We start from the raw sequence: 57,671 nt of genomic DNA, 5'->3' as shown, positions 1-57,671 counted from the left end.
CCAGGAAGACGTCGTTCTCCGCAGTGGTGCCCGCCGCCGCCCGCCAGCCGACGGCGACCGGATGCGCGGTGCCGGTCACCCGGTACACGCGGCAGCCGATGCCGGGGCTCGTCGGTCACGGGGTGGGCCGCATGAGCGGCCGGCCGTGGGTCGTCCCGCCCTCCCGGGTGGTCGTCACCGGCGGAACCGGCTTCATCGGCCGTCACCTGGTCCGGCGGCTGAGGGCGGACGGAAACGACGTCACCGTGTTCGACTCCGTTCCGGGTCGCCCGGTGCCCGGGGTGCGGTACGTCGAGGGCGACGTCCGGGACCCCGGCGGCTTGGCCGCGACGATCACACCGGGCACCGAGACCGTCTACCACCTGGCCGCCGTGGTCGGCGTGGACCAGTACCTCGCCCGGCCACTGGATGTCGTCGACGTCAACGTCACCGGGACCCGCCACGTGCTCGAAGCGGCCGAACGCGTGGGCGCCAAGGTGGTTCTCGCGAGTACCAGCGAGGTCTTCGGCAAAAACCCAACCGTGCCCTGGCAGGAGGACAGCGACCGCGTCCTCGGCTCTACCGCGCTGGACCGCTGGTCGTACGCGACCAGCAAGGCGCTGGCCGAGCACCTGACGTTCGCGTTCGTCCGCCAGCGCGGTCTGGCGGCCACGATCGTGAGGTATTTCAACGTCTACGGGCCCGGCCAGCGTCCCGCCTACGTCGTCAGCCGGTCAGTGCACCGGGCGCTGACCGGCCGGTCCATGGTGGTGTACGACCGCGGGGAGCAGACGAGGTGCTTCACCTACATCGACGACGCGGTGGAGGGCACGCTCCGGGCGGGCACGGATCCGGCGGCGGTAGGTGAGGCGTTCAACATCGGCAACACCGTCGAGACCACGATCAGTGCGGTCGTGGCCCTGGTCGCCGAGCTGACCGGCGCGGCCCGGCCGGCGACCGGCTTCGACACCAGGGCGGCGTTGTCCTCGTACGAGGATCTTCCGCGCCGCGTGCCGGACGCCGGCAAGGCGCACGCGCTCCTCGGCTGGCGGTGCCGGACCGACCTGCGGGCCGGGCTCCGGCAGACGATCGCCTGGGCCCGGGACAACCCGTGGTGGCTCGCCGAGTCCGACAGCGGTGCCGCGTGAACCGCGCGGGATTCTTGACAGGTCACCAGATCAAGAGCAGAGCACGAAAGGTTTCCACCGTCTCCCTGCCGGCGCGGTTGGTCAGCGTGCCCGTTCCCAAAGGGGCAGGCGGAAGGTCGCGTAGGTGAACTTGCCGGTGATCTTCCCGGCGGAGTCGAAGTGGAAGACGTCCAAGCCGTGCCACTGCATACGGCCGCTGTAGCGGAGCCGGGCGAACCACCGTAGCGGCGGTATCGCGCGTTTGCCGTGCTCGCCGGTCAGGTCCAGCCGGCACGCCCACCGGATCGTCGCCCGGGAGCGCGCCTCGTCGATCACCTGGTCGTAGACGTCGAAGGTCATCGCGCCGTAGCGGCCGGCGAACTGCGGCGCGAACGCCGCCCGGATCGCCGGAAGGCCGCGCAGTTCGGGGCCGCGGCCGGGCAGGTAGCGGGCGTCCTCGGCGAAGAAGGACATGACCCGGTCGAGGTCGGGGTCGGGGTCGTTGAAGGAGGCCACGAAGGCGTCGATGGTCCGGCCGAGATCGGTGCTGCCGACGGTCATGTGCCTGCCGTTTCGGGGTGGGGAACGGGTCGGGCCGAGGTTATAAGAACGGTGTAACTTTAACAAGAGAACGTTGTTCCGCTAAGCGTGGGGGTTAGGGTGGTGACCGCCATGGAAGCGTCGTTCCAGCGGGCCAGGCGCCCGGAGCAGAAGAACCAGCGGCGAGAGACGATCCTCGCCGCCGCCGGCGACCTCGCCCGGGCGTCGGGCGTGGCCTGGGTCAGCCTCGGCGACATCGCCGCGGCGGTCGGGCTGGCCAAGTCCAACGTCCTGCGCTACTTCGGCACGCGCGAGGAGATCTACCTGCAGCTGACGATGCGGGAGGGGGCGGACTGGGCGGCCGCCGCCGGCGCCGCGCTGCACGGGGCGAGCGGGTTTTCCGCGGCGGCGGCGGCCCTGGCCGACGCTTACGCCGACCGGCCGTTGTACTGCGACCTCACCACGCATGCCGAGACGATCCTGGAGCACAATGTGTCGGTCGCGGTCTTGGAGGTCTACAAGCGGTGGGCCATCGACACCTACTTCACCCTGGGTCGGCAGCTCACCACCGCCTGCCCCGAGCTGACCGGCACGGACGGGGCTTCCTTGGTGATGGCGGCCAGCGCGTTCGTCGCGAAGCTGTTCCCGCTGACCCGTCCCTCGGCCGCGCTGCGGGAGCTGTACGACCGCGAGCCGGAGATCGCCCGGGTGTTCCCGCCGTTCCGCCCGACGCTGCAGCGCATGATCGCCGCGACCGCGGCCGGGCTGCCGGCCACCCACTGACGCGGCGGGCCTTGGCCGGGAGTCGAGCACCGAACGAAGGGAAGCGTGCGGTTGTGCGCAGCGCCGCGGTCGGACTTCGATCTCCCACACGTCGCCTGACCAGCGATGTTCCGCATGGGTGACCCAACCTGAACGCTTTGGGCGCGCGTTGGCAAAGACGGGGTGTCAGGGCGAAGCGAAACCCGAGGAGCTTCATGTCGTCAGACGCGGAACTGATCGGTAGGTCGCTGCGCGGAGACACCGATGCCTTCGTGGAAGTGGTCAGCCGGCACGAGACCGCGCTCGGGAACTATCTGGCGCGCAGAGTGGGGCGGCAGGCAGCCGAGGACGTGCTCGGCGATGTGTGGGTGGCGGCTTACGAGTCCCGTGCGAACTATGACCGTTCCTATCCCGAAGCCAGGCCTTGGTTGTACGGCGTCGCGCTGAACAGGCTGCGCCGGCACTGGCGGTCCGCGCCGGCCGAGGAGCCGGCGCCGGACCTGACCGGCGTGGCGAGTGACTGGGATCCCTGGCCGGCGGTGGATGCCCGCGTGGACACGCAGGCACTGCTGAGCAGGGCACTGGCTCGGCTCAAACCGGAAGAGCGGGAAGTGCTGGGCCTGGTCGCCTGGGAGGACCTGACCGTCGCCGAGGCGGGGCGGGTGCTCGACATCCCGGCCGGCACGGCCCGCCGCCTGTTGCACCAGGCGCGCAAGGCATTGCGTGAAGCCCCCGAAGTGGTCGCGCTGCTGCAAGTCCCGACAACGTGAAAGAAATCCCATGGATGAAATGGATCTCATGAAGAATCTGCGTGACGTGCCGTCCCCCGGTCCCGAGGCCTATGACCGTGCCCGCACGGCACTGCAGACGGCGATGGGGGAACCCGTGGCCACGGTCGTGCGACCGAAGCGCTGGTTCTCCTGGCCCAAGGTCAGCGCCGCCGCCGTGGGCGCGGCAGCCGTCGCGGCGGCTGTGGTGGTGGCTACGTCCGGCGGCAGCGTCCCGGCCGGCCCGTCCGACGCGGCCCCGCAGGCGGTCGAGGCACCGCTGGTGAAGCTGGCCTCCGCGGTCCAGGCGGCCGGCACGCGGCCCGGAGACGCGTCGCTGATCATCAACACGAAGTTCGGGCTGGACAACAAGCCGAACCTCTACTACACCCTCTACACCGACAAGGGCCAGCAGTTCACCGGCGACTCGGCGAAGACCCTGGCGGCCGCAGTCGCCGAGGGCCGCGCCGAGCCTGCTACGCCCTACGACGGGAAGGTGATGGCGGCGGCCCGCCTCGCCGCGAACGGCGACGTCGACAAGGCCAGGATCGCGATGATCACCGCGTCCAACAATGCTCTGGGAGTCGGCCTGAGCCCCGCCGAGGCCGACAAGGCCTGGGCGGCCGCCCAAGCAGAGACCGCGGAGATGTTCCGCAAGAGCGGCAAGCCGGTTCCCGCCCCCCGACCGCGTCCGACGGGCAAGGACCTGGAAAACCTCATCAACAACCACCTGTGGAGCAACACCGAACACGCGCTGTTCGCCAACGCCGCCGACGCGGAGATCCGCGCGGGCGTGCTGAAGCTGTACGCGACCATCCCGGACATGATCGTGGGCAAGGCCAACGTCGACGGCCAGGCCGCGCTGACCCTCACCGCGCCCCCCGCCATCCTGGGCGGCGGTGCGGACGTCCTCACCATCAACGCCGACAACGGCCTGCCGATCCGTGAGGAGATCACCTCGGCGGAATCCAAGCGCTATGTGGTGAACTACAAGTCCGCCCGCGTCACCCTCGCCGACGTGGCCGCGGGCAAGATCTGATCCTCGTACCGAACTGTCCTGGGAGGGCCGAGATCATCTCGGCCCTCCCAGGATCGTTCTCCCGGACCAGGTCGCAGCTCGGCCTCGACGCTGTCGACTCGGGAAGCTCACCGGGCGGATCGCCGCCATCGGCATGGGCGCGCGTGTCGACTGCTACATCGGGAATACCGACCGAAAGGCAGCCGAGATCGGTTCGAGGTCGGCGACGAGACGGTCGAGGTCCCCGGGGCTCAGGGCGTTGTACGGCGCCTCCGCGAGCCGGTCGGTCAGCGCTTCGACTCGTTCCTTGGTGGCTCGGCCGGCGGCGGTGAGCCAGCCGTCGGTCCCGACGAGACCGCGGGCGCGCATGCCGTCGATGACCGCGGTCAGCTGCGCGGCGGGCAGGTGCCAGACCCGGCCGAAGTCCTTCGCGGGCGTGCCGGCGGACAAGGCGTGGAGGATGTGGGCTTCCGTCCCGCCGACGCCCTCGGCCAGCAACGCGACGGTGTGGCCGTCGCCGCGGTGCTCGCGCAGCAGGGTGGCCGCGTGCCACAGCCGGGCCACCGGCTCTTGCGGTGCCGGGAGCGCGCGCAGGGCGGCGTAGAGGGCGCGGCCCTCGACAGGTGCGCTGGCGGCCGCCTTCAGCAGGAGGTCGCCGGCGCGAGCGACGCCGGGGTCGTCGGCGAGTTCGCCGAGGACCCGCCGCATGCCCGCGACGCATCCCCGCTCGCGGGCGGCCAGCGCCGCCTCGGGCGTGGTCAGGTCCCAGACCCGCGGGAGATGGCGGGCCACTTCGCCGGGGGCGAAGTTGTAGAAGACGGCGTGGACCACCTCGGCCGGCACCGCCCGGCCGAACGGCGCGGCCCGTCCGGCGAAGTAGGCGTCCCAAGGGTTGCGCAGGCCCAGCGCTATGAGAGCCTCGTCCGACTCGTCGACGAAGTAGGGCACCAGGCCGAGGGGCTCGACCAGGTCATACATGCGGCGGGCGACGGGCTCCGGGTGCGACATCTCATCCCCTGTGGGTTCTGGCGCCGCCCTTGTGGTGGCCGCTCATCTACTCCACGAACGGCTCACCCCCGATCCGACACTCAGCTCTTGCCCATTTGGTCGAGTGAGTCCCGTCAGCAGGCCGGCGAGTGCGCCGGTGGCATTTCATCGAGGGCCAATCCGGTGCGGCAGCGGCCCTGACCGCCCGCGGATCCTTGCCCAGGCGCAGAAGGACAAGGTTGTGCACCACGAGTAACGCAGGGGCGAGCAGCCCGCCCGGCCGTCGTCCTGCTCGTCCGGGGTCGGGGCGATTCGGTGTCCGTTCGACGGCTGTAGCGGGATCCCCGAGTGACCAGCCGCGGGTGTCCAGGAAGTCCTTGACTGCGGTGCCGAAGCCCTGGGGTCGGTGGTGTGGACGAAGTGGCCGCCGTCGAGTTGGGTGAGGTGGGTGTTCGCGGTCCTCGCGGGTGTAGGAGACGGCCCGGTCGGAATCGCCGTGCCCGCGCTGGTGCGCCGCGATGACCCGCCACCGCGGCGCCGGCGCCTGGGCCGGCCGCGCCCACGTCCGGCCCTCGTCGAGGTGGCCGTGCAGGGCCAGCAGCGGGCGGCCGGGCCCGCCGAAGTCCAGGTAGGACAGTCGACGGCCGTCGATGTCGAGTTCACCGCGGGTTCCGGTGATGGTGGTGGTGCTGTTCGTGATCGGACCTTTCACGTGTCTGTTTCGATGAACAGCACTCTGTCCGGGTCCACTGACCGTCGGCGCACCAGCCGCTGACAAGTCGGCACGATGTCAGGACAAGTGCGCCGACAGCAGCCACGCGGGTGTCGACTTGCGGCCGTTGCCCTCGTTGCGGACGTCGCTGCCGGCGAAGTCCGCGAAGTCCGGGAAGTTCTCGGGGACGTTGGCGTGGATGCGGGCCGGGCGGATCTCGTCGATCGTCCAGTACGCGCCCACCACCTCCCGCAGTTCCTGTGGTGACACCGAGTTGACCCTGCCCGGGGGCACGGTCGCGCTGTCGAACACCAGCACGAAGTAGGACGCGCCGGGCGCTGCGGCGCGCACGATCGATTCCTGGTATCCCTGGCGCAGCTCGACCGGCATCGAGTGGAACAAGGTGCTGTCGACGATGGTGCCGAAACGGCCGTCGTAGCCGGTGAACGTGCTGATGTCGGCGATCTCGAAACCGGCGTCGGTCAAGCCGCGCCGGGCGGCTTCCGTGCGCGCGAGCTCGATCGCGGTCGACGACTGGTCCAGGCCGACCGTCGTGAAGCCGCGCTCGGCGAGATAGAGCGACGTCGCGCCCTCGCCGCAGCCGGCGTCGAGGACCTCGCCGTGGAACGCGCCCGCGTCGATGAGCGCGGCGATCTCGGGTTGTGGTTCGCCGATGCTCCACGGCGGCCGGAAGCCCTGTCCCATCTCGGGAGCCTGGCCACGATAGGCGGATTCGTACAACGCGTCGCTGGATGAAGTCGTCATGCACCCCAGAGTGTCAACTGGGTTGATATATGTCAACATGATTGACATGGAAAGCTTCCGGGACGAGCCGCTCGGCTACCTGCTGCACCGGGTCACCGCGGCCTTGCGCGGCGAGGTGGCCGCCACCGTGCTCGGGCCGTCGGGGCTGGCCGCGCCCGAGTACCTCTGCCTGCGGATGCTGGCGCAGTCGCCGAAGTCCAACGCCCAGTTGGCCCGCGAGGCCCAGGTGTCGCCGCAGGCGATGAACAAGGTGGTTCTCGGGCTGCAGGATCGCGGTCTGGTGACGCGGCCCGCCACGGTGTCGTCCGGGAGGTCGCTGCCCGCCACGTTGACGCGCGAAGGCGTGACCATGCTGGCGCGCCTCGATCCCGAGGTGGCCGAGGCCGAGGACCGGGTCTTGGCCGAGCTCGACGACCACGATCGGCGGGAGCTCCGGCGGCTTCTCATCGCGGCGGGCCGGGTGGTGTCCCGGCGGTGATCCCGGTTCGAAGAGGCACACTGTGGGTGCCGAGAGAGACAATGCCGTTGAGTACGGCCAAGAAGATCATTCTTGCTCCTGGAAAGTGACCCGGCCCGTCGGTGCGAACCCGGACGGGCGTTGCTACTCGGCGATCCCGGGAGCAGGTGTGGTCGCGGTCCAGCTGGCGAGGATGTCGATCGCCCGCCGTGAGGGTGAGCCCGGTTCGGTCGTGTAGACGAACAGCGTCGTCTCCGGGTCGCCGGGGAGCGTGAGGGTTTCGTATTCGACGGTGAGGTCTCCGACCAGGTGGTGGCGGAGGCGCTTGGAGCCGTGGGTGCGCTGGTGGACGCGGTGCTGTTCCCACCACTGGTCGAATTCGCGGCTGTGTTCGCGCAGTTCGGTGACGAGGTCGGCGGTGGCGCGGTCGTCGGGGTTGCGGCCGACTTCGAACCGGAGGCTTTCGACCGCCGCGCGCGCCTGGTCGGGCCAGTCGAGGAAGAGGGCCCGGGCGCCGTCGTCGAGGAACATCCAGCGGGCGTAGTTGCGGTGGGCCGCGGGGAACTGGTCGAAGTCGGCGAAGAGGGCTTTCGCCATGCGGTTGGCGGCGAGGATGTCGGTGCGGCGGCCGAGGATGAGGGCGGGTTCGCCGTCGAGGGCGTCGAGGAGCTGGTAGAGGCCGGGGCGGACGCGCTGGACGTCGTGGGACCGGCGCTGGGAGGGCGCCGAAGTCAGGCCGATGAGGTCGTCGAGGTGGGCGCGTCCGGCGGCGTCGAGACCGAGGGCGCGGCCGATGGCCTCGACGACGGCGGCGGAGGGCACGATGCGGCGGCCCTGTTCGAGGCGGGCGTAGTAGTCGGTGGACACGCCGGCGAGGCGGGCGACCTCTTCGCGGCGGAGGCCCGGTACGCGGCGGACGCGTCCGTCGGGCGGCAGGCCGGCGCGCGCCGGATCGATCTGGCTCCGGGCGCGCCGCAGGAAATCGGCGAGCTCCTGGTTGGTCTTGGCCACGGGTCCGATTATCCCCGAGCCGGCGCGGTCCTGGGTGGACCGGAGAGTCCTAGGTTCCCCGGACCGCGCCTCCGCAGGGCGCGAGATGGGCCCCAAAACGGGCTTGCGGTGGGCGACTCTGGAAGCACGCCACCGAGGAACAGCCCGGCGGCGTATCCCCGAAATCGCGAGCAAAGGACGACCATGAGTTTCCCGACGGATCGACCCGCGACCTGGTTCGTGACCGGCACTTCCCGCGGTCTGGGCCTGGAGCTGGTCACGCAGCTGCTCCAGCGTGGCGACCAGGTCGCCGCGACGACCCGGTCCGCGCAGCGGCTGCTGGCCGCCCTCGGCGACCGCGTCGACACCGCGCGGCTGCTGCCGCTGACCGTCGACCTGCGTGACGACGAGCAGGTCCGCCACGCCGTCCGCCAGGCCACGGACCGGTTCGGCGGCCTCGACGTGGTCGTCAACAACGCCGGCTACGGCTACCTCGCCGCGGTGGAGGAGACGAGTGCCCGCGAGGTGCGCGACATGCTCGACGTCCAGGTCGCCGGGGTGTGGAACGTGTTGCGTGCCACGCTGCCCGTGCTGCGCGAGCAGAAGAGCGGTCATGTGGTCAACGTGTCGTCGGTGCTCGGGCTGACCGCGGTCGCGGGCTGGGGCCTGTACTGCGCGGGCAAGTTCGCGCTCGAGGGCCTCACCGAAGCGCTGGCCCAGGAGATGGCCGGCTTCGGCGTCAAGGTCACCCTCGTCGAGCCCGGCTACTTCCGCACCGATTTCCTCTCCGCCGACTCGCTCGCGCTCCCCGCCTCGACGACGGACGCGTACCCGGGTGTGCGGGAAATGACCGAGAACCACCTGAAGCTGCAAGGAAACCAGCTGGGCGACCCGGTCAAGGGCGCGGCGGCGATCATCCGCCAGGTCGTCAGCGGCGAGGGCCCGCTGCGCCAGCTGCTCGGCTCGGACGCCCACGCCTACGCCACCGCGAAGGTCGACGCCCTGCGCGCGAACCTCGAGGCCACCGCGAAGACCGCCAACGCCACCGACTTCGCCGACGCCTGAGCCGATCCGTCACCAGAAGGAGAAAATCGTGCGCAAGATCCTGATCGTCATGTCCGCCGCGAGCATCTGGGAGCGCACCGACGGCTCGGAATACCCGACCGGGTACTGGGCCGAAGAGGTCGCCGCGCCCCACGAGATGTTCGTGCGGGCCGGCTTCACGGTCGATTTCGCTTCCCCGGGCGGCGTTCTGCAGCCGCTCGACGCCCACAGCGCCGACCCGGAAATCGCGGGTCCGGATTGTGCGCACTTCGTGGAGCACGCCGCGCGGGCCCTGCGCGAGTTCGGCCCGCTGCTCAAGCTGGCGGAAATCGACGCCGACGACTACGCCGCCGTGGTCATCCCCGGCGGGCACGGTCCGGTGGTCGACCTCTACCAGGACCGTGACCTCGGCCGCCTGCTCGCCGAGGCCGACACGGCCGGGAAGGTCATCGGGGCCGTCTGCCACGGCCCGGCCGGCCTGCTGTCCGCTGTGGACGGCGGCGGCAAGTGGCTGTTCGCGGGCCGGGAGATGACGGCCTTCACCGACGAAGAGGAGCGGAGCTTCGGCACCGCGGAAGGCGCGCCGTGGCTGCTGGCCAGCACGTTGCGTGAAAAGGGGGCGAAGCATTCCGGGGGACCGGCGTACCAGGCGTACACCGTGCGCGACAGGAACCTTTTCACCGGCCAGAATCCGGCCTCCAGCGCCCCCATGGCCGAAGCCATGATCGGCGCGCTCAAGTAACAAGGAAGGAGCGTGGAAACCGTGGTCACGACTCTGCCTCGATCCGACGCCGTCGGAAGGGTCGAGAAGGGCTTGTTCATCGGCGGTCGATGGCGACCGGCGTCCGGCGGCGCGAGCTTCCCGGTGGAGGATCCGGCCACCGGGCGGACACTGTGCGAGGTGGCGGACGCGACCCCGGCGGACGCGATGGCCGCCCTCGACGCCGCGAGCGCCGCCCAGGCGGAGTGGGCCGCGGTGCCCCCGCGCCGGCGGGGCGAAATCCTTCGGCGAGCCCACGATCTGCTGATCGAGCGCAGCGACGAGTTCGCGTTGCTGATCACCCTGGAGATGGGCAAGTCATTGGCCGAGTCCCGGGCGGAGGTCGAGTACGGCGCGAACTACCTGCGCTGGTTCGGCGAGGAAGCCGTCCGGATCGACGGAAGCTGGAAGGTCAGCGAGGACGGCACCGCGAGGGTCCTGGTCACCCGGCAGCCGGTCGGGCCCTGCCTGCTGATCACGCCGTGGAACGCGCCGCTGGCCATGCCGGCCCGCAAGATCGGCCCGGCCGTGGCGGCCGGCTGCACCATGGTCGTCAAGCCCGCGCCGCAGACGCCCCTGACGACGGCCGCGTTGGCGGCGCTGCTGACCGAAGCCGGCCTCCCCGGGGGCGTGCTCAACGTCGTTCCCACCACGCAAGCCGCCGCGATCACCGGGCCCCTCCTCCGGGACGGCCGGCTGCGCAAGCTGTCGTTCACCGGCTCCACACCCGTCGGCCGCACGTTGCTGGCCCAGGCCGCCGAAACCGTGCTGCGGACCTCGATGGAGCTGGGCGGCAACGCTCCCTTCATCGTCTGCCGCGACGCCGACCTCGACGCCGCGGTCGAGGGCGCGATGACCGCCAAGCTCCGCAACGTCGGTGAGGCCTGCATCGCCGCCAATCGCTTCCACGTCCACGCCGACGTCGCCGACGAGTTCAGCGAGAAGCTCGTCGCGCGCATGAGCACCATCACCGTCGGACCCGGCACGGACCCCGCCACCGACCTCGGGCCGATGATCGACGCGCGCCAGCGGCGCCGGGTCGCGGACCTGGTCGACGAAACCGTCGGCGCGGGCGCCCGGGTGCGCACCGGCGCCCGGGTTCCCGAGGGCCCGGGCTACTTCTACCCGCCGACCGTGCTCACCGACGTCCCGGCCGGCACGCGCATCACCCGCGAGGAGATCTTCGGCCCGGTCGCGGCCATCCGGACCTTCCACACCGAAGCCGAAGCCCTGCGCGACGCCAACGACACCGAGTTCGGTCTCGTGAGCTACCTCTACACCCAGGACCTGGGGCAGGCACTCCGGATGAGCGAACAGCTCGAAACGGGCATGGTGGGTCTCAACCGCGGTTACGTGTCCGACCCGAGCGCTCCCTTCGGCGGCATGAAGCAGTCCGGCATCGGGCGGGAAGGCGGCAACACCGGGATCGACGAATACCTGGAGCAGAAGTACGTGGCCATCCACGTGGGCACGCCCCAGGGCGGGGAGGGCGGGCGATGACCGGCAGCACCGTTTTCGACTCGTTCTTGTTCCGGGACCTGTTCGGGACGGCCGAAATGCGGGCGGTCTTCTCCGATCGGTCCTATGTGGACCAGGTCGTTCGCGTCGAAGTCGCCTTGGCGCGGGCAGAAGCACGAGCCGGCGTCATCCCGCGCGAGAGTGCGGACGTCATCGCGGCATCGTGCGACCCCGCGCGGCTCGACCGTGATCGGCTCCGCCGTGACACGGAGACCGTCGGATACCCGATCCTGCCCATCGTCCAGCAACTCGCGGAGCACTGTGGCGACGCCGGCGGGTATGTCCATTGGGGAGCCACCACCCAGGACGTCATGGACACGGCGACGGTTCTCCAGTGCGCCGAGGGCTTGACCCTGGTCTCGGACGCGCTCGGTCGCCTGCGCGCGCACTTGCGCCGGCTGGCCGCCGAGCACATCGACACGGTCACCGCCGGCCGGACGCACCTCCAGCACGCCCTGCCTGTCACCTTCGGCTACCGGGTGGCGGTCTGGTTGTCCGCGCTGGACCGCCACGCCGATCGGCTCGCCGCCGTGCGGGAGCGGGACCTCATGGTGCAGTTCGGTGGAGCGGCCGGAACCCTGGCTTCGCTCGGGCCGGGCCCGGCCGGCCTGCGGGTCCGGGCCGGACTGGCCGCGGAACTCGGCCTGCGCGACCCCGGGATCACGTGGCACGTCGCGCGGGACGGCCTGGCCGAGATCGTCGGCCTGCTCGCGGCGATCGGTGCTTCGGTCGGCAAGATCGGCACTGATGTCGCGTTGATGTGCTCGACGGAGTTCGGCGAACTCGCCGAACCGTTCGTGCCGGGCCGGGGCGCCAGTTCCACCATGCCCCAGAAACGCAACCCCATCTCCAGCGAGCTCATGGTGGCGGCGGCGAAGCTGCTTCGGGACAAGTCGTCGGCCATGCTCGACGCGATGATGCAGGACTTCGAGCGCGCCACCGGGCCCTGGCACGTCGAATGGGCCGTGGTCGCCGAGGCGTTCCTCCTGCTCGCCTCCTCGCTTTCCCAGGCCGGGCAGGTGGTGGCCGGTCTGCGGGTCGACGCGGAGCGGATGCGGGCCAACCTGGGCCTGACCGGCGGGCTCATCGCCGCGGAAGCCGTGATGATGGCGCTCGCCCCCGAGATCGGCCGTCAGCACGCCCACGAACTCGTCTACGCCGCCTGCGGCCGGGTGCGGGACACCGGCACCGAGCTGGCCGCCGAACTGCGCAAGGACCCGGCCGTCACGGCGATCCTCGGTGACGGCCGGATCGACGCGCTCTGCGATCCCGCCGGGTACCTGGGAAGCGCCCGCGCCATGGTCCGCGCCGCGGTGGGGGTCGCCGCCGCGGAGTGAACGCCTGCCTCAGGGGGCGGCCGGCAGCACGATGCTCGAGAGGTGCCTGATCCGGTCGAGGTCGACGTCGGCCGCCAGGCGAGCCTCCTCCGGGAGTTCGTCCACGGAAGGCTCGATTCCGAACAGCAGTCGCGGCAGTGCCGGGTGGATGACGAGGCCGATCAGCTCGTTCGCCGCCGCCTCGGCCTCGTCGGGCGCGAGCCCCCAGGCTGCCGCCAAGTGGCCCGCGAGGTCGGCGACCGTCGTCCCGAAGAGGACGTCGTAGAGGCCCGCCGCCAGCTCCGGCAGCCGATCGGCCTCGGCGATGCCGAGGCGGAGCATCCGGGCGACCGAGGACCAGCGCAGCAGCTGGACGAAGCGCCCGCAGTACCGCACGACCGCTTCCGCCGGTTCGCCGGCGTAGGAGGCGGGCGTGCGCATCCGCTCGCCGAACAAGGCACGGATGCGCTCGACGACCGCGACGAACAGAACGTCCTTGGTGGGGAAATGCGCGTACAGGGAGCGCTTCGACGTTTCGGCGCGCGCCGCGATCGCGTCCATGGAGGTCCGCTCGAAGCCGTCCTCCAGGAACGCGAGCTTCGCCGCGTCGAGGATGTGCTCACGCAGCGCTTCGCCGCGTCGGGCCATGGCGTCCACCTCAAAGTATACGGTACAGTCGAGTTTACTTCCGCTTCTCACCGTTCGGAGTCATCATCCATGATCGTGATCACCGCCCCCACCGGGCAGATCGGCAGCAAGCTCGTCACCTCGCTGCTCCGGGAAAGCGAGCCCGTCCGCCTCGTCGTCCGCGACCCCGGCAAACTGCCCGCCGAAGTACGGGAGCGAGCCGAGATCGTCGTCGGGTCGCACCGCGAGCGCGACGTCCTGGACGGTGCCCTCGACGGCGCCGACGCGCTCTTCTGGCTCATGCCGGCGGCCGCGACCGCGAGCAGTCCCTACGAGGCGTACGTCACCGCCTCGATCCCGGGCGCCGACGCCGTCGTGCGCCACGCGGTACCCCGCGTCGTGATCGTCTCCGCGCTCGGGCGCGGATCGCAGATCTACGCCGGCCACATCTCCGCCTCGCACGCGATGGAAGACCTCTTCCGCAGCACCGGCGCGCACGTGCGCGCCCTGGCCCTGCCCACCTTCATGGACAACATCCTCCGGCAGGTGGCGACGATCCGGAACGGGGTCGTCTCCGGGACCCTCCCGGCCGGGTTCACGATGCCGTGGATCGCGACCAAGGACATCGCCGGGATCGCCGCCGAATACCTCCTCGACCGCACCTGGACCGGGCAGGACCCGGTCGAGGTGCTCGGCGGCGAGGACCTCTCGTACCAGGACGTCGCCGCGACCCTGACCGACGTCCTCGGCACACCCGTCCGGTACGAGCGCGGAGACCGTGCCGCCGTCGGACGGTTCCTCGTCGGCCGCGGGTTCTCCGAGGCGATGGCCCGCTCCATGATGGACATGGATCTCGCCGGTGAACGGGGCATCAACAACGCCACACCGCGCACCGCCGCGAACACCACGCCCACCACCTTCCGCGAGTTCGCCGTGGAAGCCGTCAAGCCGGCGGTGGGCTGACGTCATGACGCTGATCTGCATCGAAGAGCACGCGGTCGACCAGGCGATCGCCGAAGCGGCCGGGCCAGTCCTCGCCCGTGAAGCGCCGTACATGCGCGCGCAGAGCTCCAGCTCCTCGCCCGTGCGGCCCGGTCCCGGCCGGCGGCCCGCCGTCGACATCCACGAAGCGGTCCGCCTCGGCACCGACCTCGGGCAGGACCGCATCCGGCGGATGGACGAGCACGGCATCGACCTGCAGATCGTCTCCTGGACCAGCCCGATCCAGCTGGTCAACGGCGACCGGGCGATCGCCCTGTGCCGGTCGGTCAACGACCGGCTCTCGGAGGCGGTCGCCGCGCACCCCGATCGGCTGCAGGGGCTGGCGGCGTTGCCGTGGCAGCGGCCGGACGCCGCCGTCGACGAGCTCGACCGCGCCGTGACCGGCCTCGGTCTGCGCGGGTCCTGATCCTGGGCCGCCCCGGGGCCGGGTTCCTCGACGATCCCGTCCACCGGCCGGTCCTCGAGCGGATCGCGGCGCTGCGGGTGCCGCTCTACGTGCACCCGTTCCACCCGGTCCCGCAGGTCCAGCAGTCCTACTACGCGGGGTTCTCCGAAAAGTGTCGGCGGAGTTCTCGCTGGGCGCCTGGGGCTGGCACCACGAGGCGGGAATCCACGTCCTGCGGCTCATCTTCGCGGGCGTCTTCGAGCGTTTCCCGGACTTGCAGGTCATCAGCGGCCACTGGGGCGAGATGGTTCCCTTTTACCTCAGCCGCCTGGACGACGTCCTGTCCCCGGGCGACACCGGGCTTTCGCGGACGATCACCGAGGTCTACCGCTCGAACGTCTGGGTCACCCCGAGCGGCATGGTCCACCGCCCCCAGTTCGACTTCATCCGGGCCGTGGTGGGACTGGACCGCGTGATCTGGTCGGCCGACTACCCGTTCCTGCACCTCGACGGCGCCCGGCAGTTCCTCGACGACCTGGACATCACTTCCGGCGAGCGGGAGAAGATCACGCATGGCAACGCGGAGCGCCTCTTTCGGCTGCCCCACGGATAGCGGCAGGACGGCGTGCCGCCCCGGCGTCGGCGGCGCGCCGCTTCCCACTAATCTCCTCCCGTGATCGACGTCCGGCGCGATACGGGGTGGTGGTCGCGCTTCGACGTCACGGTCCGGGACGCGCCGCTCGCGCTGGTGCAGTTCGTGGCTTCGCTGATTCCCGTGTTGCACAACCAGGGCACGCAGCTCGGGGACGTGCCGGGCCGTCCGATGGACGCGCTGGGCATCGGCGTGGTCGCCCTCGAATGCCTCCCGCTGATCGTCCGGCGGCGATGGCCGCTGGTCTGCCTCGCCCTGGTGTCGATCGGCTTCGCCCTCGACCAGCTGGGTGGCTACCACACGGTCGCGGCGACCGGGCTGCCGATCGCGCTGATCAGTACCGGGGCTCACCTGAACCGGTGGCGGTGGACGACCGTGGTGCTGGCTTCGGCGGCTTACGTCCCGTTGGCCATCGCCCTCAGCGGCCCCGAAGCGGCCGAAGGCGTGACCGGCTTCGTGACGTTCTACCTGGCCCTCGCGCTCACCTGGGGGATCGGGAGCTGGCTGCGGCAGTCGCGGGCCGCCGAGGAAGAGCGCCGTCGCCACGTCGCCGAGACGACCCGCACCGCGGAACGCACGCGCATCGCCCGCGAGCTCCACGACGTCGTGACCCACCACGTGACGGCGATGGTCGTGCAGACGGAGGCGGCGCGCTACCTGACGGGCACGCCCGACCGCCTCGACCAGGCCCTGTCGGCCATCACCGGCTCGGGCCGCCGTGCCATCGCCGACCTGCGGCACCTGCTCGACCTGCTCGATCCCGGGCACGACGGCGGCGATCTCCGCACGCTCGTGGAGCAGACCCGGCAAGCCGGCCAGCCGGTGGAGTTCACCGAAGAAGGCGGCGTGGCGCAGGCGGACGGCAGCGCCCGCGCGACGGCCTACCGGGTCGTCCAAGAAGCCTTGACGAACGCGCTCAAGTACGCCCACGGCGTCCGGACGACCGTCCACGTGCGCCACGCGGACGGCGAGATCACGGTCCAGGTCGGGACGGCGGACGCGGGTGGCGGCAGTGCCCGGGTCGGCGGAAGCGGGCGGGGTTTGGCCGGGCTCCGCGAGCGGGTCGACGTGCTCGGCGGTGAGTTCACGGCCGGGCGGCGGGATGACGGCGAATTCGTGGTGCGGGCTCGGATTCCGGTGGGCAGCGCGGTGCTCGCGCCGACTTTCGGAGTGCCTTCGAGGCCGGGCGCGGCAGGACTGGTCGTCGACCGGGGCCACCTCTGACTATCGGCCGGCGACCGCGAGCGGGTCGCTGTGCTCGCTGGCGAGTTCGTGGTGCTGGCTCGTATTTCGGTAGGCAGCGCGGAGTGATGGCACCGGTCATCGGAGTACGTTCGCGGTCCGGCACGGCAGGACTGGTCGTCGACCGGGGCCACCTCTGACTATCGGCCGGCGACCGCGAGCGGGTCGATGTGCTCGGCGGTGAGTTCACGGCCGGGCGGCGGGATGACGGCGAGTTCGTCGTGCGGGCCCGGATTCCGGGTGGGCAGCGCGCGGTAACCGTCGCTACCGGCCGGCGACCGTCGGCCCCGCGGGATAGTCGAGGCCGGTGGCCAGGAGGTCGAACGCCTGCCCGGTCAGCTCGGATTCCGGCGCCGGGTGGCCGGCCGCTCGCCAGGCGACGACCGCTGTCTGCACCGCGCACAGCGCCACCGAGGCCACCAGGCACGGGCGGGGGTCGGCCGCCGGGTCGACGCCCATGCGGTCGGCGATCAGCCGCGTCACCTCGTCGAACCGGGCGGTCGCCCGCTCGACGCGCGCGGCCGTCAGCGACGGGTTGCCCGAAATCACGGTCTGCAGGCTGTGGAAGCGCGCGTCGGTCTCGTACGTCCGGATGACTTCGACCGCGGCCGTCCGCAGCGCGGTCAGCACCGGCCGGTCGGCCGGTTGCGCGGCGAACGCCTCGAGGACCGCCGTGATCTGCTCGTCCGCGAGTGCCAGCGCGACGTCCTCCTTCGAGGCGAAGTACCGGAAGAACGTTCGCGACGAGACCTCCACCGCTTCGGCGATCTGGTCGATGGTCGTGGCGTCGAAGCCGTTCGCGCAGAACAACGCGTGGGCCGCGTCGATCAGGGCCTCTCGTGTCCGCTGCTTCTTCCGTTCGCGCAGCCCGGGCTGTTCCATGCCCGCCAGCTTACGGCAGTCGCGTCGCGGCGTGACTTTTGTCAGTTGACGACACTTGTCAGTGTGTGACACAGTTGCGGCCATGAAGCCTCCCGCGCCGTCGTCCCGCTACTGGAAACTCCAACGGCAGTTCGCCCGGTTGAACACGTTCCTGTTCCGCAAAACCGGCGGCAAAGTGGGCGGGACGTTCTTCGGCGGCGCGCCCGTGCTGCTGCTCCACCACGTCGGCCGGAAGTCCGGCCAGGCCCGGACCAGCCCCCTGATCTACCTCGACGACTCGCCGCGGCTGGTCGTCGTCGCGTCGAAGGGCGGTGTCGACGCGCATCCGGCGTGGTTCCACAACGTGATGGCGATGGCGGCCACCGAGGTGGAGCTGCCGGGCGGCGAACGCCGCCGAGTCCGTCCGCGCGTCGCCGAGGGCGCGGAGCGGGCCCGCTTGTGGGAGCGAGCGGTGGCGATCTACCGGCCCTATGCGGCCTACGCGACCTACACCGAGCGGAAGATTCCGGTGGTCGTGCTCGAACCCGCCGACGCCACCGCATAGGCCCGCTCGGGTGGGGAAGGGCCTCCTGCGGCAAGAAGCCCTTCCCCGAGCGACCCCGGCCGGCTCATTCCGAGCGCAGCGTGTCCAGCCGGGTCACCTGCCGCAGCAACGGCATCGTCAACCCGGTCACCAGCAGGACCGCCGCCACCGTGGCGCCCGCCAGCGCGAGCAGCGCCGGGACGTCGATGATCATCGGCCGGTCCGCCAGCCGCAGGATCGGGGCGGTCAGCCCCAGCCCCGCCGCGACCGCCAGCACCACGCCGACCACCACCGGAATCGCGGTCTGCCACAGCGATCCGCGGGCGAGCACCGAGATCGGCACCCCGGCCGCGGACAGCGCCGCGAGCGGCCGCCGCCGTTCACTGATCTGCTCGATCGACAGCATGAGCAGGCTCATCGCGGCCACCGCGAGCACGAACAGCGTCGCGGTGAGCAGCACCGCACGGAAGCTCGCCATCATCCGCTCGTCGCGCTCGGCGAAGTCGGTCAGGTAGTCGCTGTTGCTGACCTCGGCGTTCCACGCCAGCGGGCCGACCGCCGTCGCGACGTCGTCGGCCAGCACCTTCGGGTCGCCGGTGCCCGAGACGTAGACCGCGACCGACGAGTCCGGGAGGGTGAGCCCGCCGAGCGCGCCGGGCGTGACCAGCAGGGTGTCACCCGTGAGCGTGTCGCCCGGCCGCACGACCCGGACGTTCCCGGGGACCGTCCACTCCGGACCGGGCACCTCCCGGCCATGGGAAAAGCCCGCCAGCCGCAGCCGGCCGGAGGGCGCCGCGCCGCCCTCGGCCGGGACGACGTAGAACACGTCGCCGTCGGAGCAGCCGCCGATGTCCGCCCGCGCCTTGAGCGCCACGCAATCGCCGACCACGCCGTAGTCCTGCTCTTGCCCGGACTGGAACGCCACGGTCCGGGCCGGGTGCGTCCCGGTCACCCCGGCCGCCGACGCCGCCAGCTCGACGACTTCGGCTTCGTGCGCGGCGGTGGTGTGCACCCGCACCGGGACGGCGGCCACCCCGGCCGGCGACTCCCGCCGGTCGCCGCCGCTGCCGAGTGACGTGATCACGCCCTGGATCAGGATCGTGCCGGCCAGCACGACGACCAGGCCGGACACCACGCGGCTGGCGGTGCCGCTGTCCAGCTGCAGCCGCCGGATCGCCAGCTGCCACGCCGGCGAACCACCGTGCAACCGGTCCACGAGCCGCTCGACCAGCCACGGCAGCAGGGCCGCGACGCCCACCAGCAGGAACACGCTGCCCACCGCGAGCGCCAGCCCGCCGGTGGTGTCGCCGTCCCCTCGGTCGAAAGCCAGGGTGGCGGCCAGGCACAGCACGCCGACCCCGGTGAGCGCCCAGCGCCACCACATCCGCCGGCGCACCGGCTTGCCCTGGCGGACCACGCCGAGCGGCTCCACGATCGTGCGGCGCAGCCCGAACATCGCCGAGCCGACCGCGAGTGCGGGCACCAGCAGCACGATCACCACGACCAGCGGCCAGTCCGGGACGAAGTCCTCCGGGAAGATCCGCAGGCCGAACGGCAGGATGTCGGCGACGAACGTGCGCAGCACGGCGAACAACCCGATCCCGGCCGCGAGCCCGATCACCGCCCCGACCAGGGATTCGGCCGCCGCGACCCGTTTCACCTGCCGGGAGTCCAGGCCGATCAGCCGCAGCGCGGCGAGCCGGCGTTCCCGTTGCGCCGCGCCCATCCGCGACGCGGTGGTCACGAAGATCAGCAACGGCAGCAGCAGCACGGCCGCGATCGGCAGGATGACGGCCAGCATGACCGCCGACAGCCCGAGCCCGGTGTAGGGCCGGCCGAACGCGTAGACCTTGGCACCGTCGGTGCCCTCGGCCTCGATCTGCGCGGCCGGCACCCCGTAGACCGCACTGAGATCGCCCGCGCCGGAAACGCCTTCCCGCGAGATCTGGCCGATCACCCGCCCCGGCAGCCGCGCCTTCAGCGTAGCGCCGTCCGGTGCGGCCAGTTTCGCGGCGAGTTCCGGCGACACGGCGATTTCGCCCGGCGCCGGCAGCCGGCCGAGGCCCGGCGGCACCGGCGAGTTCGCCCCGGTCGCCGCGACCGCGGTGACCTTCACGTAGTCATCGCCGGCCGACGCGTACCAGTTGTAGACCAGCAGCGGGGCGATGCCCGCGCGCGGCTCGGTGACCTGGGCGATGGCCGCCTTGCGCTCCGCCTGGGCACCGGCCAGGTGGTGCGCTGCCGCGGCGGGCAGCAGCACCGCGACCGCGAGCGCGATCCCGAACGCGGTCATCGCGAGGCGCAGCAGCGCCGCGCCGGACATCCGGCCGCCCCCGACGGCCAGCCGGAGTCCCAGCGCGAGATCCCGCATCATGCGACCAGCTCCCGGTCGACCGTCTGCCCGTCCCGCACCACGATCTCCCGGTCCGAATAGGCCGCGACCCGCGGCTCGTGGGTCACCAGCACCACCGCGGCGTGCGTTTCCCGCGCCGCCTCGGTGAGCATCTGCATGACCTTCTCGCCGTTGAGCGAGTCGAGCGCGCCGGTCGGCTCGTCCGCGAAGACCACCTTCGGCCCGGTCACCAGGGCACGCGCCACCGCGACCCGCTGCGCTTGCCCGCCGGACACGTCGCCCGGACGCCGCTTCGCCAGCCCGTCGACCTCCAGCCGGGCGAGCCATTCGGTCGCCTTGGCCTCGGCCTGCTTGCGCTTGGACCCGGTCAGCCGCAGCGGAAGCGCGACGTTCTCCAGGCAGGACAGCTCGGGCACGAGCTGGCCGAACTGGAACACGAAGCCGAACTCGGTGCGCCGCAACGCACTGCGTCCCTTGTCGTCCATGCCGACGAGGTCGGCGCCGCGGTAGGTGATGGTGCCCGAGTCCGGCCGGACGATGCCGGCGAGGCAGTGCAGCAGCGTCGACTTGCCCGAGCCCGACGAACCCATGATCGCGAGCACTTCCCCCGCCGAGACGGACAGCGCCGCCCCGTCGAGCGCGCGCGTCGGGCCGAACGACTTGTGCAGCCCGCTGCCGGCGAGCAACGGCGTTCCCGGCGTGGTCATCAGCGCACCGCCTTTTCGAGTTCGCCGAGGCGGGCGGCGGTGAGCTCCAGCCACCGCAGGTCCGCCTCGAGGTGGAAGAGCGCGTGGTCGCAGATCAGCTGATCGGCGAGCTCGCCCCCGTTCTTGCGTTTGGTGAGCGACCGCATCACCTTCAGGTGCTCGCCGCGTTGGACGTCGAGCACCTCCGAGGCGCTGCGCCCGGACAGCAGCGCGAGCACGACCTTCGTGTAGAGCGTGTTCTGCAGGTACGGCTGCGGGTTCTCCGGAGTGCGCAGCCACGTCTCGACGTCGGTGACCCCGGCGTCGGTGATCGTGTAGCGCTTGCGCTCCGGCCCTTCGCCGCTTTCGATGCCCGCCACTTCGACCATGCCGTTGCGCAGCAGCCGCGACAACGTCGAATAGACCTGGCCGTAAGCGAGCGGGCGGTCCTGCCCGAACTGCTCGTCGTACGCCCGCTTCAGGTCGTAGCCGTGCCGCGGGCCCGGTTCGAGCAGTGCGAGCAACGTGTGCGAAACCGACATTCCCCTCTCCCTCCTCCACCCGCGATCTCGCGAGTGGTGATCACTATACCGGTGGCGTATACGTCGTGTGTATACCCCCAGCGAATAGCTTCTTTTCGCAGTTCAGGGCCTCTGTCCCCCGTGCGAGCTACGCGCGAATGTCCACCCTGGGGTGACGATCTCGGTGCTGCCGGACCCCTAGCGTTCGGGACACGCGGTCACCGGACCGCGGAGGCCGGATCGGCCGAGGTCGCCCGAGGAAACCGTGGAGTACTGATGTTTCGCAATGTCAAGGCCACCGCCGTCGCCGCCCTGTTCTGCGCCGCGGCCGCACCGGTGCTCGCCGGGTGCGACGAGGGCGCCGAGCCGGACGACGGCGCCTCGACGCCGGCGGCGGCCGGGGACCCGGCCCCGATTTCGGGCACGGCCAAGATCACCGTCGAGGGCCGGTCGGTGAACGTGTCGTGCTCGGGTACGGCGGTCGACGGCCGGCCGGTCGTCGTGCTGCTCGCCGGAATGGGTGACGGCCTGGACAAGCTGGCCGCGTTCCAGAAGACGCTGAGTGAGAAGGGCCGGGTCTGTTCCTACGACCGGCCCGGCGAAGGCGCCAGCGACCAGCCGGAGGGCCCGCAGAGCTTCGACAGCGCCGGCAAGATCCTGACCGGCGTGCTCGACCGCGTCGCCGGGCACCGGAAGGTCGTGCTGGCCGGGCATTCCCTGGGTGGGCTGATCGCCGCCCGCTACACCCCGGCCCACCAGGACCGGGTCGCGGGCCTGGTGCTGATGGACGCCACCCCGTCGACGATCCTCGCCGACACCAAGGCTTCGATCCCGGAGTCGGCGACCGGGCAGGTGGCCGAGCTGCGTGGGCAGAGCCTCGCGGTGTACGGCGGCGAGAACCCGGAGAAGCTGGTCATGCAGGACGGGGAGGTCGGCTACGCCGGGGACATCCCGGTGACGGTGATCCGGCACGGGCAGCCCTACCTTGCCGAGCTGCCCGAGTACGGGCCCGCGCTGGAGAAGGCGTGGACCGACGGGCAGGAGAAGTGGCTGGAGCTGTCCAGCCGCAGCGAGCCGGTGACCGCGGCCGAGAGCGACCACTACATCTACGTCAAGCAGCCCGACATCGCCGTGCAGGCCATCCAGCACGTCATCACCGAAGCCGCCAAGTAGCCCGGAACCGCCGGTGGGACAAGGGAAAGCGTCAGAGATCCGTTGACAGCGCCCGGGCGGCTGAAGGTGCCCTTCAGCGTGTCCGCGGCGTTCACGGGGGCGCGCCGGGCAGCCGGCGGGCCACGGGTCACCGCCGGGGATGCGACGTGGGCACGCTGATGCGGCTCGTACAGGTCCACGCGGAGCCCGGGGCCGACACCACCTTGGTGGAGCCCGCGTCGTCGACCGGTCCGAGCAGCTCGAGGGGATTCGCCGGGGCGTCGCGGACTTGACGCTGGTGCGTGCTCCGTTCGAGCGGCGAGGGTGGGCAGCGAGCTGCTGCGCGTCGACCCGCGGGTGCTGCTCGTGCCGGCCGCGCGACCGTCTCGCCGATGTCGGTGCAGGTGTCACGTCGAGAGCCTCCGGATCAGTCTCGCCAGTTCCTGCGGCCGTGAAGCGAAGGGGGAGTGGCTGCTCTCGAGCGAGGCGACCCGGAAGCGGTGGGCCGGGGCGAACCGGTCGGCGTCGTCGATCATCCTGCGCTGCAGTGCGGGGGTGACGACCCGGTCCTGGGTCGTGAGCACGTACGAGCGCGGGACCGAGCCCCAGCGTTCCCGGGTCGCGCCGACCTCGGCCGCGGCGATGGCGGTGGGGTTGTCCGGGACGAGACCGTGGGCGAACGCCAGGAAGCGCTCCTGGTCGACGTCGCCGTAGAAGGTGCGGTGCAGCAGGTCGCGGTAGGCGGCGTCGGTGCTGCGGAAGTTGATCCGGGTCGCCCCGATCGCCGCCGGGTCGCCGACGTAGAGGCCCGGGTAGCGGGGGCCGGCCTCGGGCAGGCGGAGGTAGCCGGCCGCCGATCCCAGCAGCGTGGGTACCAGGGCCGCGACGTAGACGAGGTGGTCAACCAGTTCGGGTGCCTTCTCGGCGGCCCGCGTCACCGTGAGCCCGCCGAGGCTGTGCGCGACCAGGACGACCCGGCGCCGGGCACCGCGCAGCCGTCGCAGCGCTGCCACGACGGCGTCGGCGGTGTCGTCCAGCGTGAGGTCCCGCAGCGGTGAGGCCTCGGTCGTGAGCCCCGGCTGCCCGGCGGTCAGGTACGACTTCGGGAAGCGGGCGTTCGGTCCCGCGCCCGGCAGGTCGGGCGCGCAGACACGCGCCTCCGCCGCCGCCAGCTCGAAGCTCACGTCGGCCCAGGCGGCGCCGCTGTGCCACGCGCCGTGCACGAGGACGAAATCCGTCCCGGCTGTCTTTCCGTGACCCGGCGGTGTCCCGAATCCGGCCATCAGTGCGCTCCCGAGGATCGTGCGCCGGCTCGGCGGCGCGGCGGTCAACGCCGGTTCCCTTCCCGGACATCCTGCGCCGCGTGCCGGGCAGCGAGGTAGCCGAACGTCACGGCCGCGCCGATCCGGCACCCGGGTCCCGGGTACTCCGACGCGGTGATCGAGTGCGCGTCGTCGCCGCAGGCGTACAGGCCCGCCACCGGTTCGCCGGTCCTGGTGAGGACACGGGCGCCGGAGTCGGTCCGCACGCCGAGCGTGGTCGCCAAGGGCGTCGGGAAGACGGCGACGGCGTAGAACGGCGGCCGGCCGCGGGTTTCGCGCGCCGACACGGTGTGCTCAAGGGCCTCGGGATCGACGCCGATCGCCGCGGCCAGCTCGCCCACGGTGCGGCCGGACCGCAGGTAACCGTCGTCGAGGTGGCGCCGCAGGGCGGCTCCCGGCAGGTACGGCCGGACCATGCCCAGCCCGTGCTTGCGCAGCGCGGCCGCGTCGGTGACCAGCCACGCCGGGACCGCCGGGCCCGGCGTGGCGGCGTACATGGCGCGGACGAAGCGGTGGTAGGACACCGACTCGTCGACGAACCGGCGTCCCCCTCGGTCGACGGCCACGACGCCGGGCTGGGCCCGGTCCCAGATGTGCGGGAAGACCGCTGTGCTGCCGTCGCGTCGCCGGCCGAGGGAACCGGGGAACCACATCGCGTTGTCGTCTTGAGGCGCGCCGAGTGCCCCGCCTGCCGCTTGGGCCAGGCGCAGGCCGTCTCCGGTGGCTTCCGGCACGGCCGGCGTGAACTGGGCGACGGGTGCCGGCAGGTATTCGGCTCGCAGCGCCGGGTTCGCGGCGAAGCCACCACAGGTCAGGACGACGCCGCGCCGGGCGCGGACCCGGCTGACCGTGCCCCGCCGGTGCACCACCGCTCCCTCGACCCGGCCGCGCTCGTCGGCGATCAGCTCGTCCGCGTGGGCGGTGAACCACACGTCCGCCGACGTCGCCCGCAAGCGCTCGTAGAGTGCCGCGACGAGCGCGTTGCCCATGGTCAACCGGGTGCCGCGGGGGTAGCCGCCCGCGCGGTCGAGCAGCCAGCGCAGGCCGAGGCGGATCGCCGTCGCCACGGCCCGGACGGTGTCCCCGGCGAACACGGCCGCCAGCCGGTCGGCTTCGGCCCGGCGCAGCATCAAGGTTCCGCCCAGCAGCGTGAACTCCCGCACCGGCCGGCGGATCCGGTCGAAGGCCCGGCGGCCGAGCCGCCGTCCGTCGAAGGGCTCCGGTTCGAGAGCCCGGCCGACGCCCGCCCCGGGCACCTCGGGGTGGTAGTCGGCGGCGCCGGCCGTGTGCCGGAAGCCGATTCCCAGCTGCCGCAGGTGGTCCAGGGCTTCGGGTGCGTGCCGGAGGTACGCGGTGCGCAGGTCGCGGCGGCCGCGGTCGCCGACGAGCGCGTCGAGGTAGCGGGCCGCCTCGGCGAGGTCCGCTCGCGGATCGGCCAGCTGCCGGTGCCCCGGGACCCACACCGTGCCCGCCGAGCGGGCCGTGGTGCCGCCCACCCACTCCGACTTCTCGGCGACGAGAGTGGACAGGCCTTCGCCCGCCGCGACGAGGGCGGCGGTGAGCCCGGCCGCACCGGCTCCGAGCACCAGCAGGTCGGTTTCGTGGTCCCAGCCGGTCATCAGTACGTCGCCCGCCCGCCCGAGAGGTCGTAGGTGAACCCCGTGGTGAACGACGCGGCCGGGGAGATGGCCCACCGCACGAGCGCGGCGACCTCGGCCACCGTGCCGAGCCTGCCCATCGGGATGAGGGTCCGGAGCCGGGCCACCTGCTCGTCGGACATTCCCCGGATCAGGGTCGTCTCGACCATGGTCGGCGCGACCGCGTTCACCGTGACGCCGGTGGTCGCGTACTCCTTGCCGAGGGCCTTGACCATGCCCATGAGCCCGGCCTTCGAGGCGGAGTACCCGGTCATCCCGGCGTTGCCGTCCTTGCCCGCCATCGAGGCGATGTGCAGGAGGCGGCCGTACCCGGCGGCGGCCATCACCGGGAGCACCGCCTGGGACAGCGCGAACGCCCCGGTGAGGTTGACGCGCACCACGTGCTCGAAGTGCTCGATCGGCTCCTCGGCCGCGGGGGCGGGGTCGCCGAGGATGCCGGCGCAGTTGACGACGCCGTCGAGCCGGCCCAGGGTGCGCGTCGCGCTGCCGACCATCTCCCGCACGCTCGGGGGAGCGGTGAGGTCGACGGGCAACCAGCCGGCCAGACCGGGCAGCGGCGGCCTGACCGACGGCAGGTCGCTGCCGACGACGACCGCGCCCGAGGCCAGCAGCAGTTCGGCGACTCCGGCGCCGATGCCGTTCCCGGCGCCGACGACCACGACGCGCAGGTCCTCGATTCCAGCAGGGAGGTTCACGATGACACACCTTTCGGTGATGGCTCAACGGTTTCCGGGCTCGCCAGGACGGCTCCCGCCGAGGTGAGGGCGAGGACGACGAGCAGGGCTCCGATCGCCCAGTAGGAACCGGTCGCCGCGCACAGGGCCGACGCGATCAACGGGGTGAACCCGCCGAGCGGGTCGGAGAGCGAGCGGGCGATGGTGACGCCGGAATTCCGGACGCGCGGCTCGAACATCTCGGCGAGGTACGCGCCGGACACCGCGAGGATGACCTTGACGCCGAGCCCGTAGGCGAGCACCAATGCGACGATGACGAGCAGCGGATTCCGCGTTTCCAGCAACCAGAAGAACGGGAACGCGAACGCGGCGACGAACAGCAGTCCGAAGAGGAACACCGGACGGCGGCCCACGCGATCGGCCAGGTGCCCGCTCAGCGGGATCACCGCGAGCCCGACGGCGTTCGCCACCAGGACCCCGGTCAGGGCCGGCCCGGCGCTCATCCCGAGCTGCGCGGTGCAGTAGGAGATCGCGAAGACGTTGAACAGCTGGGCGCAGACGGACTCGGTCGATCGGGCGAGGGACGCCAGGACCAGGTGCTTGCGGCCGGAGCGGAGGAGTTCCCGCAGCGGGCTCGCCGCCAGCGTCCCGGATTCCCGCAGCCGTTCGAACTCCGGCGACTCCGCCACGCGCAGCCGGAGGTAGAGCCCGACGAACACGAGGCAGAACCCGAAGAGGAACGGCAGCCGCCACCCCCAGTCCGAAAAGGACTCGCGCGGGAGCAGGGACAGGAGCGAGAAGACACCGGTGCCGAGCATGATCCCCAGGCCGACACCGAGGGCCGGCACGGTCGCGTACAGCCCGCGCCGTCCGGCGGCCGAGTACTCCGAGGTCATCGTCACCGAGGTGCCGTATTCGGCGCCGGCGCCCAGGCTCTGCACCAGCCGCAGGACCACCAGGAGGACCGGGGCGGCCAGGCCGGCCTGGGCGTGGGTCGGGAGCAGCCCGATGGCGCCGGTCGAGGCGCCCATCAGCACGAGGCAGAGGACGAGCAGGCGTTTGCGTCCGATCGTGTCGCCCCAGCGCGCGAGCAGCATGCCCGCCACGGGCCGGAAGACGAAGCCGACCGCGTAGGTGGCGAGGGCCGCCAGCGTGCCGGCGGCGGCGCTCGCGGCCGGGAAGAACAGCGGGGCGAACACGAGCGCGGTGGCCGTGCCGTAGATGTAGAAGTCGTACCACTCCAGCACGGTGCCGATGAGGTTCGCCGCCACGGCTCGGCGTCTGGCTCGCGAGGTCGTTTCCGGGTGCAGAGCCGGTGAGGTGTGGGTCAACGGTGACCGCCTTCGACGTCGGGTTACGGGACAGAGCGGGAAAGGTCAGGGGCGCGGGGAATCGACGATGGCGCCCGCGTCGCGCAGCGCACGGCGCAGCTCCTCGACCGGAACGTCGCGGGTGCCGACGTCCTCGCCGGCCGCGATGGCCGCGGCGGTGCCCGCCGCCTGCCCCGTCGCCATCGCCGTGCCCATGTGCCGGGTGGCGCCCATCGCGCGCCCGGTGGCGGACAGGCACCGGCCCGCCACCAGCAGGCCCTCGGTCCCGCGCGGGACGAGACACCGGTACGGGACCGAGAACGGCGCGGGCGGTTCGAGGAGAACCAGTCCGGTCCCCGTGGTGTCGTGCACGTCCAGGGGGCCACCGGCCTGGGCGATCGCGTCGGCGAACTGGCGCCCTTCGAGGACATCGTCCTCGGTCAGCGTGTACTCGCCCTCGACCCGCCAGGTCTCGCGCACGCCGATCCAGGGCGCCAGGGCGGCGAGGTACGACCGTTCGAACCCCGGTACGGAGGTCCGCAGGAACTCGACGACCGCCCGGATCTGCGTGCGCCCGATCCGCTCGGCGGCGGTGAGGTCCCGGCTGTCGGAGCCGTCGAGCCCGGTCACCCGGGTCATCAGGACGAACGCGTCGGATCCTTCAGGCGAGCTGACCAGGGAAAGCAGCTCCTGCTTGAGTGCGCCGGCCGCCACGCCGGCCACCGCGAGCCGCCGCTTCTCCTCGCGCGGCAGGGCACGGAAGCGGGCGACGTCGACGTTCGACAGCCTCGCCATGAGCGTCATCGGCTGGCGGTCCCGCCGGTCCTCGACCCGGTTCTGCGTCCGGCACCCCGCCCGGCGGCCGACGACCGCGTTCGCGGTGGCGTCGACCACCACCTTCGCCCGGATCGCGCGGCGGGCGTACTGGTCCTGCGTGACGACTCCGCGGACCGTGGCGCCCTCCCGGAGCGGGTCGACCACCTGGGTGTGCAGCCGCAGCCCGGCGCCGCTTTCGGCGAACACGTCGTCGAGGACGAACTTGAGCACCTCCGGGTCGAACGGGAAGGTCCGCACCTTGACCGGGTTCCGGCTCGCCTCGGCGAGGACGTACGGGGTGAACGCCTTCGCACCCCCGGCTTCGACGAGGCGCTCGGTGATCTCGTGGCCGATGCCGCCGCCGACCCGCACGTCCCGCCAGTAGAAGCCCATGAAGCTGGCGACCATCGCGCCGGTCGCCGTGCCGCCGAGGAACGGCGCCTGCTCGACGAGCACGGTCCGGGCCCCCGACCGGGCCGCGGCGACGGCCGCGCAGAACCCGGCCGGACCACCGCCCGCGACGGCGACGTCCACCGACCGGTCGACCTCGATCGTCTCGCCGGGCAGGGCGATCGAGTCACCCTCCGTCGTGTGCAGCAGCTGCAACGCTCCTCCTCGTCCGGTGCCGGAAGTCCTGCCGGGAACCGTGCCTCGCCGGGGCCCGGGGGCGGCCCGCGTTCCGCATTGCAGAACGGCAAGGCGCTGACCAGTTATGATGGGAGCCGGCGAAGTTCGGAGGTGAAGCGAATGGGACGCGCGCCGAACTATCCGCTGAAATCGGTGGATCACGCGCTGCAGGTGCTCGCGACGCTGCAGACCGGCGCGACGGTGACGGTCGGCGACGTCGCGCAGCTGCTGGGGATCGGCCGCTCGAGCGCGCACCGGGTGCTGAGCGCGCTCGTGCACCGGGACTTCGCCGAGCAAGGGGTAACCCGTGAATACCGCGCGGGCCACCGCCTGCCGGTGCGGCGTCCGGGCGGCGACCCGCTGAGCCGGCTGCGGGCCTCGGCGGCGCCCGCGATGAAGGACCTCGCGGAAAAGACGGGCGAAACGGTGTTCCTGCAGGTGCTGCGCGGCCGCGACGTGCACTTCATCGCCACGGTCGAGTCCCGGCAGGCCGTTCGCGTCGGTGACCGGACCGGCCTGGTCCTGCCCGCTCACATGGTCTCCGGCGGCCGCGCCATGCTCGCCACCATGAGCGACGAAGACGTCATCGCGCTCCACAGCGGATCACGGCTGGCCGCGGACCCCCGGAGCCTGCGCCGGACCCTGGACGACGTGCGGGCCAAGGGGTTCGGCACCAACGTCACCGAGACCAGGTCCGGGTTCGTCGCGCTGGGCGTGGCGGTGGGTGGAACCGAGGACCACGCGCGTTCCGCGGTTTCCCTGGGTGTCCCGGAGTTCCGGTACGCGCCGAACCGGCTGCCGGCGTACCTGACGGCCCTGCGCCACGCGGCGGCGGCGATCGAGACGGCGGACTCGCCGCGCACCCGGCTCGCCGGACCCGGCAATCGTGGTCGGCAAGGTACGCGTCCTCGAGATCAGCGGTAATCTGGCGCCCCATGCCGGAATCCCGCCAGTCCTCCCCGCCGCCCGCGAAACCGGGAGGCGCGACGCCTCGGGGTGGGGGCTGGCTGCCGCACGGCTTTCACCTCGGTACCCACTCCCACCCCGATGGCCAGCTCGTCTACGCGGCCGCCGGGGCGTTGGCGACCACCACCGCGCGGGGGACCTGGGTGGCCCCCGCCAGCCGGGTCACCTGGACGCCTCCCGGGTTCGACCACTCCCACCGCTTCTACGGCCGGACCGATGCCCGGCTCGTGGCCATCCCGGCCGACGAGTGCGGTGGCCTCGTCGCGCACCCCAGCGTCTTCGCCGTCAGTCCGCTGCTGCGCGAGGCCCTGCTCACCCTGACCGGCCGGAGCGGCCGGTCTCCCGAGGTCGAGAAACGACTGCGCGCCGTGGTGGTCGACGAGCTCCGTGAGACGCCCCAACAGTCGCTGCACCTGCCCGAACCGCGCGATGACCGGCTGCGCGTCGTCACCGATCTGCTGCGGGCCGATCCCGGGCGGCCCACGACGCTGGCGGCGCTCGGGCGCGTCGCGGGGGCGAGCGAGCGCACCCTCAGCCGCCTGTTCCACGCCGATCTCGGGATGAGTTTTCACCGGTGGCGCACCATCCTGCGCATCCACCACGCCCTCGTGCACCTCACCGACGGGCAGTCCGTCACCGACACCGCGGTCGCGTGCGGGTGGTCCAATCCGTCGACCTTCATCGAAGCGTTCAGCGCCGTCGTCGGCCAGACGCCGGGGCGCTACCAGGCCGGCCTTCAGGACCAGCACGGCTGACCGGCGCAAGGTGGCGGCTTTCCGTCATCCGGTGTCCGGATCCCGGTGGTCGGCACTCGTTCGCGAGTCCACTGTGGTCCCATGACCAAGACAGACGAGAACACCACCGTGGTCGTCGTGGGCGGCGGAGTCGCCGGTCTCGCGCTCGGGAACTTCCTCCTGCGCAGCGGGATCGGCTGCACGGTCCTGGAGAAGCACAGCCGTGAGCACGTCGAAACCCGCCAGCGGGCGGGGTCCCTCGACGCTCGGGGGGTGCGCGTGCTGCGGGCGTGGGGGCTGGGCGAGGTCGTCGAGGGCGGCATCGGCCACGACTCCGGCGATGCCGGGATGCCGCTGCTCATCGACGGGGAAAAGCGGCTGTGGAAAAGCTTCGAGGACGACGCCGACGACGCCGACGGCGCGTTCTGCCCCCAGCAGGTCGTCGTCCGGAACCTCGTCAAGGCCTTCCTCCGCGACGGCGGCGACCTGCGCTTCGAAGCGGAAGACGTGGCGCTGGAAGGACTCGGCACCGAACGTCCCGTGGTGCGCTATCGGGACGCCACGGGTGCGGCAAGGGTCATCGGCTGTGCCTTCGTCGCCGGCGCCGACGGCTACCACGGCGTCAGCCGGACGGCCGTTCCCGCCGACGAGCTCACCTGCCACACCCACGAGTTCGGGTACGCGTGGCTGACCGTCATGGCGGGAGTGCCGGCGGATCCGCCGGCCGTGCTGGCGGTGCACTCCCGCGGCTTCGCGGCGCGGATCACCCGCGGCCCGGAGGCGAGCCGGCTCTACCTGCAGTGCCCGCTGACCGACACCGTCGACCAGTGGCCGGACGAGCGCGTCTGGACCGAGCTGGGTACCCGGTTCGGAGAGCCCGTGGCGCCGGGGCCGATCTCGAGCAAGCAGGTCGTGCCGTTGCGCGGCGTGGTTTTCAGTCCCCTGCGCCACGGCCGGCTCTTCCTCCTCGGAGATGCCGCCCACCTCATTTCCCCGATGAGCGCGGAGGGGATGAGCCTCGCCCTCCACGGCGCCGAGACGTTGGCCCGGGCGGTCGTCCGCCAGGTCGAGAAGGACGATCCGAGCCTGCTCGACAGCTACTCCGACACCTGCCTCGGCCACACGTGGGAGCGTCAGGCCGCCGCGGTCCGGATGACCGAGACGATGCACGACGCCGGTGATGCTTCCTACGAAGGGGAGTTCCGCAGGCAGATCGCCCGGCAGAACCTGGAAACGATGCTGGAGCCGGCTGTTTCCGGCTGACCGGCGGGGCCGGCGCCCGCGAACACCGCGCGGGCGCCGGCCCAAGTTCCGCCGACTGACTCTTGACGCCCGGCCGGTGAGCGCCCACAATTCAAACGTACGACAGAATGTTAGCGCTAACATTAGGCCTGGTTTCGACGACGAAGTCGGAGAGATGCCAATGAAGCCGCATTGCCGGACCGCTTCCCGATATCGGGCTGAGTGGCGGAATCCTCGCGCAAGAGCGCGCGTCGGCGCCCGTTTTGTCCCGAAATAACCCTCTTTCACCGGAACCACTCGTGCCGCGCCGTGCGCGCACGGGTGTCGAAGCTACGCGCCGCCGGGTCCGTGCGCTCCGGCGGGCCCGGTTCTGCTTTCGTTCGAAGATTTGCCAGCTGTTCTCACTGCAACGGAGGAATCGAATATGACTCCACGGCCCAAGAATCGCCGTTTGCGGACGATTTCCCGGATCGCCGCCGCGGTGGTCACCCTCGCCGGGGGACTGGTCGCCGCCACCGGTACCTCGCAGGCCGCCACGCAGGGGCCGTGCGACATCTACGCGAGCGGAGGTACGCCCTGCGTGGCCGCGCACAGCACCACTCGCGCGCTCTACGGCGCCTACACCGGCCCGCTCTACCAAGTCCGGCGGGCGTCGGACAACGGCACCCGTGACATCGGCCCGCTCAGCGCGGGCGGGGTCGCGAACGCCGCCGCCCAGGACTCCTTCTGCGCCGGCACCACCTGTCTCATCACCGTCATCTACGACCAGAGCGGCCGGAACAACCGGCTTACCCAGGCGCCTCCCGGCGGGTTCAACGGTCCGGCCGCCGGCGGCTACGACAACCTCGCGAACGCGACCGCGGCTCCCATCACCGTCGGCGGCCACAAGGCCTACGGCGTCTACGTCGCGCCCGGAACGGGCTACCGCAACAACAACACGAACGGCGTCGCCACCGGTGACCAGCCGGAGGGCATGTACTCCGTCTTCGACGGCACGCACTTCAACGGCGGCTGCTGCTTCGACTACGGCAACGCCGAGCGCAACAGCCGGGACAACGGCAACGGCACCATGGAGGCCATCTACTTCGGCAACATCAAGGTCTGGGGCTACGGCAGCGGGAACGGCCCGTGGATCATGGCCGACCTCGAAAACGGCCTGTTCTCCGGGATCAACCCCGGCTACAACGCCAACGACCCGTCCATCAGCCACCGGTTCCTGACGGCGATCGTCAAGGGCGAGCCCAACCACTGGGCGATCCGGGGCGGCAACGCGCAGTCGGGCGGCGTGTCGACGTTCTACAACGGGGCCCGGCCCAACGCCTCGGGGTACAACCCGATGAAGAAGGAAGGCGCGATCATCCTGGGCATCGGCGGCGACAACAGCGTCGGCGCCCGCGGCACCTTCTACGAGGGCGTGATGACGTCCGGCTACCCGTCGGACGCCACCGAGAACGCCGTGCAGGCCAACATCACCGCGGCGGGCTACAGCGTCGGCGGTGGGGGCAGCGGGCTGACCCCCGGCTCGACCGTGTCCCTGCGCGCGACCACGGCGTGCTGCACGGACCGGTACATCCACCACACCGGCGCCGCGGTGGACACCGCGGTGGTCACCAATGCGACGTCCACCACGGAGAAAGGCAATGCGTCCTGGATCGTGCGCGCCGGGCTCGGCAACGCGTCGTGCGTGTCGTTCGAATCCAAGAACACCGCCGGGCAGTACCTGCGGCACCAGAACTTCCAGCTGTACCTCAACGCGAACGACGGGAGTTCGCTGTTCGCCCAGGACGCGACGTTCTGTCCCGAAGCCGGCCGCAACGGCCAGGGCACCTCGCTGAGGTCGGCGAACTACGCCGACCGGTACGTCCGCCACTACGCCAACGTGGGGTACATCGCCAGCAACGGCGGGGCCAACACGTTCGACAACGCCACCTCGTACAACGACGACGTGAGCTGGCTGGTCAGCTCACCCTGGACTCCTTGACCCACCGGGCCGGGGGCCGTGGCCCCCGGCCCGCCGGTCACCGCGTGAAGGTGAACCAGTTGATGTTCACGAAGTCCGCCGAGCCGCCGCCGAAGGTCAGGTAGACGTCGTGCACGCCCGTCGCGGACCCGACGATGTTCGCCGGCACCGTCTGCCAGTTCTGCCAGCCGCCGTTGTTCCCGAAGTCGATCTCCGCGAGCACCGGGCCCGACGTGCTGTCCAGGCGGGCCAGGATCGCGCCGCTCACGCCGGCCGCCGCGCCGGAGGCCAGGCGGGCCACGAACTGGCGCGGCGAGCTCGACCCGAAGTCGAGGCCGCTGTACTTCAGCCAGTCACCCCCCGCGATCCAGCCGACGTCGGTGCCGCCGCCGGTGTCGCTGCACCCTTCGTTCTGCGTGCCGCTCTGCGCGCTGTAGGACTCCGCTTGGATCGTCGAGTAAGCGCTCGTGCCGCCGGGACCGGGTCCGGTGCCGCCGCCCGCGCCCGGGCCGAGCGCCACCGTCCAGGACGTCGGCGCCGGGTCCTGGAGGTGGCCGTCGACCGGCTGGGCGCCCGTCGGGCCGACGTCGTCGTACGGGAAGGCGTAGCCGATCGACGCGTGCTGGTGGACCAGGCGCGCGTAGTGGTTCGTCGTCGGGTCCCGGTAGTACTGGGAAGGCGGGACGCCGTCGGGCTGGTTGTTCCCGCCCGAGACCAGCAGGCTGCTGCGGTTGAGCGCGGCGGCGAGACGCGCGGCGATGGCGCCGCGCGCGTCCCCGCCGGAGTTGTACAGCGGCCCGCTCGCGCAGCCGAAGATGTCGATCGCGCTGGGCTTGGTGAACGGGACGCCGTTGGTGTTCAGGCCGGCGAACACGATCGTGTCCCCGCTGACCGTGCCCGTGTACGAGCCGATGGCGCCCTGGCCGTTGATCGTCAGCGGCGTGGTGCGGTAGTGGTCCCACACGGCGTTGAGGTAGCCGGTCCAGTAGCCGCCGAAGTCGGTGGGGGAGTGGCCGGGCGCGAGCACCCGCACCAGCTTGCCGGACGCGTCGGTGACGACCAGCCGGTCCCACGGCGCCCCGTCGGTGTTGTGCTGGGCGCGCAGCCCGTCCGCGATGGCGCCGAGCGCGCCGTCCGGCAGCGGGCTGACCGACTGCGCCCCGGCCGCTCCCGTCGTCGCCATCGACACCGGCAGCGCCACCATGTCGACGTAGCTGATGTTGGCGTAGAGGTTCGCGCTGTTGTAGGTGAACTCGCAGAACGTCCAGTTCGTCTGCCAGTTGGGGTCCGAGCCGGTCAAGGCGGGCTGCACCAGGCCGGGGCCCGGGTTGACGAAGAACTGGAGCTTCTTGTCCGCCGAGAACCACACCCGGCCGCCGATGATGTAGTCGTTCAGCAGCACCGTGACCTGCGACCCCGAGCCGCCCAGCGGGATGGCGTAGTCGGGGATCGGGGTCACCGGTGAGGACGGGTTGGACAGCCGCTGGAACTGGCCGTTGGCGGTGACGAAGCCGGGCCGGCCGGAGGTGTCCGCGCCGCTGATGTAGGCGTAGACGGTTCCGCTGCCCGAGTTGTTCTTCAGCGTCAACGGCAGGGCCGCCGCGGCCCGCGCTCTCGGCGCGGTGACGGCAGACCACAGTGGCGCGCTGGTCACGGCGGCGGCGAGGCCGGCGGTGACGAAGGTACGCCTGGACAACATGGCGCCTCCTCGGGGAGGGCGGCGACGTGCGTGGCGGCGGCACGCGTCCGCGGGGTGGGGGTCGCCGAACGCTAGGTACCTGGTGCGGGCGTGGTCAACACCGCCGGGGGAGATGGGGTACGGGCGGCCGCCGAGCCTGCCCTCCCGTACAGGTGCGGCATTCGGAGCAACGCGATTCTTTTCCGCACCGTAATGCCCGCCCGGACCACGAAAGACGCAATTCGGGAGATGCTTGCTGCTCCGTTCGTGCAGTACTCATCCCAGGACCGATCAACTTAGGTTGTCACCGGCAGCGACCTTTTCCGCTAGCCGTACCACGACCGCGGCCGGTTAGCTGATCACGGGAGCACCGCGCCGGCGGTGCGTCCGAGGAAGGGGAAAACAGATGAGCGAGCCCGGGAACGCCGAGCCGGATTCTCCCCCTGCCACGCCGCCCTGAGCGGGCGCGACCGAAGACCCGGCGGGAGCACTCCCCCCTCCCGCCTGCGAGGTACGACGTCCGGTGCACCCAGCCCCCAGTACGGTGCGCCGGACGTCGTGCCGCAGGCACGAAGAAGAAGCGAGATCGTCCACAAGAGACGGAAGACGGGTCAGGCGCCGACCACGGCGGCGGCCTCGAGGTGACGACGGGCGCTCGCGGCCAGCTCGTCGATGTTGCGGTCCAGCAGCACCTTCAGGTAGCCCGGGCCGATGCCGAAGTCGTCGAAGCCGGTGACCAGGGACCGCAGCTTCTCGATCCGCACGTCGCCGCGCTTGGCCGGCATGTCGACCAGCTTGCGCTCGGCCCGCGTGCCGAGGCGCTCCTCCAGCCCGTCGACGATGTCCTCGATGGCTTCGGAGCGGCCCGACGCCACGTTGACGACCTCGTCGCGGATGCCCTGGCCGAGCAGCGAGTCGATCATCCGCATCATGTCGCCGACGTCGAGCAGGTCCCGGGACACGCCGGAGTGCAGCGTGACCGAGCCCGAGAGCACCTGGCGCGTCAGGGACGGCAGCAGCTGGTGCGACGCCTGGCCCGGCCCGACGATGTGCGACAGCCGCAGGACGAGCCACCGCGCCCCGGAGAGCGCGCAGACGTGTTCGAGGCACAGCTTGTGCCGGCCGTAGGGCGTGAGCGGGAAGACCGCGCCGCCCTCGCTGCCGACCGACTGGTCGGCGCCGTACATGCCGGTCGAGGCGGTGGACAGGAAGATCACCGTGCGGCCGGCGGCCCGGCAGCGGTCGATCACGTCGTAGACGAGCGTGGACTCGCGCTGGAACGCGGACACGTCGTCGACGAGCACCGTCGAGACGCCCGCCGCGATGAGGGTGACGTCCGGGTACCGGTCGCCGAAGTGCTGCCGGGTGTGGTGCGCGATGAAGCCGTTCCCGATGATCTCCATCAGCGGGCCACCGTCCGGTCGTCGGCCACCCCGGCCGCGTTCGAGAAGACCTCGTCGGCGAGCCGCGCGGTGTCCACGGAAGAGGCGAGCCAGGCCGCCTCGGAGTCGTCGCGCCCGGCCAGCGCGGCGACGGCGAACGAGCGCAGCGACAGCTCGAACTGGTGCGCCGGGGGAAGCCAGATCTCCTCGACGTGGTCCTGTTCTTCGATGCGCAGCACCGGTTGCCGGCCCGGCGGCGGCGTGAAGGCACGGTCCAGCGAGAGCGCGGCGGCGCTGCCCCAGAGCTCGTAGCGCGAGCGGTAGCTGTGCTGGAACCCGAAGTCGAGGGACGCGGTGACGCCGCTCGCCGAGGTGAGCAGCGCATGCCCGGCGACGTCCACGCCGCCTTCGTCGAACCGCAGGGTGGCGCCGGTGACCCGGAGGTCGGGGCCCAGCAGGAAGAGGGCCGCGCGCAGCGGGTAGACGCCGACGTCGAGCAGCGCCCCGCCGCCGAGCGCCGGCTGGTAGCGGATGTCGTCGGCGGGCAGCGGCGGGATGCCGAACGACGCGGTGAACGTCCGCAGGTCGCCGAGGCGCCCGGCGTCGAGCAGGTCGCGCACCCGCGTGTGCTGGGGGTGGTGGATGAACGTGAAGTTCTCGCGCAGCACCAGGTTCTGCTTCGTGGCGAGCGCGGCCAGGCCCTGGGCCTGTTCGAGGTTGAGCGTGAGCGGCTTCTCGCACAGCACGTGCTTCCCGGCCAGCAAGGCTTTCCTGGCCCACTCGTGGTGCAGGCTGGTCGGCAGGGAGACGTACACGGCGTCGACGTCGGAGCGCTCCAGCAGCTCGTCGTAGGTCGTCGCGGTGGCGTGGAAGCGCGCGGCGAACTCCGCGGCCTTCTCCGGCGAGCGGGCCGCGACGGCGGTCAGCGCAAGCTCCGCCACCGCGGCCGCGGCGGGCAGCGTGCGCCGCGCGGCGATCGACGAGCAGCCCAGCGCGCCGAGCCGCAGGGCCCGGCTCACCGCAGCCCCCGCAGGCACGCGATCAGGCTGCGGGCCTGCACGTTGACGTAGTGGCTGTGCCGCAGCAGCTCGTTGAGCTGGTTGAGGGTGAGCCACCGGAAGTCGGCCAGGCCGGCGTCCGGGAAGTCCTCGGGCACCTCGATGATCTGGTAGTCGCTGTACGCGTGGTGGAACCGGCCGCCTTCTTCGGAAAGCTGGGCGGAGAAGAGCACTTGGTCTTCGCGTCTGCCCAGCACCATGTCGAGGAACGGCGGGCGGTCCGCGGCCGGCGTGACCACGTAGTTGTCCGGGGTGCACTGCACGGTCGGGGCCAGCTCCACCACGTCGAGGTAACCGGGCTCGACCCGCGCGTTGAGCAGGGCGTGCAGCACCCCGTCGACGCGTTTCACCAGCAGGGCCACCACCCCCGCGCCGTGCGGCCGGACCAGCGGCTGGGTCCACTGCGCGACTTCGCGCCCGTTGGTGGTGATGTCGACGGCGATGATGCTGAAGTACAGGCCGAGCTCGTGCGAGATCTCGGCCGGGGTCCGGACCCAGTTCGCGACCTCGCCCAGCGGGAGCGGGCTGGTGCGCACGACGTGCTGGGCCTGGCGCGAGGTGATCCAGCTGAGCACCTCGGTGCGGGTGTGCAGGCTGCCGGTGGGCTGGGCCGAGGAACGCGCGATCGCCGCGGCGAGGTCGCTCACGGCGTCGGCTTCGTGGCCTTCGAGCCCGCCCGGCATGCAGGACAGCACCGTGCGGGCGTCCATGTTCACCAGGTTGTCGTGCCGGAGCAGCTCGTGCAGCTGGCCGAGGGTGAGCCAGCGGAAGTCGTCGGGCAGGTCGTCCTCACCGGCGAACTCCGCGGCTTCGACGATCATGTTCCGGTTGCGCTTGCGGTAGAACCAGGAACCCTGTTCCGACTGCAGGACGTCGGCGAGCACGGTTTCCGGGTCCGGGTCGCGGAAGTGGTCGAGGTAGGGGACCGGCCGCCCGCCGTGCACGCGGGTGTAGTTGCTCTTGGTCGCCTGGACCGTCGGCGAGACCTGGACGCCGTTGACGTTGCCCGGCTCGGACTTCGCCTGCATCAGGCAGTGCAGGACGCCGTCGATCTCCTTGACGAGAATGCCCAGGATCCCGATTTCCGGCTGGTTGATGATCGGCTGCGACCAGTGCGTCACCGGGCCGTGGTCGGTGTCGACCTCGAGCCCCTCGACGCCGAAGAAGCGGCCGCTTTCGTGCCGCAGGTTCCCGGAGCCGGGGTCGAAACCCCACTGCCGGAGCTGGCCGAACTCGATCCGGCGGACCTCGTGGCGGTGGGCGAGGTTGCGGTCCTCGATCCACTTGGCCACCACGGCGTTCGGCGTCGCGACGCCGTCGGTTGCGGCCGCGGACTTGGCGAGCCGGTGTGGCAACGTCACGTCCGGTTTGCGGAGCAAGCCGGTTCCAGTGTGACGCTCCATGGATTTTCACCTCGCGTGGCCGGCGGACGGGATGTCCTAGTTGTAGCGAGGAGAAACTAGGAGGAATGCTGGTCTTTGGCCGGCCGCCGCGGTGACACTAGGCGATTCACCGGATTTCCTGTGCACGCCCGGGTCGGCGCTGCCGGCCGACCTAGGGTGACCGGCGTGGACGTCTCCGCCGGGCATGTCGCCTTCTTCGGTTTTCCGGGCTTCGGTCACCTCCGGCCGACGCTGCCGGTCGTGCGCGAGCTGCTTTCGCGCGGGCACGACGTGTCGTACGTGGTCGCCGAGCGGTTCGCCGGCGTCGTCGCGGAGACGGGCGCGAGAGTGGTGACCTACCCGTCGGTGTTCCCGGAGTCGATGCCGGACGTGCACACCGCCGACGACCTCGCCGAGGTCCTCGCGCACTACCTCGACGAGGCCTACGCCCCGCTCGCCACCGCGTGGCCGGAGTTCGCGGACCGCCCGGTCGACCTCGTGGTCCAGGACGTGCTGAGCACCGATGTCGGCACGCTGGTCGCGCGGCGCGCCGGCTGCGGTGTCGTCCGCCTGTTCGCCGGCTTCGGCGGCAACGACGAGGTTCCCCTCAACGGCAGCGAGACCGAACTCGACGGCCCGCCGCTCGATCCCGCCCACCCCGCGCTCGCGGCGTGCGGCGAGCGCATCACGGCCCTGCTCGGGAAGTTCGGCCTGGACACCCCGCCGGAGTTCCCGCCCGGGGGCGGCGAGGTCGTGGCGAACCTCGTGTTCGTGCCCCGCGCCTTCCAGCCCCGCCCGGAGTGCTTCGGCGACGAGTTCGTCTTCGTCGGCCCGACGGGCGACGACGGCGCGGCCGCCGACGGCTGGGCCGCGCCCGCCGAAGACGTCCCGGTCGTCCTGGTGTCGCTGGGCACCTCCTCCAACAGCAACCCCGGGTTCTTCACCGCCTGCGGGCAGGCGTTCGCGGGCACCGGCTGGCGGGTCGTGATGACGACCGCCGGGCACGTCGGCGACGACGTCGCGGCGGCCATGCCGGACAACGTCGAGCTGCACTCCTGGCTCGACCACCGCGCGGTCCTGCCGCACACCGACGTCGTCGTCTGCCAGGCGGGGACGGGGTCCCTGATGGACGCGTTCGGCCACGGCGTCCCCGTGGTCGCCGTGCCGCAGCGGCCGGAGGCGCGGGTGACGGCGCAGCAGGTCGAGCGGCTGGGCCTGGGTCGCGCGCTGCTCGGCGACGTGACGGGAGGCGACGTGCGCGACGCCGTCCTGACCGTCGCCGCCGACGCGGCCGTGGCGGCCGAGGTCGCGCGGATGCGGGCCGCCATCAAGGCGTCCGGGGGCGCGAAGAAGGCGGCAGACGTGCTCGAACGCGCCGTGCGGTCCACCGACGGAGAAAAGGCATGAGCGACGACGACAAGCTGCGCGGGTACCTCAAGAAGGTCACCGCGGACCTCTACCGGACGCGCGAGCGGCTGCGCGACGCGGAGGACCGGGAGCACGAGCCGATCGCGATCGTGGGGATGAGCTGCCGGTTCCCCGGCGGCGTCCGGTCGCCGGAGGACCTCTGGGACGTCGTGGCTTCGGGCCGCGACGCGATCTCGGGGTTCCCCGTCAACCGCGGCTGGGACCTCGACGCGCTCTACGACCCGGACCCGGAGCGCGCCGGGAAGTGCTACACCCGCCACGGCGGTTTCCTGCACGACGCGGACGAGTTCGACCCGGAGTTCTTCGGCATCTCCCCGCGCGAGGCCCGGACGATCGACCCGCAGCAGCGGCTGCTGCTCGAAACAGCCTGGGAAGCCTTCGAACGCGGCGGCATCGACCCGGCGTCGCTGCGCGGCAGCAGCACCGGCGTGTTCGCCGGGGTGATGTACAACGACTACGCCACGCGCCTGACCGACCTGCCCGCGAGCCTGGAAGGCTATGTGGGCAACGGAAGCGCGGCCAGCATCGCGTCCGGCCGGGTGGCCTACACCTTCGGGCTCGAAGGCCCGGCGGTCACCGTCGACACCGCCTGTTCGTCGTCGCTCGTCGCGCTGCACTGGGCCGCGCAGGCGCTGCGGCGCGGCGACTGCTCGCTGGCGCTCGCCGGTGGCGTCGCGGTGATGTCGACGCCGGTGACGTTCATCGGCTTCAGCCGGCAGCGCGGCCTTTCCCCGGACGGCCGGTGCCGCTCGTACGCCGACGCCGCCGACGGCACGGGCTGGGGTGAAGGCGCCGGTTTCCTCTTGCTGGAACGGCTTTCCGACGCGCGGCGCAACGGCCACCCGGTGCTGGCGGTCGTGCGCGGCTCGGCCGTCAACTCCGACGGCGCGAGCAGCGGGCTCACCGCACCGAACGGGCCTTCGCAGCAGCGCGTCATCCGCGCCGCGCTCGCCGACGCGGGGCTGTCCGCCGCGGACGTCGACGTCGTCGAGGGCCACGGCACCGGAACCACGCTGGGCGACCCGATCGAAGCGCAGGCGCTGCTGGCGACGTACGGCCGCGAACGCGCGGGCGGGGCACCGCTGTGGCTGGGCTCGGCGAAGTCGAACTTCGGCCACACGCAGGCCGCGGCCGGCGTCGGCGGCGTGATCAAGATGGTGATGGCGCTGCGCAACGAGCTGCTGCCGCGCACCCTGCACGCCGAGGTCCCGTCGTCCAAAGTGGACTGGGACGCGGGTGAGGTCGAGCTGCTGCAGGAGGCCGTCGCGTGGCCGGCGGGCGAGCGGCCGCGCCGGGCCGGGGTCTCGTCCTTCGGCGTGAGCGGCACCAACGCGCACACGATCATCGAGCAGGCCCCTGAACCCGAGCCCGTCGAAGAGGCCGGCTCGGCGGGACTGGTTCCCGCCGTTCTGTCGGCGAAGAGTCCCGAGGCGCTGCGCGAGCAAGCCGCCCGGCTCTTGTCGCATGGGGACGATCGTCGGCCGGTCGACGTCGCGTACTCGCTGGCCACCACGCGGGCCGCGTTCGAGCACCGCGCCGTCGTGCTCGCGGAAACGGCCGAGGAGCTGCGCGAAGGACTCGTCGAGCTGGCCGAAGGACGGGCGCCCGTCGGCGAAACCCGCCCGGGCAAGACGGCTTACGTCTTCGCGGGCCAAGGTGCGCAGCAGCCCGGTATGGGGCGTGAGCTGTACGCGGCCTTCCCCGTCTTCGCCGAAGCCTTCGACGAGGTCTGCGCGGGCTTCCCCGGACTGCGCGAGCTGATCTTCGAACGTGCCGACCTGGACCGGACCGAGGTGACCCAGCCCGCCTTGTTCGCCGTGGAGGTCGCGCTCCACCGGCTGCTCGTCTCCTGGGGCCTGACCCCGGACTTCGTCCTGGGCCACTCGATCGGCGAGCTGGCCGCCGCGCACGTCGCCGGGGTGTTCGACCTCCCGGACGCGTGCCGCCTGGTCGCCGCGCGAGCGCGGCTCATGCAGTCCGTGGCCGCGGAGGGGGCGATGGCCGCCCTGCGCGCCACCGAGGACGAGGTCCGGCCGCTGCTGGGCGAGGGGGTCGCCATCGCGGCGATCAACGGGCCCGAGGCCGTGGTCGTTTCCGGGGACGCCGACGCCGTCGAGGAGATCGCCGCGCGGTTCGCCGGGTCGAAGCGGCTGCGCGTGAGCCACGCGTTCCACTCGCCGCACATGGACCCGATCCTGGACGCGTTCCGCGCGGTCGCGAAAACCGTCACCTACACGGCGCCGAAGATCCCCGTGGTCTCGAACGTGACCGGCGAGCCGGCGGACGTCGCCTCCGCGGAGTACTGGGTCGAGCACGTCCGCGCCACCGTCCGGTTCCACGACGGGATGCGCTGGCTCGCCGCGAACCGGGTGACCCGCTTCGTCACGCCCGGGCCCGGCGGCGCGGCCGCCGCGATGGCCGGGGACTGCGTGCCGGACGCGGTGGTGGTGCCGGTGCTGCGCCGGGACCGCGACGAGGTGCGCACCTTCACCGAAGCCGTCGGCCGGCTGCACGTCGCCGGGTTCAGTCCCGACTGGACGGCCGTGTTCTCCGGACGGGGCGCCCGGGTCGTGGACCTGCCGACCTACGCCTTCCAGAGGGAACGCTACTGGCTGGACGGGCAGCGGGCCGTCAAGCCGGTCGGTTCCCTGTACCGCGTCGAGCAGGTCCCGGCCACCGCCACCAGCCCGGCGGTCGACTGGCACGAGCTGGACCCGGCCGCGGACGTCCCGCCAGTGGTCTTCTTCCGGTGCGAGGCCGAAGGTGACCTCATCGAGGCCGCTCACCGCCTGACGCGGGAAGCCTTGAAGGTGCTGCAGAAGTGGCTGGCCGACGACCGCTACGCGAAGTCCGAGCTGGTGTTCGTCACCCGGGGGCTCGCCGGTGCCGCGGTGCGGGGCCTGGTCCGTTCCGCGCAGGCCGAACACCCCGGCCGGTTCGTGCTGGCCGATGCGGACGAACTGCCGTCCGCGTTCGCCATCGACGAGCCGGAAGCGACCTATTCCGGGGGCGAAGTCACCGTGCCCCGGCTCGTCGAGTCCACTTCGGACGAACCCGGCGTCCGTCTCGACGGAACCGTGCTCATCACCGGCGGGGCCGGCTCGCTCGGCGGCGCACTGGCCCGGCACCTGGTTCGCGCACACGATGTGCGCCGGCTCGTCCTCGTGAGCCGGCGCGGACCGGATGCGCCGGGCGCGCGGGACCTCGAGACGGAACTGGCCGCGGAAGGCGCCGAAGTCGTCCTCGCCGCTTGCGACGTCTCGGACCGGGCAGCCCTGGCCGGGCTGCTCGGCGAGGTCGGCCCGCTCGCCGCGGTGGTGCACGCGGCCGGGGTGCTCGACGACGGCGTCGTCTCCTCGCTGACCCCGGAGCGGCTCGACGCCGTCCTGCGGCCCAAGCTCGACGCGGCCTGGTACCTGCACGAGCTCACCGAAGGCCTGTCCGCGTTCGTCCTCTTCTCGTCCGCCGCCGGGGTCCTCGGCGGTGCCGGGCAGGGCAACTACGCGGCGGCCAACACGTTCCTCGACGCCCTCGCCGCGCACCGGCGCGAGCTCGGCCTGCCCGCGGTGTCGCTGGCCTGGGGCCCCTGGGTGCCCGACGGCGGGATGACCGGGCAGCTCACCGACGCCGACGTCGCCCGGATGCGCCAGGGCGGCGTGCGGCCGTTGCCCGCCCGCGACGCGCTGCGCTTGTTCGACCGCGCCCTCGCGAGCCCCGACGCGCTCGTCGTGCCGATCGACTTCGCCGCCGACGACCTGGACACCACCCGGCCGCTGCTCGGCGGGCTCGCCGGAGAACGGCCCGGCCCCGCCGCGCGGCTCGCCGGCGATCCCGCCGCCGCCCTGGACCTGGTCCGGGCCCAGGTGGCCGCGGTGCTCGGTCATGCGTCGACGGCGTCCGTGCGCGCGGACCGGCCCTTCGCCGACCTCGGCTTCGACTCGCTGACCGCGGTCGAGCTGCGCAACGCCCTCGGCCGCGAGACCGGACTGACCCTGCCTTCGACCCTCGTGTTCGACCACCCGACGCCGCGCGCGCTCGCCGAGCACCTCCTCGGCGCGTCCGATCTCAGGCCCGCGGAGACGAGCGATCGGGCCGCTGACGAGCCGATCGCGATCGTGGCGATGAGCTGCCGCTTCCCCGGCGGGGTCGGCACGCCCGAGCAGCTGTGGGAACTCCTCGAAAGCGGGCGGGACGTCATCGCGCCGTTCCCCGGCGACCGCGGCTGGGACCTCGACGCGCTCCACCACCCGGACCCCGACCACCCCGGCACCTGCTACACGCGGGAAGGCGGCTTCCTCGACGACGCGGCCGGGTTCGATCCGGAGTTCTTCGAGGTGTCGCCGCGCGAAGCCGTCGCCATGGATCCGCAGCAGCGGCTGCTGCTGGAGACGTCCTGGGAGGCGTTCGAGCGCGCGGGCATCGACCCGTCTGCGCTGCGCGGCAGCCGCACCGGCGTCTTCGCCGGGACCAACGGCCAGGACTACTCGTCCCTGCTGCGGGATTCAGCGGACGACGTCGCCGGGCACCTCGGCACCGGCAACGCGGCGAGCGTGCTCTCCGGCCGGGTCTCCTACACCTTCGGGCTCGAAGGCCCCGCCGTCACCGTCGACACGGCGTGCTCATCCTCGCTGGTCGCCCTGCACCTCGCGGCGCAGTCGCTGCGGTCCGGCGAGTGCTCGCTGGCGCTGGCCGGCGGGGTGACCGTGATGTCCACGCCGGCCGGGTTCGTGGAGTTCAGCCGGCAGCGCGGCCTGGCCGAGGACGGCCGCTGCAAGGCCTTCGGTGAGGCGGCCGACGGCACCGGCTGGTCGGAGGGCGCCGGGATCCTGCTGTTGGAACGGCTTTCCGATGCCCAGCGCAACGGCCGTCGCGTGCTCGCGGTGCTGCGCGGCTCGGCGGTGAACCAGGACGGCTCGAGCAACGGGCTCACCGCCCCGAACGGCCCCTCGCAGCAACGCGTAATCCTCGCCGCGCTCGCCGACGCCGGGCTCACGTCGTCCGAGGTGGACGCCGTCGAGGCGCACGGCACCGGCACCCGGCTCGGCGACCCGATCGAGGCCCAGGCGCTGCTCGCCACCTACGGGCAGGACCGTCCGGCGGATCGGCCGCTGTGGCTCGGCGCGATCAAGTCCAACCTCGGCCACACCCAGGCCGCCGCCGGGGTCGCCGGAGTGATCAAGATGGTCCTCTCGCTGAACCACGAGGTGCTGCCGCGCACGCTGCACGCCGACGTCCCGTCGGAGCGGGTCGACTGGACCGCCGGGCACGTCCGGCTGCTGACCGAGCCCGTCGCGTGGCCCGCCGCCGGACGGCCCCGCCGCGCCGCGGTGTCCGCGTTCGGCTTCAGCGGCACCAACGCCCACGTCGTGCTGGAGCAGGCCCCGGCGTCTCCGCCGATCGAGTCCACTGTGAACGAGTCGGCGCTGCCGCTGTGGCCGCTGTCCGGCCACACCGAGGCGGCGCTGTCCGCGCAGGCCGCCGCGCTGCTCCCGGCGGTGGAGCGCGGCCTCGACGGCATCGGTTCCGCGCTGGCCGCCCGGACCGCGTTCGACCACCGGGCCGTCCTGCTCGCTCCCGATCGGGACACCGCGTTGACGAACCTGCGGCTGCTGGCCGAGGGCGGCGAAGGCCCCGGTGCCGTCCGCGGTCGCGTCTCCGACGAAGGCCGCACGGCGTTCCTCTTCACCGGTCAGGGCGCCCAGCGCGCGGGGATGGGACTCGCGCTGCGCGACGAGTTCCCGGTGTTCGCCGACGCTTTCGATGCGGCCTGCGCGCGGTTCGACCTCCCGCTGCGCGAGGTGATCGCCGAGGGTGGCGAGCGGCTCGACCAGACCCGGTTCACCCAGCCCGCGCTGTTCGCGGTCGAGGTGGCGCTGTTCCGCCTGCTGGAGTCCTGGGGGCTGACCCCGGACTTCGTCATGGGCCACTCCATCGGTGAGCTCGCGGCCGCCCACGTGGCCGGCGTGCTGAGCCTGGACGACGCCTGCACGCTGGTCGCCGCGCGCGGCCGGCTCATGCAGGAGCTGCCGGCGACCGGCGCGATGGTGGCCGTGCGGGCGACCGAGGAGGAGGTCCGGCCGCTGCTCACCGCGTCGGTGGGGATCGCCGCCGTCAACGGTCCCGCGTCGGTCGTCGTGTCCGGTGTGGAGGACGACGTCCTCGGCATCGCCGCGCACTTCACCCGGCTGGGCCGGGAAACCAAGCGGCTGCGCACCAGCCACGCGTTCCACTCCCCGCTGATGGACCCGATGCTCGCGCGGTTCCGCGAGGTCGCCGCCGGACTGTCCTATGAGGACGCGAAGATCGGCATGGTCCCGGACGCCACCGATCCCGAGCACTGGGTCCGGCACGTGCGGGACACCGTCCGGTTCGCCGACGGTGTCAGCTGGCTGGCGTCCCGGGGGGTCACCCGGTTCGTCGAGCTGGGGCCGGACGCCGTTCTCTCGGCCATGGTGGGGGACTGCGTCGACGGCGACGTGTTCGTCACCGCGACCCAGCGCCGGAAGCGGCCGGACGTCGAGACCCTGCTGACCGCGGTGGCCGAGGCCCACGTGCACGGCTTCTCCCCGGACTGGACCGCGCTGCACCCGGCCGGGCGCCGGGTCGACCTGCCCACCTACCCCTTCCAGCGCCGACGCTTCTGGCCGAGCGCAGGGCGGCCCGGGGACGTCGCCACCGCCGGGCTCGCGGCCAGCCCCCACCCGTTCCTCGGCGCCACCGCCGAACTGGCCGGTTCCGCGGGCTTCCTCGGCACCGGCCGGCTCTCCCTGCGCACCCACCCCTGGCTCGCCGACCACGGCATCGGCGGTTCGGTGCTCTTCCCCGGGACGGCGTTCGTCGACCTCGCCGTCGACGCGGGCGACCGCGCCGGGTGCACCCAGCTCGAGGAGCTGACGCTCGGGGCGCCGCTGGTGCTGCCCGCGACCGGAGGCGTCCGGCTCCAGGTCCTGACCGGCGCACCGGACGAGTCCGGCGCGTGCTCCCTGACCATCCACTCGCGCGCCGAGGACGCGGCCCCCGACAGCCCGTGGACGCTGCACGCGAGCGGCGTGCTGACCCCGGCGGTCCCGGCGCGCGGCGACGACCTCACCGCGTGGCCGCCCGCGGGCGCGGAGCCGCTCGAGACGGACGGGCTCTACGACCGGCTCGCGGACAGCGGATTCGGGTACGGGCCCGTCTTCCAGGGCCTGCGGCGGGCGTGGTGGCACGGCGAAGACGTCTTCGCGGAGGTCGAGCTGCCCGAGGGTGCGGACGCGTCGGCGTTCGGGCTGCACCCGGCGCTGCTCGACGCGGTCCTGCACGCGGCGGCGTTCCTGCCGTTCGCGCCCGCGCCGAACGGCAGGCTGCCGTTCTCCTGGCGCGGGGTGTCGCTGCACGCCGAGGGCGCGCGCGGCCTGCGGGTACGGCTCACCAAGACCGGCGCCGAGTCCCTCGCGATCACGATCGCCGACTCCGCCGGCCGGGCCGTGGCGACGGTGGATTCCCTGGCCCTGCGGGAGTTCTCGCCGGACCAGCTCGTGGCCCGTCCGGACGCGCTGTACCGGCTCACCTGGCCCGTCCACGACGGTGACGTCGTCGACCCGTCGTGGACGGTGGCCGACTCGCTCGTCGACCTCACCGACATCCCGGACGTCGTCGTGGTGCCCTTCGCCACCCGGCCGGTGCGCGAGGCGACGCACGACGTGCTCGCCCTCGTCCAGGCCTGGCTCGCCGACGAGCGGTTCGCCGCGGCCAAGCTCGCACTGCTGACTTCCGGCGCGGTCGTCACCGAAGAAGGCGACGGCCCGGCCGATCCGGCCCTCGCCGCGGCCTGGGGCCTGGTGCGCTCGGCGCAGTCCGAGCACCCCGGCCGTTTCGCGCTGGTCGACGCCGGCGATCCGGCCGACGTCGCCGTCGCCCTGGCGACGGGGGAGAACCAAGTCGCGGTCCGCGCCGGCACGGCCCGGGTGGCGCGGCTGGCCAAGGCAGCGGAAGTCGACGCACTCGCCGTCCCGGCCGGAGACTGGCGGCTCGACATCGCCGATCGCGGCACCCTCGACGGGCTGACCGTCGTGCCCTGCCCCGAGTTCGCCGAGCCGGTCGCGCCGGGCGCGGTGCGGATCTCCGTGCGCGCCGCCGGCGTGAACTTCCGGGACGTGCTCAACACGCTCGGCATGTACCCGGGCCCGGCCACCTCGCCGGGGCTGGAGGGCGCCGGGGTCGTCACGGCGGTCGGCGCCGGCGTCACCCGGTTCGCGCCGGGCGACCGCGTGATGGGCATGTTCGGCGGCGCGTTCGGGCCGGTCGCGGAGGTCGACGAGCGCATGCTCTGCCGGCTGCCCGCCGGGCTGTCGTTCGCGCAGGGCGCTTCGGTGCCGGTGGTGTTCCTGACCGCGCTCTACGCCCTGACCGACCTCGGTGACGTGCAACCGGGCGAAACCGTGCTGGTCCACGCGGCGGCGGGCGGCGTCGGCATGGCCGCGGTGCAGCTCGCGCGGCAGCTCGGCGCCGAGGTCTACGGCACCGCGAGCGCCGGCAAGTGGGACACGCTGCGGGCTTCGGGCCTGGCGGACGACCACATCGCGTCGTCGCGGACGCTCGATTTCGAGGACGAGTTCCGCGCGGCGACCGGCGGACGCGGCGTCGACGTCGTGCTCGACTCGCTCGCCGGGGAGTTCGTGGACGCGTCCCTGCGGCTGCTGTCGCGGGGCGGCCGCTTCCTGGAGATGGGCAAGACCGACGTGCGCGACGCCGGGCGCGTCGCGGCCGAGCACCCGGGCGTCCGGTACCAGGCGTTCGACCTGGTCGAGGCCGGGTACGACCGGATCCGCGAGCTGTTCGACCGGCTGCTGGAGTGGTTCGAGGCCGGCGTGCTGACCCCGATCCCGGTCACCGCCTGGGACGTCCGGCGCGCGCCCGCGGCGTTCCGGCACGTGAGCCAGGCGAAGCACGTCGGCAAGGTCGTGCTGACCGTGCCCGCGCCGCTCGACCCGGACGGCACCGTGCTGATCACCGGCGGCACCGGCGGGCTCGGGCGCCTGCTGGCCCGGCACCTCGCAGGCTCCGGCGTCCGGCACCTGCTGCTGGCGAGCCGGCGCGGCCCGGCTGCCGAAGGGATCGGGGAACTGCAGGCCGAGCTGTCCTCGCTCGGCGCTGAGACTTCCGTCGTCGCGTGTGACGCGGCGGACCGGGAAGCGCTGGCGAAGCTGCTGGCCGACGTCCCGGCACAGCACCCGCTGACCGCCGTGGTGCACGCGGCCGGGGTGCTCGACGACGGGCTCGTCGGCGCGCTCACCCCGGACCGGCTGGACGCCGTAATGCGGCCGAAGGCCGCTGCGGCGGCGAACCTGGACGAGCTGACACGAGACCTCGATCTGTCCGCGTTCGTCCTGTTCTCATCGGCGGCGGGCGTCCTCGGGGCGCCGGGGCAGGGCAACTACGCGGCCGCAAACGCTTTCCTGGACGCGCTGGCCCGTCAACGGCGATCGGCGGGACGGCCGGCTCTGGCGCTGGCCTGGGGTCCGTGGCTGCCGACCGGCGGCATGACGGCCGGGCTGTCCGACGCCGACGTGCGCCGCATGGCGCGGTCCGGGCTGCCGCCGCTGCCCGCGGAGCAGGGCCTCGCGCTGTTCGACGCGGCGCTGGGCGCGCCCGACGCCGTGCTGGTGCCGATGCTGGTCGACGCGCGCGTGCTGGCCTCGGCGGACGTCCCGGAACAGCTGCGCGGAGTGGTCCGGACCGCCGTCCGGCGCCGTACGGCCGGCGCGGGAGCGGCGGAGGCCGACCTCCGTCAGCGGCTCGCCGGGACGTCCGGCGAAGACCGCGAGCAGGCGCTGCTGGAGCTGGTGTGCGCGCAGGTGGGCGCGGTGCTGGGCTACGGCGGCGCGGAGACCGTCGACCCGCTGAGGGTGTTCAAGGAGCTGGGTTTCGACTCGCTGACCGCGGTGGAACTGCGCAACCGCCTCAGCGCGGCGAGCGGGATCCGCCTGCCGGCGACGCTGATCTTCGACTACCCGACCCCGGCGGCGCTGGCCGGCTACGTGGGGGAGGAGCTGTTCCCGGAAACCCTCGAAGTCCCGTCGGAGGAGGCGGACGGGGAACAGGAGATCCGCGCGGCACTGGCGTCCATTCCGGTCGCGCGATTCCGCGAGGCGGGCTTGCTGGAGGCGGTGCTGAAGCTGCGCGACGGCGGACCGGCCCCGGAATCCCCCGACGACGACGCGTTCGGCGAGATGGCGGTCGACGACCTCGTGCGGCTGGCGCTCGGCGACGAATAGCTCCGCTCACAACGGAAAGCGGCCGTCCTGGTGACCCCCCGACCGGGACACCAGGACGGCCGCCGAGTTCCGCCGATGGCAGGATTTCAGGGTGTTCAGAGTCTTCAGGAAATGAAGAAGCGGCGCCGTCCGGCGGCCGTCGTCCTGCGGGAAGTGGCGCTGCGCACGAAGAACAGCAGACCCACGACGATGGTGACCCCGCCGCCGATCACGCCGATGGTGTGCTCTCCCGCGTTGATGATGATCGCGACCCCGCCCGCGACGAGAATCAGTCCCATGACGAGGGAAACGAAGGGACGTCCTTGTTCTTTGGCCATCGGAAACTCCTCGTGAAAAGTAGTCGGCGAAATCTCTTGTGATCGATTCAAGCACACGGCGATCAGCGTTGTGAGTCCTCGAAAGTCGTCTTCCGACCATCGAAAGTTGACGTTCTCCCGAGTTGCCGGTCGCGCCGGGTGCTGGGAAGATCACGCGGGTACGGGGGTTGCAACTTTGGTTGCGGTGACAAGCGACCTTGTGTACTAGCCCGGCGGTGGTGGCAGCCGGTTGACTCGTCCTCAGGTACTTCAGGATCGGATACGGAGCAGGCGCTTGATCACAGCACGAGATCTTACGAAGCGATACGGGGACACGACGGCCGTCAACGGCCTGTCGTTCGACATCAAGCCTGGCGTCGTGACCGGTTTCCTGGGGCCCAACGGCGCGGGCAAGTCGACCACGATGCGGATGATCCTCGGCCTGGACGCCCCCAGCGGCGGCTCGGTCACGGTCAACGGCAAGCCCTACCGGGACCTGCCCGCGCCGATGCGGGAGGTCGGGGCGCTGCTCGACGCGAAGGCCGTCCACGGCGCGCGCACGGCGTACCGGCACCTGCAGTGGGTGGCGCAGGCCGGCGGCATCCCGCGCAAGCGCGTGGACGAGGTGCTCGACACCGTCGGCCTCACCGACGTCGCGGGCAAGAAGGTCGGCAACTTCTCCCTCGGCATGTACCAGCGGCTCGGCATCGCGACCGCCCTGCTGGGCGACCCGCCGACGCTGCTGTTCGACGAGCCGGTCAACGGCCTCGACCCCGAGGGCATCTTCTGGATCAGGACCCTGATGCAGGACCTCGCCGCCGAAGGGCGGACGGTCTTCGTCTCGAGCCACCTGATGAACGAGATGGAAGAGACCGCCGCGCACGTCATCGTGATCGGCCGCGGCGAGCTCATCGCCGACATGCCGATCGCCGACTTCACCCAGCGCAGCGCGCGCAGCCACGTCCACGTGGTCTCGCCGCAGGCCACCGACCTCGCCGAAGCCCTCGAACGGGCGGGCGGCAAGGTGACGAAGCTGGACGACGGTTCGCTCAACGTCGTCGGCCTGGACGCGCCGGAGATCGGCGACCTCGCGCTGGAGCGCCGGCTCGGGCTGCACGAGCTCACGCCGGTCCGCGCCAGCCTGGAGGCCGCGTTCATGGACCTCACGAAGGACAGCGTGCAGTACCGCTCCCACAGCGGCGCGCCGGCGGAGGAGAAGGTACTCGAGACGGTGCGGGCGCTCGCGTCGGAAGGGACGGAATAACGTGACCACCGCAACGGCTTCGCTGCCGGAGACGAAGACCTCGCCCGGCATCGGCAACACGCTCGCCGCGGAGTGGACCAAGCTCAAGTCGGTCCGGTCGACCTGGCTCGTCGTCATCGCCGCGGCCGTCGTCAGCGTCGGGTTCTCCGTGCTGTTCAGCTTCCTGACCGAGCAGGACTACAAGAACCTGCCCGCCGGGCAGACGGCGGACTTCGACTCGGCCGGCACCAGCATGGTCGGGATGAACCTCGGCCTGATCCTCATTTCGGTGCTCGGCGTGCTCGCCGTGTCCGGTGAGTACTCGACCGGGATGATGCGCCTCACGCTGGCCATCACCCCGCACCGCGGCCGGGTCCTGATCTCGAAGGCCGTGGTCGTCGGGCTGCTGGCGTTCGTGCTCGGCACCCTGTTCGCGGCGGTGGCGTTCTTCGTCGGCCAGCTGGTCCTCGGCATCAACCCGGCCATCCCGACGCTGGGCCTCGGCGGCCCGGGCGTGCTGCGCAGCCTGCTCGGCTGGGGCGCGGAGTTCGCGGCGTTCGCCCTGCTGGCGCTGTCGTTCGGCGTGATGATGCGCAGCGCGGCGGGCGCGATCGCCACGGCGATCGGCTTCATCTTCGCCCCGGCGATCCTCGGCGCGCTGCTGCCGACGTGGGTCCAGCGCGACATCCTGGCGTACTTCCCGGCGTCGGCGGCGGAGCAGTTGAGCACCGCGCAGCTGAAGACGGACTCGGTGACGTACCTGGGTCCGCTGACCGGTGGCGGCACGCTGCTGACGTGGGTCGCGGTGGCGCTGGTGGTGGCGTTCTCCCTGATGGGCAAGCGCGACTCCGGCTGAGTTCCCGTTTTTCGTTGCAGTGAATGACTCATTCCTGGCGCCGGACGCCAGGAATGAGTCATTCACTGCGTTCGGGGTGGGTCAGTCCGTGAGCGCGAGGATGCGGTCGGCGGCCGTGACGGCACCGCCGCCTTCGTGCGTGTGGTCCCGCATCGCCCGCATGCGCGCGCCGATGCCTTCGTCCGCAGCCACGGCCAGCACCGCGTCGCGGATCGACTCCGGGGTCAGCTCCTCGCGGGGCAGGCGGACTCCGAGGCCCAGCTCCACCACCCGTTCGGTGTTGACCTCCTGCTCGCCGTGCATCGGCACCAGGACCAGGGGCGTCCCGCAGTAGAACGCCTCCATCACGCTCCCCATGCCCGCCGACGTCACGAACGCCGACGCGTGCCGCAGCACCGCCGGGTGCGGAACCCATGGCCGCGCCTCGACGTTCGGCGGCAACGGCCCCAGCGACGCCGGATCCACTCCGCCGCCCAGGGTCATCACCAGGTTCCAGGGCAGGTCCGCGAACGCACGGGCGCACTGGCGGAAGAAGCCCGGCTGGTCGTTGAACGCCGACGTGCCCAGGGACACCAGCAGCACCGGGTTCCCGTTCCCCGGCGGCTCCCAGCCGGTCAGCGGCCGCTGCGGGCCGAAGCACGGGCCCGTGAACGTGTGCCGCGCGTCGAACGTCTCGCCCGCGTACTGGAAGGCGCGGGGGATCAGGACCAGCTTGTGGTCGCGCCCGTCGTCGAGGAACCACTCCGCGCTCTGCCCGGGAGCCTCGGCCGCGAGCAGCGCGGTGAGGTCGGCCACGAAGTCGTACGGCTCTTCGTCCTCTGTGGACTCCGACGGGAAACGGGCCACGTGCGCCGGCAGGGAATAGTGCTCGTTGGAAGCGAAACACGCCGAAAGCTGGACCGTCGGGCACGCGACGTCGTGGGCGAGCACGCGGCCCGCGATCCACATCGTCGAGTCGAAGGCGAGCACGTCGGGCGGGTTCTCGGCCAGCAGCTTCCGGACGGGCTCCAGCGGCGCCAGGCAGCTGGACGCGCCGGTCAGCGCGGCGGCCAGGCGGTGCGAACCCGGGTCGTCGGCCGGCCCGTCGTAGCGGAGTGGCCGGGCGCCGGTCGCCGCGATCCGGTCGGCGAACGCGCCACCGGTGGCCACGGTGACCCGGTGGCCGCGCCGGACCAGCTCGCCGAGGACGTCGAGCACGGGCGTCACGTGGCCGTAACCGGGCAGGGTGCAGAGCACGACGTGTCGGGTCACACCGGTCATGCTCGCACCGCGTATTCAGGGATTTCGCCAGACATCCCGCGGCTAGCCTCGGGCGCGGACACTTGTGGAGGTGGGCGGATGGAGTTCGGCTGGACCGCGGAGCAGCGGCAGCGCTACGACCGGACGGTGGCCGACACGCGTGCGGCCTTCCCGGCCGCGCCCGAATACGTGTTCAGCCGCGAGAAGTGGGCCCTGCTGGGCAAGTTCGGCGTCCTCGGCGCCAGCGTGCCCGCGGATCACGGCGGCGGCGGCCTCACCGCCCTCGAAACGGCGCGGGTGTTCGAGGCCGCCGGGCGTGGCTGCCCGGACACCGGCCTCGTCTTCGGCGCGGCCGCGCACCTGTTCGCCTGCACGATGCCGATCGTGGACTTCGCCCCCGAGGCACTGCGCGCCCGGCTCCTGCCCGGCCTCGCCGCCGGCGACCTGATCGCCGGCAACGCGATGACCGAGCCCGAAGCGGGTTCCGACGTCGGCGCGCTGCGGACCACGGCCACCCCGGTCGAGGGCGGCTTCGTGCTCGACGGCGTCAAGAGCTTCGTCAGCAACGGTCCCGTGGCCGACGTCCTGGTCACCTACGCGGTCACCGACCCGGCCGCCGGGCACTGGGGCATCACCGCCTTCGCGCTCGACGCCCGCTCACCGGGGATCGCCTGCGGCGAGCCGTTCGGCAAGCTCGGCATGGAAGGCTGCGTGGCCTCCGAAGTCACCTTCACCGAATGCTTCGTGCCCGCGGACGCCGTCCTCGGCGAACCCGGCCAGGGCTCGGCCATCTTCCAGCACTCGATGGGCTGGGAGCGGGCCTGCCTGTTCGCGCTGTACCTGGGCGTGCAGGACCGGCTGGTCGAGCGCTGCCTGGAGCACGTGCGCGGCCGCCGCCAGTTCGGCAAGCGGCTCGCGGAGTTCCAGTCGGTGTCCAACCGGATCGTGGAGATGAAGCTGCGGGCCGAAAGCGCCCGCCTGCTGCTGTACCGGGCCTGCTGGGCGCTGGACGAAGGCGAGGACGCGACGCTGTTCGCGGCGCTGTCGAAGCTCGCGGTGTCCGAGGGGACGGTGGCGAGCGCGACGGACGCCGTGCAGCTGTTCGGCAGCCGGGGCTACCTGCGCGAACAGGGGATCGAAGCCGCGCTGCGGGACGCGATCGGCGGCACGATCTTCTCCGGCGCCTCCGACGTGCAGCGGCAGCTGGTCGCGATGGAACTGGGGATGTGAGCACGATGGAGCTGCTGCACCAGCTGGTTTCCGCCGCTCGAGAGCGCACGCCGGACGCGCCCGCGGTGCACGCCGGCGACACGACCGTGACGTACCGGGAACTGGACGCGCTGGCCGATCGGCAGGCCGCCGGACTGTGGGCGGCCGGCGTCCGCCGCGGCGACCGGGTGCTGATCTGGGCGGAGAAGAGCGTCGAGGTCGTGGCGCTGATGCAGGCGTCGCTGCGGCTGGGCGCGGTCTACGTGCCGGTCGCGCCGTCGAACCCGGTCTCGCGGGTGCGGCTCATCGCCGAGAGCTGCACGCCCGCGCTGGTCGTCTCCGACCGAGCAGCCGACTGGGGCTCGAACCCCCCGCCGTTGAGCTCGTTCGCCGCAGTGTCCACAAGTGACAGTGTGCCGCCGCTCGAGCACGTCGGGCCGGACGAGCCCGCCTACATCCTCTACACCTCCGGCTCGACGGGTGCGCCGAAGGGTGTCCTGATCAGCCACCGCAACGCGCTCGCGTTCGTCGGGTGGGCCGTGGCGGAGACCGGACTGCACGCGGGTGACCGGCTGGCCAACCACGCGCCGTTCAACTTCGACCTGTCGGTGTTCGACCTCTACGGCGCGTTCTTCGCCGGGGCGTCGGTCGACCTGGCCGGTTCCGACCTGTCCTACTCGCCCGCCGAGCTGACCGACTTCCTGCACGGGCGCGGGATCAGCGTCTGGTATTCGGTGCCGTCGGCGCTGCTGCTGATGATGCGCCACGGCGGCCTGCTCGACCGGCCGGCGCCGGCTTCGCTGCGGGTCTGCGTGTTCGCCGGGGAGCCGTTCCCGATCGCCGGGGTGCAGACGCTGCGCCGCGCGTGGCCGGACGTCCGGCTGTTCAACTGGTACGGCCCGACCGAGACGAACGTCGTCACCAGCTACGAAGTGACTTCGGCGGACCTCACGCGGACCGGCGGCCTGCCGATCGGGCGGGCGTGTTCGGGGGCGACGCTGACGCTGTCGCCGGACGGCGAGATCATCGTCGACGGCCCGACCGTCATGCTCGGCTACTGGGGCGCGCCGCCGCAACTGGGCGGCTACCGCACCGGCGACGTCGGCCGGTACGACGCGGCGGGCGAGCTGGAGTACGCCGGCCGGCGCGACGCGATGGTCAAGCTCCGCGGCCACCGCATCGAGCTGGGCGAGATCGAGACGGCCCTGGCCCGCCACCCGGCGGTGGCCGAGGTGGCGGTGATCGTCGCGGGAGCGGGCATCGACGCCCGCCTGCGCGCGGTGATAGTGCCGCGCCCGGGCGAGCGCGTGACACTCCTGGGGATGAAGGCCCACTGCGCGGCCCACCTGCCGAAGTACATGATCGTCGACGACGTGAGCCTGGTCGCCGAGCTGCCCCGCACGGCGAACGGCAAGACCGACCGCGCCGCACTGGCCGCCGCCCACTGACTTTTCCCGCCGTGGTGGGGGGGGGGGATCCCCTTCTGTGGTTGGCGCCAGGAAAGGAGACTTTCCCTTCCCCCCCCCCGCCCCCCACTCTCCGAAAAAGGGGTTTCCACCCCCTTGTCC

At 72.1% G+C, this 57,671-nt stretch carries 43 protein-coding genes and 2 pseudogenes; 25 read left to right on the top strand and 20 right to left on the bottom strand.

Going from position 1 to position 57,671, the window contains the following annotated elements; genetic code table 11:
* Window positions 1–131 precede the first annotated feature (131 nt).
* Window positions 132–1,127 (top strand): NAD-dependent epimerase/dehydratase family protein, encoded by a 996-nt coding sequence (locus tag ACZ4TR_RS16575; RefSeq protein WP_465287819.1) that lies wholly within the window; start codon window positions 132–134, stop codon window positions 1,125–1,127.
* 81 nt (window positions 1,128–1,208) lie between these two features.
* On the opposite strand, the gene ACZ4TR_RS16570 is transcribed toward ACZ4TR_RS16575, so the two are convergent.
* The gene (locus ACZ4TR_RS16570) at window positions 1,209–1,667 is read right to left on the bottom strand and encodes a YybH family protein (RefSeq protein WP_465287818.1); all 459 of its coding nucleotides are present in this window, start codon (window positions 1,665–1,667) and stop codon (window positions 1,209–1,211) included.
* 111 nt (window positions 1,668–1,778) lie between these two features.
* Between ACZ4TR_RS16570 and ACZ4TR_RS16565 the strand changes: the two genes are divergently transcribed.
* The 3 genes from ACZ4TR_RS16565 (at window position 1,779) to ACZ4TR_RS16555 (ending at window position 4,214) form a co-directional block, all read left to right on the top strand.
* Window positions 1,779–2,429, top strand: a complete 651-nt coding sequence (locus tag ACZ4TR_RS16565) for a TetR/AcrR family transcriptional regulator (protein ID WP_465288123.1) — start codon at window positions 1,779–1,781, stop codon at window positions 2,427–2,429.
* A 194-nt stretch (window positions 2,430–2,623) separates the two neighbouring features.
* Window positions 2,624–3,178 carry an RNA polymerase sigma factor gene (locus ACZ4TR_RS16560; RefSeq protein WP_465287817.1) on the top strand — a complete coding sequence of 185 codons (555 nt, stop codon included), beginning with the start codon at window positions 2,624–2,626 and terminating at the stop codon, window positions 3,176–3,178.
* 28 nt (window positions 3,179–3,206) lie between these two features.
* Window positions 3,207–4,214: a hypothetical protein gene (locus ACZ4TR_RS16555; protein WP_465287816.1), complete on the top strand. Its 1,008-nt coding sequence runs from the start codon at window positions 3,207–3,209 to the stop codon at window positions 4,212–4,214.
* A 153-nt stretch (window positions 4,215–4,367) separates the two neighbouring features.
* Here ACZ4TR_RS16555 and ACZ4TR_RS16550 read toward each other — a convergent pair whose 3' ends face one another.
* On the bottom strand, window positions 4,368–5,201 hold the full coding sequence (locus tag ACZ4TR_RS16550; protein ID WP_465287815.1) for an SCO6745 family protein: 834 nt from the start codon (window positions 5,199–5,201) through the stop codon (window positions 4,368–4,370).
* 769 nt (window positions 5,202–5,970) lie between these two features.
* Window positions 5,971–6,657, bottom strand: coding sequence for a class I SAM-dependent methyltransferase (locus ACZ4TR_RS16545; protein ID WP_465287814.1), 687 nt, complete (start codon window positions 6,655–6,657; stop codon window positions 5,971–5,973).
* A 46-nt stretch (window positions 6,658–6,703) separates the two neighbouring features.
* Here ACZ4TR_RS16545 and ACZ4TR_RS16540 point away from each other — a divergent pair, with 46 nt between their 5' ends.
* Window positions 6,704–7,135 carry a MarR family winged helix-turn-helix transcriptional regulator gene (locus ACZ4TR_RS16540; protein ID WP_465287812.1) on the top strand — a complete coding sequence of 144 codons (432 nt, stop codon included), beginning with the start codon at window positions 6,704–6,706 and terminating at the stop codon, window positions 7,133–7,135.
* A gap of 123 nt (window positions 7,136–7,258) precedes the next feature.
* On the opposite strand, the gene ACZ4TR_RS16535 is transcribed toward ACZ4TR_RS16540, so the two are convergent.
* Window positions 7,259–8,125 (bottom strand): helix-turn-helix transcriptional regulator, encoded by an 867-nt coding sequence (locus tag ACZ4TR_RS16535; RefSeq protein ID WP_465287811.1) that lies wholly within the window; start codon window positions 8,123–8,125, stop codon window positions 7,259–7,261.
* 183 nt (window positions 8,126–8,308) lie between these two features.
* Between ACZ4TR_RS16535 and ACZ4TR_RS16530 the strand changes: the two genes are divergently transcribed.
* Genes ACZ4TR_RS16530 through ACZ4TR_RS16515 form a run of 4 tightly spaced genes read left to right on the top strand, consistent with a single transcriptional unit; the run spans window position 8,309 to window position 12,763 of the window.
* Window positions 8,309–9,169: an SDR family NAD(P)-dependent oxidoreductase gene (locus ACZ4TR_RS16530; protein ID WP_465287810.1), complete on the top strand. Its 861-nt coding sequence runs from the start codon at window positions 8,309–8,311 to the stop codon at window positions 9,167–9,169.
* Window positions 9,170–9,197: 28 nt separating this feature from the next.
* Window positions 9,198–9,890: a type 1 glutamine amidotransferase domain-containing protein gene (locus tag ACZ4TR_RS16525; RefSeq protein WP_465287809.1), complete on the top strand. Its 693-nt coding sequence runs from the start codon at window positions 9,198–9,200 to the stop codon at window positions 9,888–9,890.
* 12 nt (window positions 9,891–9,902) lie between these two features.
* Entirely contained in the window at window positions 9,903–11,408 is a 1,506-nt protein-coding gene (locus ACZ4TR_RS16520; protein ID WP_465287808.1) for an NAD-dependent succinate-semialdehyde dehydrogenase, read from the top strand.
* Window positions 11,405–12,763, top strand: coding sequence for a class-II fumarase/aspartase family protein (locus tag ACZ4TR_RS16515; protein ID WP_465287807.1), 1,359 nt, complete (start codon window positions 11,405–11,407; stop codon window positions 12,761–12,763). The genes ACZ4TR_RS16520 and ACZ4TR_RS16515 overlap by 4 nt, the downstream gene beginning before the upstream one ends.
* Window positions 12,764–12,772: 9 nt before the next feature.
* On the opposite strand, the gene ACZ4TR_RS16510 is transcribed toward ACZ4TR_RS16515, so the two are convergent.
* Entirely contained in the window at window positions 12,773–13,390 is a 618-nt protein-coding gene (locus ACZ4TR_RS16510; RefSeq protein ID WP_465287806.1) for a TetR/AcrR family transcriptional regulator, read from the bottom strand.
* A 69-nt stretch (window positions 13,391–13,459) separates the two neighbouring features.
* Between ACZ4TR_RS16510 and ACZ4TR_RS16505 the strand changes: the two genes are divergently transcribed.
* From ACZ4TR_RS16505 to ACZ4TR_RS16490, 4 genes and pseudogenes are all read left to right on the top strand, one after another.
* Entirely contained in the window at window positions 13,460–14,332 is an 873-nt protein-coding gene (locus ACZ4TR_RS16505) for an NmrA family NAD(P)-binding protein (protein ID WP_465287805.1), read from the top strand.
* A gap of 4 nt (window positions 14,333–14,336) precedes the next feature.
* On the top strand, window positions 14,337–14,777 hold the full coding sequence (locus ACZ4TR_RS16500; protein ID WP_465287804.1) for an amidohydrolase family protein: 441 nt from the start codon (window positions 14,337–14,339) through the stop codon (window positions 14,775–14,777).
* A 139-nt stretch (window positions 14,778–14,916) separates the two neighbouring features.
* Window positions 14,917–15,369 (top strand): annotated as a pseudogene (locus ACZ4TR_RS16495) (amidohydrolase family protein); the annotation flags it as partial.
* A gap of 60 nt (window positions 15,370–15,429) precedes the next feature.
* Complete coding sequence (locus tag ACZ4TR_RS16490) at window positions 15,430–16,632, top strand: sensor histidine kinase (protein ID WP_465287803.1); 1,203 nt, start codon at window positions 15,430–15,432, stop codon at window positions 16,630–16,632.
* A gap of 282 nt (window positions 16,633–16,914) precedes the next feature.
* Here the strand turns inward: ACZ4TR_RS16490 and ACZ4TR_RS16485 are convergent, their stop codons facing one another.
* The gene (locus ACZ4TR_RS16485) at window positions 16,915–17,532 is read right to left on the bottom strand and encodes a TetR family transcriptional regulator (protein WP_465287802.1); all 618 of its coding nucleotides are present in this window, start codon (window positions 17,530–17,532) and stop codon (window positions 16,915–16,917) included.
* Window positions 17,533–17,614: 82 nt separating this feature from the next.
* On the opposite strand from ACZ4TR_RS16485, the gene ACZ4TR_RS16480 reads away from it, so the two are divergent.
* Window positions 17,615–18,076, top strand: a complete 462-nt coding sequence (locus ACZ4TR_RS16480; RefSeq protein ID WP_465287801.1) for a nitroreductase family deazaflavin-dependent oxidoreductase — start codon at window positions 17,615–17,617, stop codon at window positions 18,074–18,076.
* A 64-nt stretch (window positions 18,077–18,140) separates the two neighbouring features.
* Here the strand turns inward: ACZ4TR_RS16480 and ACZ4TR_RS16475 are convergent, their stop codons facing one another.
* The 3 genes from ACZ4TR_RS16475 to ACZ4TR_RS16465 are packed head-to-tail and all read right to left on the bottom strand — an operon-like array spanning window position 18,141 to window position 21,636.
* The gene (locus ACZ4TR_RS16475) at window positions 18,141–20,429 is read right to left on the bottom strand and encodes an FtsX-like permease family protein (RefSeq protein ID WP_465287800.1); all 2,289 of its coding nucleotides are present in this window, start codon (window positions 20,427–20,429) and stop codon (window positions 18,141–18,143) included.
* Window positions 20,426–21,115 carry an ABC transporter ATP-binding protein gene (locus tag ACZ4TR_RS16470; protein ID WP_364520356.1) on the bottom strand — a complete coding sequence of 230 codons (690 nt, stop codon included), beginning with the start codon at window positions 21,113–21,115 and terminating at the stop codon, window positions 20,426–20,428. The genes ACZ4TR_RS16475 and ACZ4TR_RS16470 overlap by 4 nt, the downstream gene beginning before the upstream one ends.
* A complete protein-coding gene (locus ACZ4TR_RS16465) occupies window positions 21,115–21,636 on the bottom strand; it encodes a PadR family transcriptional regulator (RefSeq protein WP_364520354.1) in 522 nt (173 codons plus the stop codon). Before ACZ4TR_RS16465 ends, ACZ4TR_RS16470 begins: the two co-directional genes overlap by 1 nt.
* Before the next feature lie 255 nt (window positions 21,637–21,891).
* Between ACZ4TR_RS16465 and ACZ4TR_RS16460 the strand changes: the two genes are divergently transcribed.
* On the top strand, window positions 21,892–22,788 hold the full coding sequence (locus ACZ4TR_RS16460) for an alpha/beta fold hydrolase (protein WP_465287799.1): 897 nt from the start codon (window positions 21,892–21,894) through the stop codon (window positions 22,786–22,788).
* A gap of 386 nt (window positions 22,789–23,174) precedes the next feature.
* Here the strand turns inward: ACZ4TR_RS16460 and ACZ4TR_RS16455 are convergent, their stop codons facing one another.
* From ACZ4TR_RS16455 to ACZ4TR_RS16435, 5 genes are all read right to left on the bottom strand, one after another.
* Window positions 23,175–24,098 carry an alpha/beta fold hydrolase gene (locus tag ACZ4TR_RS16455; protein ID WP_465287798.1) on the bottom strand — a complete coding sequence of 308 codons (924 nt, stop codon included), beginning with the start codon at window positions 24,096–24,098 and terminating at the stop codon, window positions 23,175–23,177.
* The gene (locus ACZ4TR_RS16450) at window positions 24,095–25,708 is read right to left on the bottom strand and encodes an FAD-dependent oxidoreductase (RefSeq protein ID WP_465287797.1); all 1,614 of its coding nucleotides are present in this window, start codon (window positions 25,706–25,708) and stop codon (window positions 24,095–24,097) included. The genes ACZ4TR_RS16455 and ACZ4TR_RS16450 overlap by 4 nt, the downstream gene beginning before the upstream one ends.
* Window positions 25,708–26,442 (bottom strand): SDR family NAD(P)-dependent oxidoreductase, encoded by a 735-nt coding sequence (locus ACZ4TR_RS16445; protein ID WP_465287796.1) that lies wholly within the window; start codon window positions 26,440–26,442, stop codon window positions 25,708–25,710. The genes ACZ4TR_RS16450 and ACZ4TR_RS16445 overlap by 1 nt, the downstream gene beginning before the upstream one ends.
* Window positions 26,439–27,692 (bottom strand): MFS transporter, encoded by a 1,254-nt coding sequence (locus tag ACZ4TR_RS16440; RefSeq protein WP_465287795.1) that lies wholly within the window; start codon window positions 27,690–27,692, stop codon window positions 26,439–26,441. The genes ACZ4TR_RS16445 and ACZ4TR_RS16440 overlap by 4 nt, the downstream gene beginning before the upstream one ends.
* Before the next feature lie 105 nt (window positions 27,693–27,797).
* On the bottom strand, window positions 27,798–29,153 hold the full coding sequence (locus ACZ4TR_RS16435; RefSeq protein WP_465287794.1) for an FAD-dependent oxidoreductase: 1,356 nt from the start codon (window positions 29,151–29,153) through the stop codon (window positions 27,798–27,800).
* Window positions 29,154–29,294: 141 nt separating this feature from the next.
* On the opposite strand from ACZ4TR_RS16435, the gene ACZ4TR_RS16430 reads away from it, so the two are divergent.
* The 4 genes from ACZ4TR_RS16430 (at window position 29,295) to ACZ4TR_RS16415 (ending at window position 34,097) form a co-directional block, all read left to right on the top strand.
* Window positions 29,295–30,098 carry an IclR family transcriptional regulator gene (locus ACZ4TR_RS16430; protein WP_465287793.1) on the top strand — a complete coding sequence of 268 codons (804 nt, stop codon included), beginning with the start codon at window positions 29,295–29,297 and terminating at the stop codon, window positions 30,096–30,098.
* An 11-nt stretch (window positions 30,099–30,109) separates the two neighbouring features.
* Window positions 30,110–30,895: a helix-turn-helix domain-containing protein gene (locus ACZ4TR_RS16425; RefSeq protein ID WP_465287792.1), complete on the top strand. Its 786-nt coding sequence runs from the start codon at window positions 30,110–30,112 to the stop codon at window positions 30,893–30,895.
* 81 nt (window positions 30,896–30,976) lie between these two features.
* A complete protein-coding gene (locus tag ACZ4TR_RS16420; RefSeq protein WP_465287791.1) occupies window positions 30,977–32,137 on the top strand; it encodes a 4-hydroxybenzoate 3-monooxygenase in 1,161 nt (386 codons plus the stop codon).
* Between the two features lie 403 nt (window positions 32,138–32,540).
* Complete coding sequence (locus ACZ4TR_RS16415) at window positions 32,541–34,097, top strand: alpha-L-arabinofuranosidase B (protein ID WP_465287790.1); 1,557 nt, start codon at window positions 32,541–32,543, stop codon at window positions 34,095–34,097.
* Between the two features lie 37 nt (window positions 34,098–34,134).
* Here the strand turns inward: ACZ4TR_RS16415 and ACZ4TR_RS16410 are convergent, their stop codons facing one another.
* From ACZ4TR_RS16410 to ACZ4TR_RS16395, 4 genes are all read right to left on the bottom strand, one after another.
* Window positions 34,135–35,775: a beta-1,3-glucanase family protein gene (locus tag ACZ4TR_RS16410; RefSeq protein ID WP_465287789.1), complete on the bottom strand. Its 1,641-nt coding sequence runs from the start codon at window positions 35,773–35,775 to the stop codon at window positions 34,135–34,137.
* 590 nt (window positions 35,776–36,365) lie between these two features.
* Window positions 36,366–37,157 (bottom strand): NAD-dependent epimerase/dehydratase family protein, encoded by a 792-nt coding sequence (locus ACZ4TR_RS16405; RefSeq protein ID WP_465287788.1) that lies wholly within the window; start codon window positions 37,155–37,157, stop codon window positions 36,366–36,368.
* Window positions 37,157–38,173, bottom strand: a complete 1,017-nt coding sequence (locus ACZ4TR_RS16400) for a Gfo/Idh/MocA family protein (protein WP_465287787.1) — start codon at window positions 38,171–38,173, stop codon at window positions 37,157–37,159. Before ACZ4TR_RS16400 ends, ACZ4TR_RS16405 begins: the two co-directional genes overlap by 1 nt.
* Window positions 38,152–39,597, bottom strand: a complete 1,446-nt coding sequence (locus ACZ4TR_RS16395) for an NDP-hexose 2,3-dehydratase family protein (protein ID WP_465287786.1) — start codon at window positions 39,595–39,597, stop codon at window positions 38,152–38,154. Before ACZ4TR_RS16395 ends, ACZ4TR_RS16400 begins: the two co-directional genes overlap by 22 nt.
* A gap of 120 nt (window positions 39,598–39,717) precedes the next feature.
* On the opposite strand from ACZ4TR_RS16395, the gene ACZ4TR_RS16390 reads away from it, so the two are divergent.
* Together ACZ4TR_RS16390 and ACZ4TR_RS16385 are read left to right on the top strand one after the other, a co-directional pair.
* Window positions 39,718–40,983 (top strand): macrolide family glycosyltransferase, encoded by a 1,266-nt coding sequence (locus ACZ4TR_RS16390; protein WP_465287785.1) that lies wholly within the window; start codon window positions 39,718–39,720, stop codon window positions 40,981–40,983.
* Window positions 40,980–51,260 (top strand): annotated as a pseudogene (locus ACZ4TR_RS16385) (SDR family NAD(P)-dependent oxidoreductase); the annotation flags it as partial. The gene ACZ4TR_RS16390 and the pseudogene ACZ4TR_RS16385, both read left to right, overlap by 4 nt.
* Window positions 51,261–51,364: 104 nt before the next feature.
* Here ACZ4TR_RS16385 and ACZ4TR_RS16380 read toward each other — a convergent pair.
* Window positions 51,365–51,577, bottom strand: a complete 213-nt coding sequence (locus ACZ4TR_RS16380) for a hypothetical protein (RefSeq protein WP_364520324.1) — start codon at window positions 51,575–51,577, stop codon at window positions 51,365–51,367.
* 274 nt (window positions 51,578–51,851) lie between these two features.
* On the opposite strand from ACZ4TR_RS16380, the gene ACZ4TR_RS16375 reads away from it, so the two are divergent.
* Window positions 51,852–52,820, top strand: coding sequence for an ABC transporter ATP-binding protein (locus tag ACZ4TR_RS16375; protein WP_364520322.1), 969 nt, complete (start codon window positions 51,852–51,854; stop codon window positions 52,818–52,820).
* Window position 52,821: 1 nt separating this feature from the next.
* Complete coding sequence (locus ACZ4TR_RS16370) at window positions 52,822–53,655, top strand: ABC transporter permease (protein WP_465287784.1); 834 nt, start codon at window positions 52,822–52,824, stop codon at window positions 53,653–53,655.
* 81 nt (window positions 53,656–53,736) lie between these two features.
* Here the strand turns inward: ACZ4TR_RS16370 and ACZ4TR_RS16365 are convergent, their stop codons facing one another.
* Window positions 53,737–54,915 carry a macrolide family glycosyltransferase gene (locus ACZ4TR_RS16365; protein WP_465287783.1) on the bottom strand — a complete coding sequence of 393 codons (1,179 nt, stop codon included), beginning with the start codon at window positions 54,913–54,915 and terminating at the stop codon, window positions 53,737–53,739.
* Between the two features lie 78 nt (window positions 54,916–54,993).
* Between ACZ4TR_RS16365 and ACZ4TR_RS16360 the strand changes: the two genes are divergently transcribed.
* Both ACZ4TR_RS16360 and ACZ4TR_RS16355 read left to right on the top strand, forming a co-directional pair.
* Window positions 54,994–56,124, top strand: a complete 1,131-nt coding sequence (locus ACZ4TR_RS16360; RefSeq protein ID WP_465287782.1) for an acyl-CoA dehydrogenase family protein — start codon at window positions 54,994–54,996, stop codon at window positions 56,122–56,124.
* Between the two features lie 5 nt (window positions 56,125–56,129).
* The gene (locus ACZ4TR_RS16355) at window positions 56,130–57,551 is read left to right on the top strand and encodes an AMP-binding protein (RefSeq protein WP_465288122.1); all 1,422 of its coding nucleotides are present in this window, start codon (window positions 56,130–56,132) and stop codon (window positions 57,549–57,551) included.
* Window positions 57,552–57,671: the final 120 nt, after the last annotated feature.

It is taken from the genome of Amycolatopsis sp. NPDC028719 (genome assembly GCF_055565395.1).
The sequence above is the reverse complement of the archived record's forward strand: the minus strand, read 5'-3'. Positions and strand labels throughout refer to the sequence as shown.

Coding starts and splice junctions, on each gene's coding strand:
- ACZ4TR_RS16575 (WP_465287819.1), top strand. CDS start 132: ATGAGCGGCCGGCCGTGGGTCGTCCCGCCCTCCCGGGTGGTCGTCACC.
- ACZ4TR_RS16570 (WP_465287818.1), bottom strand. CDS start 1,667: ATGACCGTCGGCAGCACCGATCTCGGCCGGACCATCGACGCCTTCGTG.
- ACZ4TR_RS16565 (WP_465288123.1), top strand. CDS start 1,779: ATGGAAGCGTCGTTCCAGCGGGCCAGGCGCCCGGAGCAGAAGAACCAG.
- ACZ4TR_RS16560 (WP_465287817.1), top strand. CDS start 2,624: ATGTCGTCAGACGCGGAACTGATCGGTAGGTCGCTGCGCGGAGACACC.
- ACZ4TR_RS16555 (WP_465287816.1), top strand. CDS start 3,207: ATGAAGAATCTGCGTGACGTGCCGTCCCCCGGTCCCGAGGCCTATGAC.
- ACZ4TR_RS16550 (WP_465287815.1), bottom strand. CDS start 5,201: ATGTCGCACCCGGAGCCCGTCGCCCGCCGCATGTATGACCTGGTCGAG.
- ACZ4TR_RS16545 (WP_465287814.1), bottom strand. CDS start 6,657: ATGACGACTTCATCCAGCGACGCGTTGTACGAATCCGCCTATCGTGGC.
- ACZ4TR_RS16540 (WP_465287812.1), top strand. CDS start 6,704: ATGGAAAGCTTCCGGGACGAGCCGCTCGGCTACCTGCTGCACCGGGTC.
- ACZ4TR_RS16530 (WP_465287810.1), top strand. CDS start 8,309: ATGAGTTTCCCGACGGATCGACCCGCGACCTGGTTCGTGACCGGCACT.
- ACZ4TR_RS16515 (WP_465287807.1), top strand. CDS start 11,405: ATGACCGGCAGCACCGTTTTCGACTCGTTCTTGTTCCGGGACCTGTTC.
- ACZ4TR_RS16510 (WP_465287806.1), bottom strand. CDS start 13,390: ATGGCCCGACGCGGCGAAGCGCTGCGTGAGCACATCCTCGACGCGGCG.
- ACZ4TR_RS16505 (WP_465287805.1), top strand. CDS start 13,460: ATGATCGTGATCACCGCCCCCACCGGGCAGATCGGCAGCAAGCTCGTC.
- ACZ4TR_RS16500 (WP_465287804.1), top strand. CDS start 14,337: ATGACGCTGATCTGCATCGAAGAGCACGCGGTCGACCAGGCGATCGCC.
- ACZ4TR_RS16485 (WP_465287802.1), bottom strand. CDS start 17,532: ATGGAACAGCCCGGGCTGCGCGAACGGAAGAAGCAGCGGACACGAGAG.
- ACZ4TR_RS16480 (WP_465287801.1), top strand. CDS start 17,615: ATGAAGCCTCCCGCGCCGTCGTCCCGCTACTGGAAACTCCAACGGCAG.
- ACZ4TR_RS16475 (WP_465287800.1), bottom strand. CDS start 20,429: ATGATGCGGGATCTCGCGCTGGGACTCCGGCTGGCCGTCGGGGGCGGC.
- ACZ4TR_RS16470 (WP_364520356.1), bottom strand. CDS start 21,115: ATGACCACGCCGGGAACGCCGTTGCTCGCCGGCAGCGGGCTGCACAAG.
- ACZ4TR_RS16465 (WP_364520354.1), bottom strand. CDS start 21,636: ATGTCGGTTTCGCACACGTTGCTCGCACTGCTCGAACCGGGCCCGCGG.
- ACZ4TR_RS16460 (WP_465287799.1), top strand. CDS start 21,892: ATGTTTCGCAATGTCAAGGCCACCGCCGTCGCCGCCCTGTTCTGCGCC.
- ACZ4TR_RS16450 (WP_465287797.1), bottom strand. CDS start 25,708: ATGACCGGCTGGGACCACGAAACCGACCTGCTGGTGCTCGGAGCCGGT.
- ACZ4TR_RS16430 (WP_465287793.1), top strand. CDS start 29,295: ATGGGACGCGCGCCGAACTATCCGCTGAAATCGGTGGATCACGCGCTG.
- ACZ4TR_RS16425 (WP_465287792.1), top strand. CDS start 30,110: ATGCCGGAATCCCGCCAGTCCTCCCCGCCGCCCGCGAAACCGGGAGGC.
- ACZ4TR_RS16420 (WP_465287791.1), top strand. CDS start 30,977: ATGACCAAGACAGACGAGAACACCACCGTGGTCGTCGTGGGCGGCGGA.
- ACZ4TR_RS16415 (WP_465287790.1), top strand. CDS start 32,541: ATGACTCCACGGCCCAAGAATCGCCGTTTGCGGACGATTTCCCGGATC.
- ACZ4TR_RS16410 (WP_465287789.1), bottom strand. CDS start 35,775: ATGTTGTCCAGGCGTACCTTCGTCACCGCCGGCCTCGCCGCCGCCGTG.
- ACZ4TR_RS16405 (WP_465287788.1), bottom strand. CDS start 37,157: ATGGAGATCATCGGGAACGGCTTCATCGCGCACCACACCCGGCAGCAC.
- ACZ4TR_RS16395 (WP_465287786.1), bottom strand. CDS start 39,597: ATGGAGCGTCACACTGGAACCGGCTTGCTCCGCAAACCGGACGTGACG.
- ACZ4TR_RS16380 (WP_364520324.1), bottom strand. CDS start 51,577: ATGGCCAAAGAACAAGGACGTCCCTTCGTTTCCCTCGTCATGGGACTG.
- ACZ4TR_RS16365 (WP_465287783.1), bottom strand. CDS start 54,915: ATGACCGGTGTGACCCGACACGTCGTGCTCTGCACCCTGCCCGGTTAC.
- ACZ4TR_RS16360 (WP_465287782.1), top strand. CDS start 54,994: ATGGAGTTCGGCTGGACCGCGGAGCAGCGGCAGCGCTACGACCGGACG.
- ACZ4TR_RS16355 (WP_465288122.1), top strand. CDS start 56,130: ATGGAGCTGCTGCACCAGCTGGTTTCCGCCGCTCGAGAGCGCACGCCG.